Annotated in this window: 56 protein-coding genes and 3 pseudogenes (1 of these 59 cut by a window edge); 17 read left to right on the top strand and 42 right to left on the bottom strand. The window is 69.0% G+C overall.

The features are described 5' to 3' along the window. On the bottom strand, positions 1–373 hold the start of the coding sequence (locus tag ACIQU6_RS09435; RefSeq protein ID WP_403481041.1) for an RNA polymerase sigma factor. Its footprint begins 839 nt before the window's first position; 373 of the gene's 1,212 nt are visible here — the first part of the coding sequence; it begins with the start codon at positions 371–373; its stop codon lies beyond the left edge, outside the window. Continuing rightward, positions 370–741 (bottom strand): YciI family protein, encoded by a 372-nt coding sequence (locus ACIQU6_RS09440; protein WP_403481042.1) that lies wholly within the window; start codon positions 739–741, stop codon positions 370–372. The genes ACIQU6_RS09435 and ACIQU6_RS09440 overlap by 4 nt, the downstream gene beginning before the upstream one ends. Positions 742–1,143: 402 nt before the next feature. On the opposite strand from ACIQU6_RS09440, the gene ACIQU6_RS09445 reads away from it, so the two are divergent. After that, the gene (locus ACIQU6_RS09445) at positions 1,144–2,310 is read left to right on the top strand and encodes an exonuclease SbcCD subunit D (RefSeq protein WP_403481043.1); all 1,167 of its coding nucleotides are present in this window, start codon (positions 1,144–1,146) and stop codon (positions 2,308–2,310) included. Next, positions 2,307–5,435 carry an AAA family ATPase gene (locus ACIQU6_RS09450; RefSeq protein ID WP_403481044.1) on the top strand — a complete coding sequence of 1,043 codons (3,129 nt, stop codon included), beginning with the start codon at positions 2,307–2,309 and terminating at the stop codon, positions 5,433–5,435. Before ACIQU6_RS09445 ends, ACIQU6_RS09450 begins: the two co-directional genes overlap by 4 nt. Before the next feature lie 36 nt (positions 5,436–5,471). Here the strand turns inward: ACIQU6_RS09450 and ACIQU6_RS09455 are convergent, their stop codons facing one another. The 4 genes from ACIQU6_RS09455 to ACIQU6_RS09470 form a co-directional block, all read right to left on the bottom strand. Further along, complete coding sequence (locus ACIQU6_RS09455; RefSeq protein ID WP_403481045.1) at positions 5,472–5,918, bottom strand: Lrp/AsnC family transcriptional regulator; 447 nt, start codon at positions 5,916–5,918, stop codon at positions 5,472–5,474. A 115-nt stretch (positions 5,919–6,033) separates the two neighbouring features. Further along, positions 6,034–7,728 (bottom strand): DUF885 domain-containing protein, encoded by a 1,695-nt coding sequence (locus ACIQU6_RS09460; RefSeq protein WP_403481046.1) that lies wholly within the window; start codon positions 7,726–7,728, stop codon positions 6,034–6,036. A 70-nt stretch (positions 7,729–7,798) separates the two neighbouring features. Next, complete coding sequence (locus tag ACIQU6_RS09465) at positions 7,799–9,226, bottom strand: GNAT family N-acetyltransferase (protein ID WP_403481047.1); 1,428 nt, start codon at positions 9,224–9,226, stop codon at positions 7,799–7,801. An 83-nt stretch (positions 9,227–9,309) separates the two neighbouring features. Beyond that, positions 9,310–10,908, bottom strand: a complete 1,599-nt coding sequence (locus ACIQU6_RS09470) for an alkaline phosphatase D family protein (RefSeq protein WP_403481048.1) — start codon at positions 10,906–10,908, stop codon at positions 9,310–9,312. A gap of 215 nt (positions 10,909–11,123) precedes the next feature. On the opposite strand from ACIQU6_RS09470, the gene ACIQU6_RS09475 reads away from it, so the two are divergent. Together ACIQU6_RS09475 and ACIQU6_RS09480 are read left to right on the top strand one after the other, a co-directional pair. Further along, positions 11,124–11,546: a VOC family protein gene (locus ACIQU6_RS09475; protein ID WP_403481049.1), complete on the top strand. Its 423-nt coding sequence runs from the start codon at positions 11,124–11,126 to the stop codon at positions 11,544–11,546. Positions 11,547–11,713: 167 nt separating this feature from the next. Beyond that, complete coding sequence (locus tag ACIQU6_RS09480; RefSeq protein WP_403481050.1) at positions 11,714–12,613, top strand: RNA polymerase sigma-70 factor; 900 nt, start codon at positions 11,714–11,716, stop codon at positions 12,611–12,613. Here ACIQU6_RS09480 and ACIQU6_RS09485 read toward each other — a convergent pair. Beyond that, positions 12,599–13,261 (bottom strand): aspartate/glutamate racemase family protein, encoded by a 663-nt coding sequence (locus ACIQU6_RS09485; protein ID WP_403481051.1) that lies wholly within the window; start codon positions 13,259–13,261, stop codon positions 12,599–12,601. The two genes, ACIQU6_RS09480 and ACIQU6_RS09485, sit on opposite strands and share 15 nt — an antisense overlap. A gap of 363 nt (positions 13,262–13,624) precedes the next feature. On the opposite strand from ACIQU6_RS09485, the gene ACIQU6_RS09490 reads away from it, so the two are divergent. Continuing rightward, on the top strand, positions 13,625–14,371 hold the full coding sequence (locus ACIQU6_RS09490; RefSeq protein WP_403481052.1) for a GntR family transcriptional regulator: 747 nt from the start codon (positions 13,625–13,627) through the stop codon (positions 14,369–14,371). A 90-nt stretch (positions 14,372–14,461) separates the two neighbouring features. On the opposite strand, the gene ACIQU6_RS09495 is transcribed toward ACIQU6_RS09490, so the two are convergent. Continuing rightward, positions 14,462–15,619 (bottom strand): ROK family transcriptional regulator, encoded by a 1,158-nt coding sequence (locus tag ACIQU6_RS09495; protein WP_403481053.1) that lies wholly within the window; start codon positions 15,617–15,619, stop codon positions 14,462–14,464. A gap of 172 nt (positions 15,620–15,791) precedes the next feature. Here ACIQU6_RS09495 and ACIQU6_RS09500 point away from each other — a divergent pair, with 172 nt between their 5' ends. After that, positions 15,792–16,430 (top strand): hypothetical protein, encoded by a 639-nt coding sequence (locus ACIQU6_RS09500; protein ID WP_403481054.1) that lies wholly within the window; start codon positions 15,792–15,794, stop codon positions 16,428–16,430. Between the two features lie 70 nt (positions 16,431–16,500). Here the strand turns inward: ACIQU6_RS09500 and mug are convergent, their stop codons facing one another. The 5 genes from mug to ACIQU6_RS09525 form a co-directional block, all read right to left on the bottom strand. Next, a complete protein-coding gene (gene mug, locus ACIQU6_RS09505) occupies positions 16,501–17,049 on the bottom strand; it encodes a G/U mismatch-specific DNA glycosylase (protein WP_403481055.1) in 549 nt (182 codons plus the stop codon). Between the two features lie 12 nt (positions 17,050–17,061). Further along, complete coding sequence (gene purB, locus ACIQU6_RS09510; RefSeq protein WP_403481100.1) at positions 17,062–18,495, bottom strand: adenylosuccinate lyase; 1,434 nt, start codon at positions 18,493–18,495, stop codon at positions 17,062–17,064. A 358-nt stretch (positions 18,496–18,853) separates the two neighbouring features. Then, positions 18,854–20,002 (bottom strand): tyrosine-type recombinase/integrase, encoded by a 1,149-nt coding sequence (locus tag ACIQU6_RS09515; protein WP_403481056.1) that lies wholly within the window; start codon positions 20,000–20,002, stop codon positions 18,854–18,856. Between the two features lie 232 nt (positions 20,003–20,234). After that, complete coding sequence (locus tag ACIQU6_RS09520) at positions 20,235–20,420, bottom strand: DNA-binding protein (RefSeq protein ID WP_403481057.1); 186 nt, start codon at positions 20,418–20,420, stop codon at positions 20,235–20,237. Positions 20,421–20,646: 226 nt separating this feature from the next. Continuing rightward, positions 20,647–20,871 carry a hypothetical protein gene (locus ACIQU6_RS09525; RefSeq protein WP_403481058.1) on the bottom strand — a complete coding sequence of 75 codons (225 nt, stop codon included), beginning with the start codon at positions 20,869–20,871 and terminating at the stop codon, positions 20,647–20,649. 256 nt (positions 20,872–21,127) lie between these two features. On the opposite strand from ACIQU6_RS09525, the gene ACIQU6_RS09530 reads away from it, so the two are divergent. The 4 genes from ACIQU6_RS09530 to ACIQU6_RS09545 all read left to right on the top strand — a co-directional run bounded on the left by ACIQU6_RS09530 (position 21,128) and on the right by ACIQU6_RS09545 (position 24,027). Then, positions 21,128–21,787 carry an RNA polymerase sigma factor gene (locus tag ACIQU6_RS09530; RefSeq protein WP_403481101.1) on the top strand — a complete coding sequence of 220 codons (660 nt, stop codon included), beginning with the start codon at positions 21,128–21,130 and terminating at the stop codon, positions 21,785–21,787. Further along, positions 21,771–22,151, top strand: coding sequence for a hypothetical protein (locus tag ACIQU6_RS09535; RefSeq protein WP_403481059.1), 381 nt, complete (start codon positions 21,771–21,773; stop codon positions 22,149–22,151). Before ACIQU6_RS09530 ends, ACIQU6_RS09535 begins: the two co-directional genes overlap by 17 nt. Before the next feature lie 34 nt (positions 22,152–22,185). Further along, a complete protein-coding gene (locus ACIQU6_RS09540; RefSeq protein ID WP_403481060.1) occupies positions 22,186–23,595 on the top strand; it encodes a hypothetical protein in 1,410 nt (469 codons plus the stop codon). Positions 23,596–23,745: 150 nt separating this feature from the next. After that, positions 23,746–24,027: a hypothetical protein gene (locus tag ACIQU6_RS09545; RefSeq protein WP_403481061.1), complete on the top strand. Its 282-nt coding sequence runs from the start codon at positions 23,746–23,748 to the stop codon at positions 24,025–24,027. Between the two features lie 183 nt (positions 24,028–24,210). Here the strand turns inward: ACIQU6_RS09545 and ACIQU6_RS09550 are convergent. The 5 genes and pseudogenes from ACIQU6_RS09550 to ACIQU6_RS09570 all read right to left on the bottom strand — a co-directional run. Next, positions 24,211–24,567 (bottom strand): annotated as a pseudogene (locus ACIQU6_RS09550) (single-stranded DNA-binding protein); the annotation flags it as partial. A gap of 57 nt (positions 24,568–24,624) precedes the next feature. Then, complete coding sequence (locus ACIQU6_RS09555) at positions 24,625–24,936, bottom strand: peptidoglycan-binding protein (RefSeq protein WP_403481102.1); 312 nt, start codon at positions 24,934–24,936, stop codon at positions 24,625–24,627. Beyond that, positions 24,922–25,464, bottom strand: a pseudogene (locus ACIQU6_RS09560) (GH25 family lysozyme); the annotation flags it as partial. The gene ACIQU6_RS09555 and the pseudogene ACIQU6_RS09560, both read right to left, overlap by 15 nt. 115 nt (positions 25,465–25,579) lie before the next feature. Continuing rightward, positions 25,580–26,221, bottom strand: coding sequence for a hypothetical protein (locus ACIQU6_RS09565; RefSeq protein WP_403481062.1), 642 nt, complete (start codon positions 26,219–26,221; stop codon positions 25,580–25,582). Between the two features lie 8 nt (positions 26,222–26,229). Next, positions 26,230–26,868, bottom strand: coding sequence for a ParB N-terminal domain-containing protein (locus ACIQU6_RS09570; RefSeq protein WP_403481063.1), 639 nt, complete (start codon positions 26,866–26,868; stop codon positions 26,230–26,232). A gap of 516 nt (positions 26,869–27,384) precedes the next feature. Here ACIQU6_RS09570 and ACIQU6_RS09575 point away from each other — a divergent pair. From ACIQU6_RS09575 to ACIQU6_RS09600, 6 genes are all read left to right on the top strand, one after another. Then, entirely contained in the window at positions 27,385–27,954 is a 570-nt protein-coding gene (locus ACIQU6_RS09575) for a hypothetical protein (protein ID WP_403481064.1), read from the top strand. Between the two features lie 68 nt (positions 27,955–28,022). Then, positions 28,023–28,313 carry a hypothetical protein gene (locus ACIQU6_RS09580; RefSeq protein ID WP_403481065.1) on the top strand — a complete coding sequence of 97 codons (291 nt, stop codon included), beginning with the start codon at positions 28,023–28,025 and terminating at the stop codon, positions 28,311–28,313. Next, a complete protein-coding gene (locus ACIQU6_RS09585) occupies positions 28,310–29,293 on the top strand; it encodes a hypothetical protein (protein ID WP_403481066.1) in 984 nt (327 codons plus the stop codon). The genes ACIQU6_RS09580 and ACIQU6_RS09585 overlap by 4 nt, the downstream gene beginning before the upstream one ends. Before the next feature lie 18 nt (positions 29,294–29,311). After that, the gene (locus ACIQU6_RS09590; RefSeq protein ID WP_403481067.1) at positions 29,312–30,106 is read left to right on the top strand and encodes a hypothetical protein; all 795 of its coding nucleotides are present in this window, start codon (positions 29,312–29,314) and stop codon (positions 30,104–30,106) included. A 120-nt stretch (positions 30,107–30,226) separates the two neighbouring features. Next, positions 30,227–31,231, top strand: a complete 1,005-nt coding sequence (locus tag ACIQU6_RS09595; RefSeq protein ID WP_403481068.1) for a hypothetical protein — start codon at positions 30,227–30,229, stop codon at positions 31,229–31,231. Positions 31,232–31,305: 74 nt separating this feature from the next. After that, positions 31,306–31,527 carry a hypothetical protein gene (locus ACIQU6_RS09600; protein ID WP_403481069.1) on the top strand — a complete coding sequence of 74 codons (222 nt, stop codon included), beginning with the start codon at positions 31,306–31,308 and terminating at the stop codon, positions 31,525–31,527. Positions 31,528–31,627: 100 nt separating this feature from the next. Here ACIQU6_RS09600 and ACIQU6_RS09605 read toward each other — a convergent pair whose 3' ends face one another. Then, entirely contained in the window at positions 31,628–32,428 is an 801-nt protein-coding gene (locus ACIQU6_RS09605) for a hypothetical protein (protein WP_403481070.1), read from the bottom strand. A gap of 465 nt (positions 32,429–32,893) precedes the next feature. Further along, on the bottom strand, positions 32,894–33,082 hold the full coding sequence (locus tag ACIQU6_RS09610; RefSeq protein ID WP_403481071.1) for a hypothetical protein: 189 nt from the start codon (positions 33,080–33,082) through the stop codon (positions 32,894–32,896). Positions 33,083–33,608: 526 nt separating this feature from the next. On the opposite strand from ACIQU6_RS09610, the gene ACIQU6_RS09615 reads away from it, so the two are divergent. Then, positions 33,609–35,159 carry a hypothetical protein gene (locus ACIQU6_RS09615; RefSeq protein WP_403481072.1) on the top strand — a complete coding sequence of 517 codons (1,551 nt, stop codon included), beginning with the start codon at positions 33,609–33,611 and terminating at the stop codon, positions 35,157–35,159. Positions 35,160–35,739: 580 nt separating this feature from the next. On the opposite strand, the gene ACIQU6_RS09620 is transcribed toward ACIQU6_RS09615, so the two are convergent. The 22 genes and pseudogenes from ACIQU6_RS09620 to ACIQU6_RS09725 form a co-directional block, all read right to left on the bottom strand. Then, positions 35,740–36,570 carry a hypothetical protein gene (locus tag ACIQU6_RS09620; RefSeq protein WP_403481073.1) on the bottom strand — a complete coding sequence of 277 codons (831 nt, stop codon included), beginning with the start codon at positions 36,568–36,570 and terminating at the stop codon, positions 35,740–35,742. 312 nt (positions 36,571–36,882) lie between these two features. After that, positions 36,883–37,206, bottom strand: coding sequence for a hypothetical protein (locus tag ACIQU6_RS09625; protein WP_403481074.1), 324 nt, complete (start codon positions 37,204–37,206; stop codon positions 36,883–36,885). Between the two features lie 73 nt (positions 37,207–37,279). Further along, positions 37,280–37,678, bottom strand: coding sequence for a hypothetical protein (locus ACIQU6_RS09630; RefSeq protein ID WP_403481075.1), 399 nt, complete (start codon positions 37,676–37,678; stop codon positions 37,280–37,282). Between the two features lie 111 nt (positions 37,679–37,789). Beyond that, on the bottom strand, positions 37,790–37,987 hold the full coding sequence (locus ACIQU6_RS09635) for a hypothetical protein (RefSeq protein WP_403481076.1): 198 nt from the start codon (positions 37,985–37,987) through the stop codon (positions 37,790–37,792). A gap of 1 nt (position 37,988) precedes the next feature. After that, positions 37,989–39,470, bottom strand: a complete 1,482-nt coding sequence (locus tag ACIQU6_RS09640; RefSeq protein WP_403481077.1) for a hypothetical protein — start codon at positions 39,468–39,470, stop codon at positions 37,989–37,991. A gap of 48 nt (positions 39,471–39,518) precedes the next feature. Then, a complete protein-coding gene (locus tag ACIQU6_RS09645) occupies positions 39,519–40,724 on the bottom strand; it encodes a hypothetical protein (protein WP_403481078.1) in 1,206 nt (401 codons plus the stop codon). Continuing rightward, the gene (locus tag ACIQU6_RS09650; RefSeq protein WP_403481079.1) at positions 40,724–41,698 is read right to left on the bottom strand and encodes a hypothetical protein; all 975 of its coding nucleotides are present in this window, start codon (positions 41,696–41,698) and stop codon (positions 40,724–40,726) included. Before ACIQU6_RS09650 ends, ACIQU6_RS09645 begins: the two co-directional genes overlap by 1 nt. Before the next feature lie 221 nt (positions 41,699–41,919). Continuing rightward, complete coding sequence (locus ACIQU6_RS09655; RefSeq protein WP_403481080.1) at positions 41,920–42,369, bottom strand: SRPBCC family protein; 450 nt, start codon at positions 42,367–42,369, stop codon at positions 41,920–41,922. A 38-nt stretch (positions 42,370–42,407) separates the two neighbouring features. Beyond that, positions 42,408–43,311 (bottom strand): annotated as a pseudogene (locus ACIQU6_RS09660) (IS982 family transposase). A 100-nt stretch (positions 43,312–43,411) separates the two neighbouring features. Next, complete coding sequence (locus ACIQU6_RS09665) at positions 43,412–44,353, bottom strand: hypothetical protein (RefSeq protein WP_403481081.1); 942 nt, start codon at positions 44,351–44,353, stop codon at positions 43,412–43,414. Continuing rightward, positions 44,340–48,347, bottom strand: a complete 4,008-nt coding sequence (locus ACIQU6_RS09670; RefSeq protein ID WP_403481082.1) for a hypothetical protein — start codon at positions 48,345–48,347, stop codon at positions 44,340–44,342. The genes ACIQU6_RS09665 and ACIQU6_RS09670 overlap by 14 nt, the downstream gene beginning before the upstream one ends. Before the next feature lie 282 nt (positions 48,348–48,629). Next, positions 48,630–49,145 (bottom strand): hypothetical protein, encoded by a 516-nt coding sequence (locus ACIQU6_RS09675; protein WP_403481083.1) that lies wholly within the window; start codon positions 49,143–49,145, stop codon positions 48,630–48,632. A gap of 100 nt (positions 49,146–49,245) precedes the next feature. Next, a complete protein-coding gene (locus tag ACIQU6_RS09680; RefSeq protein ID WP_403481084.1) occupies positions 49,246–49,851 on the bottom strand; it encodes a hypothetical protein in 606 nt (201 codons plus the stop codon). Positions 49,852–49,957: 106 nt separating this feature from the next. Beyond that, entirely contained in the window at positions 49,958–50,311 is a 354-nt protein-coding gene (locus ACIQU6_RS09685; RefSeq protein WP_403481085.1) for a hypothetical protein, read from the bottom strand. A gap of 189 nt (positions 50,312–50,500) precedes the next feature. Beyond that, a complete protein-coding gene (locus tag ACIQU6_RS09690; RefSeq protein ID WP_403481086.1) occupies positions 50,501–50,812 on the bottom strand; it encodes a hypothetical protein in 312 nt (103 codons plus the stop codon). 175 nt (positions 50,813–50,987) lie between these two features. Then, a complete protein-coding gene (locus ACIQU6_RS09695; protein WP_403481087.1) occupies positions 50,988–51,416 on the bottom strand; it encodes a hypothetical protein in 429 nt (142 codons plus the stop codon). Next, positions 51,416–51,643: a hypothetical protein gene (locus tag ACIQU6_RS09700; protein WP_403481088.1), complete on the bottom strand. Its 228-nt coding sequence runs from the start codon at positions 51,641–51,643 to the stop codon at positions 51,416–51,418. The genes ACIQU6_RS09695 and ACIQU6_RS09700 overlap by 1 nt, the downstream gene beginning before the upstream one ends. A 62-nt stretch (positions 51,644–51,705) precedes the next feature. Beyond that, positions 51,706–52,236, bottom strand: coding sequence for a hypothetical protein (locus ACIQU6_RS09705; RefSeq protein WP_403481089.1), 531 nt, complete (start codon positions 52,234–52,236; stop codon positions 51,706–51,708). A gap of 338 nt (positions 52,237–52,574) precedes the next feature. Then, entirely contained in the window at positions 52,575–53,210 is a 636-nt protein-coding gene (locus ACIQU6_RS09710; RefSeq protein ID WP_403481090.1) for a poly-gamma-glutamate hydrolase family protein, read from the bottom strand. A 13-nt stretch (positions 53,211–53,223) separates the two neighbouring features. Then, positions 53,224–54,087 carry a hypothetical protein gene (locus tag ACIQU6_RS09715; RefSeq protein WP_403481091.1) on the bottom strand — a complete coding sequence of 288 codons (864 nt, stop codon included), beginning with the start codon at positions 54,085–54,087 and terminating at the stop codon, positions 53,224–53,226. Between the two features lie 11 nt (positions 54,088–54,098). Then, positions 54,099–54,563 carry a hypothetical protein gene (locus ACIQU6_RS09720; protein ID WP_403481092.1) on the bottom strand — a complete coding sequence of 155 codons (465 nt, stop codon included), beginning with the start codon at positions 54,561–54,563 and terminating at the stop codon, positions 54,099–54,101. Positions 54,564–54,676: 113 nt separating this feature from the next. Then, on the bottom strand, positions 54,677–55,168 hold the full coding sequence (locus ACIQU6_RS09725; RefSeq protein WP_403481093.1) for an IPT/TIG domain-containing protein: 492 nt from the start codon (positions 55,166–55,168) through the stop codon (positions 54,677–54,679). Positions 55,169–55,503 lie beyond the last annotated feature (335 nt).

The raw sequence follows: 55,503 nt of genomic DNA on the forward strand, positions 1-55,503 counted from the left end.
CGACCGCGCGCAGCGTCAGGGCCGTCTGGGAGGCCGCGGTCAGCGACGGATGGCAGCACAGGAACAGCAGCACGAGGGTGTCGTCGGTGTCCGGTACCTCCCGCGGCACCACCTCGTCGGCCGTCGCGAACTCCCGCTCGCGGCGGGCGTGGTCGCTGCGTACCTGGTCGACGAGGCGCCGTGACGCCACCGTCACCAGCCAGCCGCGCGGGTTGCCCGGCACGCCCTCGGCCGGCCACTGCACGGCGGCGGCGAGGACGGCCTCCTGCACGGCGTCCTCGCACCCCTCGAACCGGCCGTACCGGCGGACCAACGCGCCGAGGACCTGCGGCGTGAGCCCACGCAGCAGGTCCTCCAGGGACTCGACTGTCATGCCTCCAACTGCCCGTCGGCGAACATCACTTGGCGCACCTCGACGCCGAGCCCCTCGACCGCGGCGTCCGGGATGCGCGCCGCCAGCTCGATCGCCCGCGCCCTGTCCTCGCAGTCGAGCAGGTAGAAGCCGCCCAGGTACTCCTTGGACTCCAGGAACGGCCCGTCGGTCACCACCGGTTGGCCGTTGCGCACCGACACCACCGCGGCCTGCGACGGATCGACCAGGGCCTGGGTGGTGATCAGCTCGCCGGACGCCTTCAGCTCCTCGATGAACGCGCCGTGGCCCGCGCCGATCGCCGCCTTCTCCTCGTCGGTCAGCGCGTCCAGCACCGCCGGGTTGATGTGCATGCTGATCAGGAACTGCATCTGCTGCCTCCTCGTGCCGCGCGGGCCCCGGTCGGGCCCTGCTGCCCCTCGGTCGGAGCCGCCGACGGCGTCTTGACATCCCCGCCGGAACTTTCGCACGGGTTCCGGGTCACGGGCCGCTGCCCGCCGGGTCGGACCGCCCGCGGCCCCACGCCAGGAAGCCGCCGGCCGCTCCGGCCGACGGGCGCGAGGTCGAGTGCGCCGGGCCGACCGGCCGCCCCGCACGAGACGGTGGGCCGGTGGCCCCGCACCCGCCGGATCCGAGGGCGATGCGGGCCGGCGACGCGGCAGCCGCTAAGGTCGGCCGTGCGCTCGCGCGGGCCCACGCCGGCGCGATCCGGGGTCGGCGCCCGGCGGATCGGTGCCGGGAGAAGGGGAGAAGATGCAGGTCGGAGCGGTGTCGTGAGGCTTCTGCACACCTCCGACTGGCATCTGGGCCGGTCCTTCCACCGCGTGAACCTGCTCGTCGCCCAGCGCGCGTTCCTCGACCACCTCGTCGAGACCGTACGCACCCGGGACGTCGAGGCGGTGCTCGTCGCCGGCGACGTCTACGACCGCGCGGTGCCGCCGCTGGCCGCCGTGGAGCTCTTCGACGAGGCCCTGCACCGACTGGCCGCGCTCGGCGTCCCCACCGTCATGATCTCCGGGAACCACGACTCCGCCCGCCGGCTCGGCGTCGGCTCCGGACTGATGCGGCGGGCCGGCATCCATCTGCACACCGACCCGGAGGAGTGCGGCACGCCCGTCCTCCTTCAGGACGCGCACGGCCCGGTCGCCTGCTACGGACTGCCGTACCTCGAACCGGCCATGGTGCGCGACTGCCTCGGTGCCCCGCGCGCCGACCACGCCGCGGTGCTCGGCGCGGCCATGGACCGGGTCCGGGCCGACCTCGCCGACCGGCCGGCCGGCACCCGTTCCGTGGTGCTGGCGCACGCCTTCGTCACCGGCGGCACCGTCAGCGACAGTGAGCGGGACATCACCGTCGGCGGGGTCGCCTCCGTCCCCGCCGCGGTCTTCGAGGGCGTCGACTACGCGGCCCTCGGTCATCTGCACGGCTGCCAGACCCTCACCGAGCGGATCCGCTACTCCGGATCGCCGCTCGCCTACTCCTTCTCCGAGGCCACCCACCGCAAGTCCTCCTGGCTGATCGACCTCGACGCGGACGGCACCGTGCACGCCGAGCGGGTGGACTGCCCGGTGCCCCGCCCGCTCGCCCGGCTCCGCGGTCACCTCCAACAACTCCTGGACGACCCTGAGTTGACCCGCCACGAGGACTCCTGGGTCGAGGCCACCCTCACCGACAGCGCCCGCCCGGCCGAGCCGATGGCCCGGCTCGCCAAGCGCTTCCCGCACACCCTCAGCCTGGTCTTCGACCCCGACGAGTCCCCGGAACGCGCCTCCGCCTCGTACGCCCAGCGGCTGCGCGGCCGCAGCGACCAGGAGATCGCCGAGGACTTCGTCGCCCACGTCCGCGCCGGCCGCGGCGCCGACGGCGACGAACGGGCCGAACTGCGCTCGGCCATCGACGAGGTGCGGACCGCCGACGTGGCCGCGGAGGTGGCGCGATGAGGCTGCACCGACTGACCCTGACCGCCTTCGGCCCGTTCGCCGGCAGTCACACCGTCGACTTCGACCGGCTCGCCCGCGACGGCCTGTTCCTGTTGCACGGGCCGACCGGCGCGGGCAAGACCTCGGTCCTGGACGCGGTCTGCTTCGCCCTCTACGGCTCGGTGCCCGGCGCCCGGCAGAGCGGCCAGGCGCTCCGCAGCGACCTTGCCGACCCGGCCACCCCCACCGAGGTCGTGCTCGAACTGACCGTCGCCGGACGGCGGTTGGAGATCACCCGGCTGCCCGAGCAGCCCCGCCCGAAGAAGCGCGGCGCCGGCACCACCAAGGAGAAGGCGGCCAGTCGGCTGCGGGAGTTCACCCCCGCCCCGGACGGCGACCCGACCGCCGGCGCCTGGCGCGCGCTCAGCCGCTCCCACCAGGAGATCGGCGAGGAGATCGGGCAGCTCCTCGGCATGAGCAAGGAGCAGTTCTGCCAGGTGGTGCTGTTGCCGCAGGGCGACTTCGCGCGCTTCCTGCGGGCGGACGCGGAGGCCCGGGCGAAGCTGCTGGGCCGGCTCTTCGACACCGGGCGGTTCGCCGCGCTGGAGGACCAGCTCACCGCCCGCCGCAAGGCCGCCGCCGACCGCGTCGCGGCCGGTGACGAGCGCCTGCTCGCGCTCGCCCACCGGATCGCCCAGGCCGCCGGCGACACCCCCGACCTCGACGACCCGTCCGTGCCGGCGCCGGTCGCCCGCGCCGCCGTACCGGCCCAGGCCGGGCGCGGCGGACGCACCCCCCGGAGCCCGGCGCCGACCGCCCCCGCCGACGGAGACACCGCCGCACTCGGACCCGGCGAACCCGGCTTCGCCGACGCGGTGTTGGCCCGCGCCGCGGTCGCCCGGGTCGGCGCCCGCGAACGCCTGGAGCTGGCCCGTTCCGCGGTGGCCGCCGCCGAGACCGCCGAGCGCGCCGCGGCCGACCGCTGGGAGGAGGCCCGCGAGCGCGACGGCCTCCAGCGCCGCCACGCCGACGCCCGACGGCGCGCCGAGCAGCTCGCCGCCCGCGCCGACGAACGCGCCCGGATCCAGGCGCGGTTGGAGCGGGCCCGCACCGCCGCCGAGGTGACCCCCGCCCTCGCCCTCCGGGACGCCGCCCGGCGGGAACTGGCCGCCGCCCAGGACGCCGAACGGCGCCACCGCGCCCCGCTGCCGCCCGCCCTGACCGACGCCGAGGGCGACCACCTCGCCGAGCGGGAACGCCGGGCACGGGCGACCCTCGGCTCCCTCGCCGCGGCCCGCCGGGCCGAACGGCGCGCCGCCGAACTCGCCCGCGAGCGCGCCGACGTGGACCGCGAGGCGCACGCCGACGAGCAGACGCTGCTGGACGCCGCGGAGTGGCTGACCGGCTGGGACGCCGCGCGCGACACCCACCAGCGCCGCATCGACGAAGCCCAGGAGGCCGTCCGGCGCGCCGAACAGCTCGCCGGGCAGCTCGCACCGGCCGCCGAACGGCTCGCCGCCGCCCGCCGTCGCGACCACCTGACCGGCGAACTCGCCGCCGCCGAGAAGCAGTTGCTCGTCGCCCGGGAGCGCGCGGCGGCCGCCCACGAGCACTGGCTGGACCTCAAGGACCGGCGGCTGCGCGGCATCGCCGCCGAACTCGCCGCCGACCTGACGGACGGTCAGGCGTGCGCGGTGTGCGGCTCCACCGCGCACCCGGAGCCCGCCCGCCCCGGCGCCGGCCACGTCGACCGGGCGGCCGAGGACGCCGCCCAGGCCGACCACCGCCGCGCCGAGGACGACCGCCGGCGCGCGGAGGACCACCACCAGGGGGTCAAGGAGGCGCTGGCCGCCGCCGGCGCCGCGGCCGGCGACACCCAGACCGCAGAACTCGCCGCCCATGTCGAGGAGTTGACGCAGGAGGCGGACCGCACCCACGCCGCCGGCGCCGCGCTGCACGCCGCCCGCGAGGCGCTGGCCCGCGCCGAGCGGGAGCACGAGCGCCGCCACGACGACCAGCGGCACGCCGAGCGCCGGGCCGCCGCCCGCACCTCCCACCGCGAGGCCCTGGATCGTGAACGGGCCTCGCTGGAGCAGGAGTTGAGCGAGGCCCGGGGTGACTGTGCCAGCGTCGCCGACCGGGCCGACCGGCTCGAACGCCAGGCGGCGCTGCTCGCCGCCGCCGCCGAGGCGTCCCGCACCGCGGCGGCCTGCGCCGAACGCCTCAAGGCCGCCGAGGCCCAACTCTCCGACGCCGCCCACCGCGCCGGCTTCGCCACCCCCCAGGACGCCGCCGAGGCAACACTCCCCGAGGCCGAACACCGGGCGCTGCAACGGCAGTACGACGACGGGCAGGCCGAGTCCGCCGCCGTGGCCGCCGAACTCGACCGCCCCGAACTCCGTGCCGCCGCGGCCCTCCCGCCCGCCGACCCGGACACCGCCCGCGCCGCCCACCAGGCCGCCACCGCCCGGCTCCGCACCACCACCGCGACCCTCGCCGCCGCCGACGAGCGCTGCGCCGCCCTCGACCGGCTCTCCGCCGAGGCCACGACCGACGCCCGTCAACTCGCCCCGCTGCGCGCCGCGTACGAGCGCATCGCCCGGCTCGCCACGCTCACCGCCGGCACCTCCGCCGAGAACGCCCGCCGGATGCGACTGGAGTCCTACGTCCTGGCCGCCCGCCTGGAACAGGTCGCGGCCGCCGCCACCGCCCGCCTGCACCGGATGTCCGCCGGCCGCTACACCCTCGTCCACTCCGACGAACGCGCCGGCGGCGCCCGCCGCTCCGGCCTCGGCCTGCACGTCGTCGACGCCTGGACCGGCCGTGAACGCGACACCGCCAGCCTCTCCGGCGGCGAGACCTTCTTCGCCTCCCTCGCCCTGGCCCTCGGCCTCGCCGACGTCGTCACCGACGAGGCCGGCGGCACCCGCCTCGACACGTTGTTCATCGACGAGGGCTTCGGCAGCCTCGACGAGCAGACCCTCGACGAGGTCCTGGACGTCCTGGACGGCCTCCGCGAACGCGACCGCAGCGTGGGCATCGTCAGCCACGTCGCCGACCTCAAGACCCGCATCCCCGCCCAACTGGAGGTCGTCAAGGACCGCACGGGTTCCCGGGTGCGGCACCGGGGACCGGTGGCCGGCTGACGGCCAACGGCCCGGCGCGGAAGTCCCGTTCGAGGGTCAGGTGCTGACCGGGCGGCGGGGGAGCGGCGAGGAGTACACCACGCTCGTGGCCACCTCGCCCAGGGCGCCGATGCGGCCCGAGACCTCCTCCAGGTGCTTCATGGAGCGCGCGGCGACCTTGAGGAAGAGGCAGTTCTCGCCCGTGACGTGGTGGGCCTCCAGGATCTCCGGGGTGGCCGCCAGCAGGTCCCGGAAGGGCTTGCCGTCGCCGCCGGAGTGGCGCAGCCGGACGAAGGCCAGCACCGGCAGCCCGACCCGTTCCGGCTCGATCACCGCCGCGTACCCGGAGATCACCCCGGACTCCTCCAGGCGTCGCACCCGCGTGGCGACCGTGCTCGGCGACACGTTCACCGCCCGGGCCAACTCGGCGCGGCCCACCCGCCCGTCGTGCTGGAGGACGTCGAGGATGCGCCGGTCGACGGCATCAGGGGAGTATCCGGTCATCCCCGCTGTCTAGCAGGGAATTCGCCAGCCGGGCAAGGGTCTTGGGGCGTCCCTGACGGCCGCGGCCGACCACACCCCCGAAGGCGGGCGGCCGGCCACGGCGCGCGGCCCGTCGTCAGAGCGCCGAGAGCTCGGTCAGCAGGTCGTCCAGACCGAGCGAGCCCTGCGACAGCGCAGCCATGTGCCACGCCTTGAGGTCGAAGTCCGCGCCGTGCCGGGCCCGGGCGGCCTCCCGGCCCTGGAGCCAGACCCGCTCGCCCAGCTTGTAGCCGATCGCCTGGCCGGCCATGCCCTGGTAGCGGATGATCTCGCTCTCGACGAAGTCGGCCGGCCGGCTGCTGTGCCCGGCCATGAACGCGTGGGCCAGCTCCGGCGTCCAGCGCTCGCCCGGGTGGAAGGGGGAGTCGGCCGGGATCTCCAGCTCCAGGTGCATGCCGATGTCGATGATGACCCGGATCGCCCGCATCATCTGGGCGTCCAGGTAACCCAGGCGCCGCTCCGGGACCGTCAGGAAGCCCAGTTCGTCCATGAGGCGCTCGGCGTACAGCGCCCAGCCCTCGGCGTTGGCGCTGACCAGGCCGACCGTCGTCTGGTAGCGCGAGAGCCGGTCGGCGACGTACACCCACTGCGCGAGCTGGAGGTGATGGCCGGGCACGCCCTCGTGGTACCAGGTGGAGACCAGGTCGTAGGCCGGGAAGCGGGTCTGGCCCATGGTGGGCAGCCAGGTGCGACCGGGCCGGGAGAAGTCCAGCGACGGCTGGGTGTAGTACGGGGCGGCGGCACCACCGGGCGGGGCGATCTTCGACTCGACCCGGCGGACCGGCTCGGCGAGGTCGAAGTGGCTGCCGTCCAGCGCGTCGATGGCCTCGTCCATCAGCGACTGCAGCCACCGCCGGGTCTCCTCGACGCCCTCGACCGCCTCGCCGTGCTCGTCGCACCAGGCCAGCGCCTCCCACGGCGTCTTGGCACCGGGCAACACCTTCTCGGCCTCGGCCGTCATCTCGGCCAGCAGCCGGTGGAACTCGGACCAGCCGTACGCGTACGCCTCTTCCGGGTCGATGTCGGCGCCGTTGTAGTAGCGCGCGAGCCGGGCGTACCGCTCGCGGCCCACCACGTCCGGCGCGCCCTCGACCGCCGGGCCGTAGACGTCCCGGAACCAGTCGCGCAGCTCCACCAGCGCACCGGTGGCCACCTGCGCGGCCGCGTCCAGTTCGGCGCGCAGCGCCTCGGGGCCGGGGGCGGTGAAGTCCGCGAACCAGCTTCGCTCGGTGCCGATCCACTCGGCGAGCTGCCCGATGACGGTGGTGACCTGGAGCGGGCCGCCGGGCAGGCCCTTGTCCAGGCCGGCCAGGAGGGCGGCGCGGTAGCCGGTCAGCGCGTCGGGTACGGCGCGCAGCCGCCGGGCGATCGCCGCCCAGTCCGCCTCGGTCTCGGTGGGCGTGAGGTTGAGGGCCTCGCGTACGTGGTGCAGCGGCGAGCTGATGTTGCTGACCGTCCGCAGCCCCTCGCCGGCGTCGTGGACCGCGAGCTCCGCGGAGAGCCGTTCGCGCAGCAGCCGCGCGCAGACCTTCTCGGCGGCGCTGTCCGCGCCCGGCCGGGCCTCGGCCGCCGCCAACTCGTCCAGCGTCGTGCGGGCGAGCCGGGCCACCGCTTCCTGGCCCGCGGGGGAGAAGTCGGGGAGCCTGCCGAAACTCTCCGGGATGCCGAGGAACGTGCCGGTGATCGGGTCCAGTTCGACGAGCGCGTCGACGTAGGCGTCGGCGACCTGGCGGGGCAGCGGACCGCCCGTGGGGGTAGTGGTGTTGGACATGCGGGCCATCCTCGTATGGATCAGCCCGCCGCGTCACCATCATGCGCGCTTACGTTGCTGACGCGTCCCCTCAGCCCCGGCGGGACCCGTCCCGGACCCGGATCGCCTCCCGTGACTCCCGGGGCTCCCGGTGGGCCGGGACGCCCGTCGGGCGCGCGGTGATGACCAGCGTGCCCTCCTCTATCTGGTAGTCCAGCGGCAGCCCCAGGCCGCGCATCGCCGTCACCATGCCGGTGTTGGACGCCTGGGTGATCGCGTAGACGCTCTGGCTGCCGGTCTCGGCGGCCATCTCGACCAGCCGGCGCAGCAGTTCCGCGCCGATGCCACGCTGCTGCCAGGCGTCCTCGACCAGCAGGGCCACCTCGGTCTCGTCGCCGTCCCACAGCAGGTGGCCCAGCGCGACCAGCCGCCCGGAGGCGGTCTCCGCGGCCAGCGTGCGGCCGAACCGCGGGCTGAGCAGGTGGTCGAGATAGCGGTCGGCGTCCCCGACCGGACCGTGGTAGCGCCGCGCCAACGTCCCCTCCGAGCAGCGCAGGTGCATCGCGCGGGCGGCGGCCAGGTCGCCGGGGCCGGCGCGGCGGACCGTGAGCTCGTTGCCCTCGGGCAGCGTGAGCACCTCGCGGCGCGGCGGTACCCGCTGGCCGAGCCGGGAGTCCAGCTCGACCAGCGCGCGCACCCGGGCGAACTCGGTGGGGGTGAACGGCAACTGCGGCCTCTCGATGGTGAGCGAGCCCCCGGAGGGATCGCGGAACGTCATGGTGTGCTCCTCCAACACGCCCTCGGCGGGCACGGCTTCGGCGAGCGGCTGACCGGTCAGCGACCGGGCCGGCACCGAGTGGAGGGTGCAGCGGCCCAGCAACTGCCTTAGAGCCAGCGGGAGTTCGGCGGAATCCAGGGCGGTGCGGGTGGCCAGGCCGAGCATCCGGGTCGGCGCGTCGACCAGGTCGTGCGCGTCGGCCCGCTCCAACCAGGTCTCCGCGCCGCCCGCGTCGGCCACCGCGGCCGTCAGCTGTCGCGGCACCACCTCCGCGGGCGCGCGCAGCAGGAACTCGTCGACCGTCCCCGAGGACAGCGGGTGGGCCTGGAGGCTGAGGATGTCCACCCGGTGGGCGGCCAGCGCCGTGCACAGGGCGGCCAGGCTGCCCGGCTCGTCCCGGACGGTGGTGCGCATCCGCCACAGCGCCGCCTCCCGGGCGTCGCCCTCGGGCGCCGGCGCCGCGGCCCCCGCGGCGGTCGGCCCGTCGGCGGCGGGCGCATCCCCGGTATCCGTCGGCGGTGGGGCGTGTTCGTGCCGGCGTGCCCACCAGATGTGGAAGCCGGTCGTGGCCAACAGCGCGACCGCGCCGGCGCACAGCAGCGCCGGACCGGAGGGGCCGTGGGCGACGGTGTGGGCGGCGGCGTCGGCCACCGCCACGGCCGTGAACAGGGCGGCCAGTTCGACGACGTCCCGACGCCGGTGGTGGCGCCGGGCGGAACGGGCGGAAGTCGCGTCAGTCATGCGGACAGCCTCGCGGAACGGTGTTGCCTGGTCGCCAACACCTTGTGTCGAGCGGGTAAAAGACACAATCGACGCATTGGTCTCTACTGCCCCACCCGTCCTGGTTGCAGCGTCTTGGTGAACAAGATCCCCCCGCCCTCCTGACGCAGCCGCACCGTCAACTCCCCGCTCCCCCCGTCGATCTCCACCTCGCCGAAGAACTGCGGACTCTCCGCCGGGGAGACGTTCGCACGGTCCGGTGCCTTGACGAACGGCTGCTCCGGCCCGAACGTTCCGTCCAGTTTCACGGCCGGGAAACCGCCCGCGTGCAGCGGCCCCGACACGAACTCCCAGAACGGCTCGAAGTCCGTGAACGCGGCCCGCTCGGGCGCGTAGTGCTGCGCCGAGGTGTAGTGGACGTCGGCGGTTAGCCAGAGGGTGCCGGTGATCCGCCGGTGCTTGATGTGCCGCAGCAACTCGGCGATCTGCAGCTCCCGCCCCAGCGGCGCGCCCGGATCGCCCTGCGCCACCGCCTCGAAGTCCGTCGGGCCGTCCGTGACGACGAGCCCCAGCGGCATGTCCGCGGCGATCACCTTCCACACCGCCCGCGAGTGCGACAGCTCCCGCTTGAGCCAGCGCAACTGCTCGGCGCCCAGGATGCCTTGCGGGTCGTCGGTCTGCCGGTCGGGGGAGTTGGCGTTGCGGTAGCGGCGCATGTCCAGCACGAAGACGTCCAACAGCGGGCCGTGCCGCAGCACCCGGTACACCCGTCCGTGCGCGTCGGGGCGGAGCGTGCGGAGCGGGAAGTACTCGCTGAAGGCGCGCAGCGCGCGCCGGGAGAGCACGTCCACGTCCTTGACGCGGTACCGGTCGTCGTCCAACACCTGGCCCGGATACCAGTTGTTGTGCACCTCGTGGTCGTCCCACTGCGTGATCGTCGGCACCTGGGCGTTGAACCGCCGCAGGTTCGCGTCCAGCAGGTTGTAGCGGAACGCGCCCCGGAACTCCGCCAGCGTCTCGGCGACCTTGGACTTCTCCTCGGTCGTCACGTTCCGCCAGATCCGGCCGTCCGGCAGGGTCACCCGCTCCGGGATCGGGTTGTCGGCGTAGATGTTGTCGCCGCTGCACAGGAAGAAGTCCGGATCCAGCCGCCGCATGTCCTCGTAGACCCGGTAGCCGCCCCGTTCGGGGTTGATGCCCCAGCCCTGCCCGGCCAGGTCGCCGGACCACAGGAACCGGACGCCCGCGGGCCGCCCGCCGCGCCGGTCCGGCGCCGTGCGGAACGTGCCCGTCACCGGCTCCCCGGCGTGCCCGGGGTGGTCCGGGTCGGCCAGCAGCACCCGGTAGTGGACCTGCTCGCCGGCCGGCAGCCCGTGCAGCGCGGTCACCCCGGTGAAGTCCGTGCCGGGACCGAGCAACGGCCCGTGCCAGGTACGGGCGTTGCGGAACGCCTCGGTGGCCGCGGTCTGCACCACCATCCGGGCCGGCCGGTCGGACCGCGCCCACACCAGGCCGGAGGACGCGGTCACGTCACCGGCCTGCACGCCCCAGGAGGCGCGCGGCCGCCCGCGGCGCACCAGGGCCGGCGCGGCGCCCGCCGGGACGGCACCGGTCACCGCGGGCAGCACCAGTCCCGCGGAGCCCGCCGCCGCCCCGTGGAGGAGCGACCGCCGTCCGAAGCCTCTGCCGGCACCCTGCGCCATCTGCTACCTCCGTGCTGCCGCGATCCCGTTCGTTACGCCCCCGTTCGTATCGCCGCCCGGTGCCGCGCGGGCGAACTCCCGGTGAACTACGCCCACGTGGGGCGGGAACCGGGACCAGAGTCGCAGGACCACCGACCGATCGCCAGGAATCGCCCCGGATGTCTACGCTCCGGTGACACGCCGCCGCCCGGCCGGCCCCATGGAAGGCGACCGCCATGCCCGCCCTCGGTTCCGCACACCTCCGGCTCGCCCGTCCGACCCGCGACCTGACCGCCGCCGGCCGCTTCTGGCGCGACGGGTTGGGCCTGCGCGAACTCCACCGCCACACCGCCCAGGAGGGCGAGCACTCCCTCCTCATGTTGGGCCTGCCGGACGCCACGTGGCACCTGGAGCTGACCCTCGACCCCACGGGCGCGCTCCGCCCCACCCCGACACCGGACGACCTCCTCGTCCTCTACCTGGACGGCCCGGTCCCCGACGACCTCGTCGCCCGGTTGGAACGCTGCGGCGGCACCCGGGTACCGGCCCACAACCCCTACTGGGACACCTGGGGCGTCACCCTTGAGGACCCCGACGGCTACCGCCTGGTCCTGTGCACCCGCGACTGGGACAACGCGCGGGCCCTGGGCGCGTCCTGAACCCCGGCCGCCCGCACCCCACTTGACGAGGCGCCGCCCCACGGGACGGCGCCTCGTCGCGAGGACCCGCCCCGAAGACCCCGACGAGACGAAGGCAACACCCCGCAGCGGCAGGTGACCTGGCCTCCCGGCTGGACAACGCGGTGCCCGCCCGCTGGGATGGAACGGTGCTGCCCGATCCCGCCGACGACGCCACCACGGTCTTCGAGGCCCACCGCCCGCTGCTCCAGGGGGTGGCCTACCGGATGCTCGGCCGGGTGGCCGACGCCGAGGACGTGGTCCAGGACGCCTGGCTGCGCTGGTTCGCCGCGGACCGGGCGGAGGTGCGCGAACCGCGCGCCTATCTGGTCCGGACCACCACCCGGTTGGCCATCGACCGGCTCCGCCAACTCCGGTCGCGCCGCGAGTCCTATGTGGGGCCCTGGCTTCCCGAACCCCTCGCCACCGACGTGCTGGCCCCCGGACGACCCCTTCCCGACGGGGCCGAGCGGGCGGTGTTCGCCGAGACCGTCACCCTCGCCGTCCTCGTCGTGTTGGAGGCGCTCTCCCCGTTGGAGCGCGCGGTGTTCGTGCTGCGCGAGGCGTTCGGCTACCCGTACGCGGAGATCGCCGTCGTCCTGGAGCGCAGCGAGGCCGCGGTGCGCCAACTGGCGGGCCGGGCCCGGCGCCACGTGGAGGAGGGCAGGCCGCGGTTCGACGTCGACCCGGACCGGCAACGGGAGTTGACCGAGCGGTTCCTGTCGGCCGCCGCCGGCGGCGACCTGGAGGGGCTGCTGACCATGCTCGCGGCGGACGCCCGGCTGGTCGGGGACGGTGGCGGCAAGGCCAGGTCCTCGCTGCGGATCATCGAGTCCGCCGACAGGGTCGCCCGGTTCCTCATCGGCGTCATCGCCATGCTCCCGGCGGGCCTGGAGCTCGACTTCCTCGAACTCAACGGCGGGATCGCGCTGCTCGCCCGCGTCGACGGAACCCCGGACTCGGTCGTCCAACTCGGCATCCGGGACGGCCGGGTCGAGACCGTCTACATCCTGCGCAACCCGGACAAGCTGGTCTCACTCGCCCGCTAGCCGGGCCGCGGCCCGCAGGCCGCTGCGCGGGCTCGCCAGCACCGGCACCCCGTTCCCGCCCGGCCCGCCGGCCGCGAGTCGTTCCGCCGCGGATGCCATGGACGCCTGCGCCAGGACCAGGACATCGGCCCGGCCGCCGTCCCGCTCGCGCCGCGCCGCGTCGGCGACCGCCGCCAGGTAGCCCGCCCGGTCGCCGGCCTCGAACCGCTCCCAGGCGCCCGCGACGAGCACGTGGCGCACCCGCGCCGACCGCCCGGCCCGGCGGGCCTCCTCGGCGATCAGCTCCTCGGTGGGCGCCAGGGTGCTTTCCAGGGCGGCGAGCACCGCGATCCTGGGGCCGTGCGCGACGGCCGCCGCGGCCATCGGCCGGTCCACCCGCAGCACCGGCAGGCCCGCCGTCGGCCCGGCCGCCTCGGCCACCGACCCGAGGGTCGAGCAGGTGCACAGCGCCGCCCGGGCCCCGGCGCGGGCCGCCTCGCCGAGCGCCTCGGCGACCTCCCCCGCGACCCCTTCGGGCCCCGACTCCCGCGCGCCCGCCAGGAGTTCCGGCCGGACCAGGTGCCGCAGCGGCAGCCCGGGCGCGTCCGCGTCGCGCAGCGCATCGAAGACGGGGACGTGGACCGGCGAGGTGTGCAGCAGGGCGAGCATGCCCGCGAGCCTAACGAGCGCCCCGGGCCCGGCGGGTGGCCGGTTGCCCCGTGGGCGGTGCCGAACGGTGCTGGTGGCCCGGTGATGACGCGGTGAGCGGCCGGAAACGGATGGGGGATTGGTCTTGACCAAGGGTGGGGGTGGTCATATCGTCGAGATACTGCAACAACCTTTAATAAAGAAGTGCGCATTACTCGGTCCCGTCGGAGGCCAGGTGCCACGAACCCGTTGGGGATCGTGTGTCACCGGCTCTTTCGGGGCCAGGTGCCACCGGGCCCGTCCGCGGGTCGGTTGTCACGTCTGTCACGTCATCTCGTTACGCATCAGCATGGGGTCCGCGCGGCGGGCCCGCGGCCTCGGGGGGTGGGGATCACGCAGCTCGAAACGGCTCCGGAGCCCAAGTACTGGCATCTCAAGACCGTGCTCAGCGACGCGCTGGACAAGGAGTTCGCGGTCGGGGAGATCCTGCCCAACGAGCGGGACCTGGCGGCGCGCTTCGGCGTCGCCCGGGCCACGCTCCGGCAGGCGCTCGAACAACTGGAGTTGGAGGGCCGGCTCCAGCGCCGCCGCGGCGTCGGCACCACCGTCGCGCCGCCCCGGGTCGGCGTCGCCGTCGAGCCCGCCCGCCACACCTGGCCGGGCGCCGCCGGCGACGACTGGCAGCCGGTCGACGCGATCGAGACCGACGAGCTGCCCACCGCGGTGGCCCGCCTGTTGGAGACCGCCCCCGGCGAGGCGGTCCACCTCGTGCGCCGCAGCCGGGTCTCGGCCCAACAGCCGGTCGCCGCCGAGCTGTTGTACGTCCGGGCCGACGCGGCACCGGCCGGCGCCGACGCCCCGCCCCTCGACTCCGTCGCCCGTGCCCACGCCGTGCTGGGCGCCCTCCAGGAGCTCGACCTGGACGGCCAGGACCGCACCGTCGAACTGGGCTCGGCCCGCGCCGAGGACGCCAGGCAACTGGACCGCCTGCCCGGCGCGCCCGTCCTGGTCGTCACCACCCGCTACGTCTCCCGTGGCCGGGCCGTCGCCGTGGCGGTCTCCACCTACCGCGCCGACACCTGCCGGCTCACCTTCGGGGAGCGCGAGACGGAACCGCTGCTCGCGAGCTGACCTGCCGGTCGGCCGCGGCACGTCGGACGGGCCCGCACCGGACGCCCCGGTGCGGGCCCGCCGCCGTCCACCGTCCCGTGGGCGTGCCGTTCATCGCCGCGCGGTCACCGTGCCCTCCACGGCGAAGAGTTCGCCCTCCACGTGGTCCAGCGCCAACCGCAGCGCTCCGGTGGCGATCGCGGCCTGCCCCAGCCGCGACAGCACGACCTCCGGCGGGCGCAGGCAGTACCGCGCCAACTCCCGCCGCAGCGGCGTCAGTACGCCCGCCAGACCGGACGCCCAGCCGCCGACCACCACCAACTCCGGGTCCAGCGCCAGCACCAGCGCGGCCACGTCGTGCACCAGCCGCCGCAGGAAGCGGTCCACGGCCTCCCGCGCATGCGCGTCCCCGTCCCGGGCCGCCGCGAACACCGTCGCCACCTGCGCCTCGTCCAGCGGCTGCAGCGGCTCCCCGGTGGTCGACAGCAGCGCCTCGGGCTTCGCCTCCCGGCCCAGCAGATGCAGCGCGCCGATCTCCCCGGCGGCGCCGCCGAACCCGCGGTGCAGCCGCCCGCCGATCAGCGCCCCGGCGCCCGGGCTCAGCCCCGCGAGGACGAACACCACGTCGTCGGAGCGGGTGGCCGCGCCCTGCCAATGCTCCGCCACCGCCGCCGCGTTGGCGTCGTTCTCCACCAGCACCGGGCAGCGGAACGACCGTCGCAGCCGCTCGCCGAGCGGCAGCCCGGTCCAGCCGGGCAGCGCGGTGCCCAGCCGCACGGTGCCGTCCGCCTCCACGATGCCCGGACTGGCCGCGCCGACCGCCCGCAGCGAACTGCGGGCCACGCCCGTCCGGCGCAGCAGGTCGGAGACCACCGTCCGGACCCGCTCCAGCCGCTCGTCGGCCGGCGCGGACTCCGCCACGTCGCGCTCCGCCGCGTCCACCACCTGGCCACTGAGGTCGGCGAGGACCACCGCGACCCGGTGTGCCCCGATCTCGATGCCCAACAGGTGCCCGGCCTCCGTGACGAACCGGAACCGGCGGGCCGGCCGGCCCTGCCGCCGGATCTCCCCCTCCTCGGCGGGCGCCTCGGCCACCAGTCCGGTCTCGATGAGCCCCTCGATCACGCCCTCGACCGTCGGCCGGGACAGGCCGGTCACCTGGACGAGATCGGTGAGCGTGGGGGAGTCCGCGGCGCGCAGCGCGTGCAGCACCACCGCGGAGTTGATCCGTCGCAGCAGGGAGGGGTCCCCGCCGGTGAGCCGACCCAACGTCCGTCTCCTCGCCTCGCCTGTCTGGCGGATCGTAGCCGGTCAGCGGGTGTGCGGCGAGTCCCGCGCGCCGCGTGGTCGCCGGGGCTCGGCCGGCTCCGCGGCGCTGGCCCGAACCGTCCGCACCCCGCGCGGACGGCCAATTGTCAGACCCCAGCGGTTTACTGACGGTATGACGCCACAGACGCCGGAACCACAGCGCAGCCAGCGAACCGACCCGACGATCCCGCCGCCCCGCACACCGACCGCGTCCGCCGCACCCACGGCGCCCGCCATGCCCGGTAACCTCGCCGTGCCCACCGCGCCGCACGGCCCCGAGCCGCCCGGCGGGCCGCCCACCGAACCCACCGCGCTCGCCCGGCTCGACGCCCTGGTGTCCCGCCCGTTCCCCGAGCGCCGGGCCCGCACCACGGTCGGCGAGAGCGGACCGGGCTTCCACGTGGCGCCGCTGTGGGCGAGCGGCCCGCTGTGGGACGCGGACCCGGCGGACGCCGCGGCCGCCCGCGAGGAGTGCACGGACCAACTCGCCGCGCTGGTCGCGATGGTGTCCTTACGGTGGGGCGAGCCGGTCGTCCACGACCTGACGGACGCGCTGGACCGGAGCGCGCGGGGACTGCCGGTCCCGGCGCCGCTGGACCTGCTGTGCACGCTGGTGCCGCGGGTGTACGCCTGGCGGGGCGGCGGCCGCTGGATCGCGGTCGGCGCCGGGCCGTTGGAGCCCAGGCAGCCGCGCCAGGTCCTGGGCGCGGTGGCGGCGGGGCCACCGCGGGAGGGCGAAATACCGGGCGGGGACGACGCTTTGGCGCCGTAGCCCGGAGCCGCCCGGGCGGGCCCGGGGCCAACCACCCGGTGCCGGCCCCGACGCCCGTCGTCCCGCCCCGTCAGGACTCGGCGAACGCCGCCGTGCGCAGTCGGCCGTACTCCTCCGCCATGGTGGCCAGCGTCCAATGCGCGTTCAGGCCACTGGGGTTGGGCAGCGCCCAGATGCGGGTGGCGCCCAGGGTGCGTTCCTGGGGGCCGATCGCGGCGTGCTTGTCGCCGAAGGCGACGCGGTAGGCGGTGACCCCGGCGACCGCGAGCCAGCGCGGCTGGAGCCGGGCCACCTTCTCGGCCAGCAGCCGGCCGCCCTCGCGGTACTCCTCGGCCGTCAACTCGTCGGCCCGGGCGGTCGGTCGGGCCACGACGTTGGTGATGCCCAGCCCGTGGTCGAGCAGTGCGCCCTGCTCGGCGGGGTGGAACTGCCGGGGCGTGAAGCCGGCGGCGTGCAGCACGGGCCAGAAGCGGTTGCCCGGGCGCGCGAAGTGGTGCCCGGTGACCGCCGTCATGAGCCCGGGGTTGATCCCGCAGAACAGCACCCGCAGCCCGCCCGCGACCACGTCCGGGACGACGCGGTCGCGAGCGGCCTCCAACTCCTCGGGGGTGTAGCGCATGTCAGATCCCGCTCAGAGGATGGCGCCCGGCGCGTAGGCGGCGGCCTCGGGATGCCGCTTGGCGATCTCCTCGATGCGGGCGACCACCGTCGCCACCTGGTCGCCGGCCGCGCCGGTGAAGGAGAGCTTGTCGGCCATCAGCTCGGCCAACTGCGCCTGGTCCAGCGGGATCCGGGCGTCCGCGGCCAGCTTGTCCAGCAGCTCGTTGCGCTCCGCGCCCTGCTCCCGCATGGCCAGCGCCGAGGCGACCGCGTTCTCCTTGATCGCCTCGTGCGCCTCCTCGCGGCCGACGCCGGCGCGCACGGCACCCATCAGCACCTTGGTCGTGGCCAGGAAGGGGAGGTAGCGGTCCAGTTCGCGGGCGACGACGGCGGGGAAGGCGCCGAACTCGTCGAGCACGGTCAGGAAGGTCTCCAGCAGACCGTCCAGCGCGAAGAAGGAGTCGGGGAGCGCGACCCGGCGGACCACGGAGCAGGACACGTCGCCCTCGTTCCACTGGTCACCGGCCAGCTCGCCGGCCATCGAGGCGTAGCCGCGCAGGATCACCATCAGGCCGTTGACGCGCTCGCAGGAGCGGGTGTTCATCTTGTGCGGCATCGCCGAGGAGCCGACCTGGCCGGGCTTGAAGCCCTCGGTCACCAGCTCGTGCCCGGCCATCAGCCGGATCGTCTTGGCCAGCGACGACGGCGCGGCGGCCAGCTGCACCAGCGCGGTCACCACCTCGTAGTCCAGGGACCGCGGGTAGACCTGGCCGACGGAGCTGAACGCCTGCCCGAAGCCGAGGTGGGCGGCGATCCGCTGCTCCAGCTCGGCCAGCTTCGCGGCGTCCCCGCCGAGCAGGTCGAGCATGTCCTGGGCGGTGCCGACCGGACCCTTGATGCCGCGCAGCGGGTAACGGGAGAGCAGCTCCTCGACCCGCCCGAAGGCGACCAGCAGTTCGTCCGCGGCGGTCGCGAAGCGCTTGCCGAGCGTCGTGGCCTGCGCGGCGACGTTGTGCGAGCGACCGGCCATGACCAGCTCGGCGTGCTGGGCGGCCAGCGAACCGAGGCGCGCCAGCACCGCGACCGTGCGGTCCCGCACCAGCTCCAGCGACAGCCGGACCTGGAGCTGCTCGACGTTCTCGGTCAGGTCCCGGGAGGTCATGCCCTTGTGGATCTGCTCGTGCCCGGCCAGGGCGTTGAACTCCTCGATCCGGGCCTTGACGTCGTGCCGGGTGACCTTCTCCCGCTCGGCGATCGAGGCCAGGTCGACGGTGTCCAGCACCCGCTCGTAGTCGGCCAGTGCCGCCTCGGGGACCGCCACGCCCAGGTCCTTCTGGGCGCGCAGCACCGCGAGCCACAGCTTCCGCTCCAGCTTGACCTTGTACTCGGGGGACCACAGGACGGCCAGCTCCGCGGAGGCGTAGCGGCCGGCCAGGACATTGGGGATGCGAGGCTTCGCAGACACAGCAGTCACGTGGCCAGAGTCTACTGGCGGTTTCTGCTCGCCCGGGCCGTTGGGAGTCTGGTCGGCGGTAGCGCCAGTCAGAAGCCTTCCGCAGCTTGGGGAGGGGCTTGGGGAGGGGCGAGCCCTCCTATCTCGGGTGTTCTCGCAGGTCAGAGCCTTGTATTGGTTCTCCTGGCGCTATAGCCGTCCCACCGGCCGCGAGTCTTTCAGGCTAGCGAAGCTGCTGGTCAGAGCCGCTCTCGCATGCCAGAGACGCCTTCGCTAGACCCCTTTCCGACCTGGTTGGAACCGGATCTTCCCGGACCGTAGGGAGGGGTTAGGGATGGTTCAGGCGCAGGGCAGTTGAGCAGGCGGCCACTCAGGCTCGAACGGGGCGGGCGGTCAGAAGGTTGACCCGGGCCCTGTGGTCCTCCACCTGCTCGTCGAGAAGGTGGTTGTACGTCCGCCGGATCTCCTTGACGCTGTCGCCCACCCACAGGGCCACGGTCTCTGGGGGGAGCCCGTTCTGGAGCATCTTTGAGATGTAGGTGTGTCTCGCGTCGTGGAACGTCGGCAGAGTGCCGTCATCGTGTTTGATGCCGAGCTTCCGCAGCGTCGGCTTCCACGCCCTCTCGTTGAAGGTGTCGTTGCTCAGGAGGTTTCCTTGAGGGCTCTGGAAGAGCGCTTTCGCGGGGCCCCTCTGGCAGGAATCGATCGTTCTCCCATGGGTCCATAGGATGGTCTCTGTCGAAAGTGGCGGATACTTGGTCTCGTGGCGCTCGATAGCTTCCATTACGTGATCGGGCATGGGTACGGATTTCGTGTTGATTCCGCCCTTTCTACGACTTGTCTTGAGGCGGTTAACGAGCGTTGGCTTGTAGTCTGTCTCCTTGCTTCGAAGTACCTGTCGATGCACCGTGAGTACCCCGTTATTTCGGCCGATCGCGTCTGCGCATGTACCGAATGCCTCGCCTTGCCTCACGCCGCACCCGAACCCTAGGAGAGGTATGGGTGCGTACCTCTCGGGGAAGGCATCGCAAACGGCCCACGATTCGTCGTCGCTGAAGATGTACGGCTGCGTCTTCTCGATGTAAGGGCCCTCGACTTCGTAGCAGGGGTTTGCGGTGATCTTTCCGTTTTGGAGGGCATCCCTGGTGATCATTTTGAACACCTTCCAGTGCAGCTCTGCCGTGGAGTTCGCGATGGCTGTGTTGTCCTCCAGTTCTTGGACCCAGTCTTCGACCTGTGCTTTCCGGATGGATGCGATGCGATGGCTGCCCCAGCGCGGATTGAGATGCACCCGGACGGCGATCTCGTACTGTGACACGGATGTCGCCTTCGCTCTGCGTCGACTAAGCCACTCATCTGCCCATGCCCTGAACATGAGGTTGCGATCCTCGGAGCGGTCTTCTGGGGCGGCCTCATCCGGTAGAAGGTCTTCCTCGTAATAACGCTCAATAGCCTTTTCCGCCGCAGCTTTACTGTTGCCCAGGTAGTATTCCTGTCGTCTTCCTTGGCGGTTCGTCAAGCGTACGTACCAGGAGTGCGAGCAGCCATTCCGTCGTGGCTGGTTACGGTCAGGGCAGGTGCAATCCTTACGTGGCTGTGCGCGCCTAGCCATGGCTTTGCTCCATTCTCCAGTTCTCGCTGTACTTGACCATCTATGGGAAGGGATTTGTGTAGGAGGCGATGAGCGGGTGGAAAGTTGGGTATTAGGTAATCGACTGCTACCCGACTTAGTTACTGGCCTGATTCTCAAGTCATTGTTCGCGGGATTCAAGCCATGCGTCGAAGTGACGCTCTCGGACACGGAGGATTCTGTCGCTGATGCGCACCACGGGGATTCCCCAGCGCTTGTAGTTGTCGAGCACGGTGCGTTTCGGGAGCTCCATGCGCTCCGCGATCGTCTCGAAGCTCAGCAATGCGTTTGAACCGCCGCGAGGCATGGCTCTCCATGTTCGTTCGTCAGTGTCCTTGGGTGACCGTTCCGGCCGGGTGCGTACTGGTCCGGCACCAGTACGTACGTCGATCGGCGAAATCTGTTACACCCAAGGCGGCCAGTCCTGTGCGGTGTGCCATGAAGGCGCGGTGGGGAAGCGAACGCAGGACGGGGCGTCGAGCGACAAAGTGAGGAACGTGGGCGGTACCGCAGAGCCCGATGGTGCTGTTGAGTCAGTTCCAGCTGGTGCGACGGGGGTTGGGGTACACGCGCATGACCTGTTGCATCGCTCCACTGCCGCGAGTGCGCAAGACGCCGCGGCGGCGGCCTGCTCGCACGATGCTGATGGCGGCCGTTTCGTCGATTTCGGCACGCTGCGCGGCTGTTTGGAGGGAGACCCACTCCTCGAACGGCAGGAGCATCAGCGCGCGGTCGGTAGCGTTCAGCGTGGAAGCCACGAGGCGTAGTCCCTTCACTCTGGCCTTGTTTGATGCCGGGTTGCTCTCCCGGCGTGTGTTCGCACGGTATATCACAGCGAGCGATGCGAGGTACCGGTCACCTGTGCGGCTAATTCCGACATAGCCGGTTATGCTGCCTTCGCGTCGCGCCGGAACGCTTCCCCTCTTGTAGGGAAGCGAGGTTGACAACCTGAGGGCGGCGCTGCAGCAGATCAAGCAGTACCGGCTCCTGGGGGGACATCACGCCGTGACCGACATGCTGGAATCCCTCGTCGCACGCGCAGCAGCAGGTGGCGAGGACGCGTCCGACGCCCTCGGGGTGCTGTACGACGAACTCAACGACACCGTGTACCACTGGGTGCGGGCCTACATCCGTGACGGGTACGTTGCGGAAGACCTATGCCAGGAAGTCTGGTTGAAGGTTGCTCAGAACATCGGCAGTTACAAGCCGGGTACGAACTTCCTAGGCTGGCTGCGCACCGTCACCAGGAATGCGACGTTCGACCACCTACGGTCCGTGCAGCGGCGCCCCGCAGAAGTGCTGTGCGCGGATCACCTTGAACTTGACCGGCCACGTGTTGGTCAGGACCCTGAGGAGTACGCCGAGAGGCGTGCGCTGGCTCACGCTGTGGCGACGCACATGCATAAACTGCGCCCCGAACAACGACAAGTGCTTACCCTCCGATTTTTCGACGGGCTCAGCCCTGGGCAAGCAGCGCAGATCATGGGCAAGACAGACGGTGCCGTGAGGACGCTGACGGTACGGTCATTGCGCAAGCTGGCTGAGGTCATGCCGGCAGGAGATTCCTCTGCTCAACTCGTGGAGGAACTGCTGACGGCAATGGTGAATCGAGGACGAGTTGACGGGGGACGGGTTGATGAACGAGAGGCGAGGGCGCATGTTGCGACGCGCTGACCAGAGCGAGCGCCTGGAGCGGGCGCTGGATGGCGGCCCCATCCCTCACGATGAGGAAACCCGCGGCATGCTCGCGGCCGCGGGCGCGCTACGGCCCGGCTTCCGCCGTAGCCCCGCGCGCGTGCGGGCGACTCGTGAGGCGATGCTGCGCGAATTCGCGCGCGTGCAGAACCCACAGGCCATCCGCGAGGACGCTGGATCGAGCGATGGCCTGGATGAGCCGGAGATCCACCGTGAGGAGGTCGACCTGAATGGTGGTCACCTTGTCCTCACCGACATCGAGGAGATCACCCCCGAGCGTGCCGAGGCGACGAAGGCCCGCATCGCGAGGATCCTGCAGAGCAAGGAAAGCCGCCAGAGTTGAGCACTGCCATACCTGACGCTCTGGGAGCGCGGTCGTGAGTTTGCCGCCCGTTCAGATTCACGTCCTCAATCCTGATGAAGACGGTGACGACGGGTTCACCGATACCGCTGTGTTCACCATCAACGGTGAGCGGCATCTGTTCCTGCGCCCGCAGTCCTATGACTCCGCAGTCCGGCAGGTCAGGTCTGCTATGCCTGATCTGACGCTGGAACAGGTGGAACGGCTGGTCCGAGAGCACTGCGACGACTTCAAGGAACTTGATGAGCTGCTAGGCGCGGTCGATCCCGCTCCGCCCGTAGACCTCACTTTGCCTCCGGAGCAACCACTGCATTCCGTGCGCCCTGCCGGCCGGGGTCGCAAGTGGGTCGTTGCCGTGGGGCTGGTGACTGCGCTGGCCGGGGCCTGGGCGCTGGGGCGCTTTGGCGGGGGTGACGCGACCAATTTGACGGGGAGCGCGTCGGACACGACTGCGTCACTTGAGGGGGCGAAGGGTGCACCGCAGCCGTTCGCCGATTCGCGATTCATGGACTTCTCGGAGGCCGGGAAGATTCACTGCAATCCCATCGACGACCTCGAAGCGGAGTGCACCGACTCGGACGGCATGGTCATGGCTACGAAAGCCGCCACCGGTCCAGACTCGACGATCTTCACTTTCAGCTATGGCTCGCATCGTGTGGGTCTACGCATCTTCGTGGACGTCGAGTACGCCGCGACGTGGTCGAAGCAGGACGCTTCCATCGAGCTGTACCCCCATCTGGTCAGGGTGGGACGGTACGTGCTGTGGGGCACGGACGAGGGCCGAGTGCAGACGTACGCAAAACTGCTGCGCTCTGCCTCAACGGCGAAGCGAATCCCGGCTGTAGCACGGCCGATGGGTGGGGTCGCGCCGCTCCCACCCCGGCTTGCCGCACTCACCTTGGGCACTCTCGGTATGGACGAGAACGAGGTGCGAAGGCTTCTTTCCGATCCGGAGGACTCAGCCGGCTTCGCCCCACCCGTAGTGATGGCAGCACGTGCCGTGCTCGGTGTGCACGAGGGTTCGCCTCCCTCTCTCGTGGATCCGAGGGGTGGGGACATTGTGGCGCTTGCCGCAGGGATCGAGGCGCCACGGCCAACCAGAACTCCCACCCCGAGCAAGGCCGTTGCCGCGAAGGCGCTCGGCCCGGCTGGCGTGCAGTCGACGCCAACACCTGCAGCGGGCGGGTCGTCACGGGCGAAGTCGGAGCCCACGAGCCATCCGGCCCCAGCTCCGGAACCCAAGACCAGCCCTGCTCAAGAGACGCCTGAGCCGGCACAGAAGCCAGTGCAGGAGGAGCAGGAGGAACCAATCCCGCTGCCTGCCGTGGGCAAGCCGGCCGAGCCCGCGCGACCCACGGATGCAGAGCAGCCGACCACGGCCCCGTGCGGCTCAGCCCGACCAGTCACTGAGGAACCAGAGTCCTAGGGACCCATCCAGTCCAAGACGGGCAGTCTTTGGCCGGCTACCGAGGTCGATCACCAGGCCACAGTGCTCGCGGCCCGCTATCACGTGACGGTGCTGGTCGCCGCGATAAACGAATGGCTGTGAGACACCCTCTGCTGCGACCATACGGCAGTGAACGCCGACCTCCCCAACGGATGGACGATCGAGCGGATTCGTTCCGTATCAGGCGACGCGCAAGCGGGCCTGCTCTCGCTTGGACGACTCGTCGTTGTCGAACAGCACGGCTCCGCCGACTACGACGTCCTCCAGCCTGACGCCATCCTGTCCTTCCACGACCTGTGCCTTGTACGAGCTGACGACGAATGGTTCATGGGGCAGCTCGACGCCGATGACTCAGTCATCTGCTGGGCTTCCTACGGCCCCGACCTGGCCGAAGCCATCCGTGGACTGTGATCTGTCAGGCAGCAAGATCGACCATCTGTTTCAACACGCCCTAAACGAAGGGCCGACGCGCCGCGCGGGTGGATTTACCCGCGCGGCGCAGCGCTGTTCCTGACCAGCTCAGAAGGGCGGTTGCGGACCCGCCCACTGATCGTCAGCTTTGTGGTGCTCCGCAGCCGGGCGTTGGGTGCTGGGCTTGGTGACCGTCGCCGTCGCATTCTTGAGGCTGGCGCCGACGTCTTCAGCGTCGAGTTCGTAGACGGTGCGCTTCACGCCCTCGCGATCCTCGTAGGACCGCTGCTTGAGACGGCCCTGGACGATCACGCGGGTACCCCGCGTGAGTGATTCGGCGACGTTCTCCGCCGCCTGACGCCACACCGAGCAGGTCAGGAACAGGCTCTCGCCGTCCTTCCACTCGTTGGTCTGGCGGTCGAAGGTGCGGGGAGTGGAGGCGACGCGGAACTTCGCGACCGCCGCACCGGACGGGGTGAAGCGCAGCTCGGGGTCGTCGACAAGATTCCCGACGACCGTGATGACGGTCTCGCCTGCCACGGAAGTTGGCCTTTCGAGGAGGGCCAGCCCGACGCGGCGAGCTGGCCAGTGGTCGAGTCAGGAGAAGAGCAACTTCCACGTGAGCGGGCCGGGGATGCCGTCCGGGATGCCGCGCAACTCCCGGCGGGAGAGCTGGAAGTCGCGCACATTGAGGCGATCGGCATCTGTCCATCGCGCGCCGGGTCCTTGCGCATAGTGCTTCCCAAACCCCTTCGCCACGAGCTGCTTGCCCAGCAGTGCGATGTGCGCGTTGTTCTTGCCCGGCCCGAAGTACCCGGCCCCCGGGTACGGCGGCATTGGCTTTGACTTGTTCTGGGCAGGCGTGCCGTCGTCCTTGGGCTGGGCGGAGCCAGTGGCCCATGCCTTCATCGCGGCCCGGTTGGCGAACGCCGCGACATTGGTGTCCACAGGGCGGTCGGTGTACTGATGGACGAGCCACTTTGCCTTGACTCGCGGCTTCCCCGCGGAGACGTAGTCGGCGATCCACAGGCCGTCCCCGGTGTACGAGGTCGTATCCCGATGCAGCCAGAAGTCGCGGTTCACATAGAGGATGACGCGGTGGCCGGGGCGGAGTCGCTTCACCTCTCGGATGAAGATGTCCTTCTCCGCGCACGATGCGCGGCTCCCGGTGCCGGTGGTTTCCCAGTCCACGGCGAGCACGTCTCCCTCTCGGGACGCGCACTTCTCGACGAAGTAGCGGGCCTGCTCCTTGACGTTGCCCGGCCACAGGAAGTGGTAGAAGCCGACAACGCAACCAGCGGCACGCGCGTTGGCAGCCTGGGCGGACTGGCGCGGATTGACGTACGAGCAGCCCTCGGTGGCCTTCACGAAGACGAAGTCCAGACCGCTGGTGTTGAAGGAAGTGCTCTGGTACGAGCTGACGTCGATGCCCTTGATGGTCACGGTGGTACCTCCTGCGGTGAGTGGAGACGGCACTGTGACTGGTCCGGTGGGTTTACGTCTTGCGGTGCCTGGCAGGGGCTATAGCCAGACACCGCTGCCGTTGCGTCCTTCAGCCGTCGACGACCTCGGCGTCCACCACGCTGCCATCTTCCAATTCGGCTGGCTCGGGGTACTGAACGGCGAATAGCGAGCGGTTCAGCCGCTCGGCGAGCGCGGTCAGATCGACGCGCTCCTCCTGGGCCGACTGGCTGCTGTCCATACCCGTGATTTCGATGGCGAGGGCAGCATCCTTGCCGTAGTGATGGTGATGCTGCCGCTCCAAGTACCAGGCATCAGCACGCCAGTCAGGGGCCGTCCGGTCTTCGGTGACCTCCTCCACGATCTGCCCGGTCGCCGAATCACGGAATCTCCGCGTGGTGACCTTGGTGACGATTCCTCCGTCGGCTACCCGTCGAATGTTGGCCATGGCGCGGGCTGCGGCCATGGCGCGGGCGGTTCGGACCTTCTCGAATAGCTCGACGTACGGGGCCTCTTCCGGGTTGGGCTTTTGTCCGTCTTCGCGTGCAGCGGCTTCGGTGCGGCCGCGCGCCATCCAACGGCGGTAGGTGGCACTGGAGATGCCTGCAGCCTCTGCGGCGAGTTCGACCGCGATTCCAGAGCGCGAGGCTGCGATGATGCGGGCCTCTACCTCTTCAGACAGCAGGCTCGGGCGCCCGTTCTTTGAACGGCGGGGCTTTCTGCGCGGAGGCATGAGGCTTCTCAACGTCCGGGCGTGAACGCGTGGCCGCATGCCGGGCAACTCACCAAGCGGGCGCGGCCTTCGTCGTCAGGGCTCAGCATGCCGTCTCGCTCACTGTCTTCATCGTCCCCGGGTTTCATCGCTGGCGCCTGGCCCTCGTGGATGGCTCCAGGCAGAGTCTCGGGGTCGACTTGGCGCAGCAGGGCTTCCAACTCGTCTTCGGGGAGGGCCAGTGAGTCGAACAGCTCGGCATCGGTGGTGACGATGTCTTCCAGGTAGGCGGCGAGAGGGCGCGGTTCCCAGCCGCCGTCCGCGCCGATCTTGTTGAGTTTGATGTTCAAAGCCTTGGCCTCGGCGTCGGAGCGCGAGGCCCAGCCGCGCTGGACGGGGACGAGCCACCCGCCGTCCTCGTCCAGGAGGATCCCATCGGGGAGTCGTTCGCCGCGGGCCTGCATCTCGATTAGGGCCTCGCGCCGCCCGTGGCCGCCGAGGATGGTGCCGGTCCGTTCGTCGGCGATGGGTTGGTCTACGAAGCCGTGGCTCGTGATGCTCTCGATGATCCGCTCGACTTGATGTTTCTTGGGATTGCCGGGAGTGGGGGCCAGATCGCCGAGCGGGACGTATGTGGTGTAGCGGGGCGCGGGCACAGTCTCGGTCACGGTGGTCCTTCCGGCAGTTCAGTTGATGACCGGCGGCGGGTGCGGCCTGCGAGCCCGCGGACTTCACCGCGGCACCCCGACTCGCAATCGGGGCATGCCGTCATGGCCGGACCGTACCCGCCGCCGGGCCGGTGACGCCCTCGTTCCGGATGGGGCGGCACCGGGGCCCACCGCCGCTGGCGACGTCACCGGTGCCGGGGAGCCGTGCGGAAGATAGGAGGAGCCACGGGTTTGTGTCGAGGCGTCACCCCGGCGCCGGGGCGAAGGCGCTGTCATGGTCCTTGTGCTGGACATCCATGGGTGCGGCTCAGTCACCGGATTCTGAGGTTGAGTCAGCCGGTTACACTTCCGCTGACGCGTGTTGTAGTATTCCTTGCGGCTGGGAGAGCAACCCAACTACCTGGGCCTGGTGTAACAGATTTCCGCGGCTGTCGTACCTACTGGCGACGCCCTTTGCGCCCCGCCCGGGCAAGACCGGAAAGCCCTGGGCGAAGCCCTGGGTGAGAAAGGACGACCATGTCGCACGACGCCGACACGACGCCAGGCTCCAACCTTCCCTTGGGGGATGCAGCGCTGCTGGCGGTCTTCGCCAAGCTGGTCAGAGAGCACGTCACTTCGGCCTTGGACGAGCGGATCGCGGCGGTCAAGGCTCCGCTCCTCGATGCCTACCAGGGCCCCACCGGCCAGCGCAGTGTCGACGCCAAGGTCAACGGCGTAGCGGTCGCCACGCACACCGTTGCCCTCGCCAAGGACAAGTACGAAATCGGCGATGAGGATGCCTTCACAGCCTTTGCCGAGGAATGCGGCGAGGTCGAGGTCATCATCCAGGCGCGGCCCGCGTTCCGCACCGCGGCGCTCAAGCGCGCCGCATACGACAAGGACACCGACACCATCGTCGACAAGTACACCGGCGAGGTGATCCCCGGCCTCACCCGCACGCCCGGCGGCACACCGACTGGCACCGTGTCCCTCTCCTGGAAGGACGGCGGCCGGGACACGGTCCTGGACGCGTACCACACGGGCCAGCTCAACGGACTGCTGCGGGGCATCCCGATGCTCCCCGTCGCCTCCGCCGGCGACGAGTAACTGCGCACCGGCCGTACTACGGCCCGGCCGCATTACGCGGCCGGGCCCCAGCCTGAAGGACCACCGCCTTGTCCACCCGCACCGTTGACCTCGCCCCTGTACTTGCCGGAGACGTATCCGACCGCGCGTTCCGCCTCTACCGCCACCTGGTGCTCGACAGCCGAAGCCACTGGGACACGCTCCAAGCTGTCGCCGACGCCTGCAACTTGACCAATCACCAGGCGCGATGGCCACTGGCCGAACTCCGCAGCCGGGCCATGGTCGAATCACGACGCGCCAACGAAATGGGCAACCACGGCCGCAAAACGTGGCGCACCTACGCCCGAATCGCCGAGGCGAACAGCGGGGCGGCAGCATGACGGCCAACCGCAGCGCCGTGCGCCACAACCGGCGCACCTACTACGTCCACGTCGAGTCCACGACCGTCCGCGACCACCGCCTGAGCTACCGCGCACTCGGGGTCCTGACGTACTGCCTGGACCAGCACGACAGTTGGTGCGTGCGATCCGAGCAACTCGCCCGCGGCGACGGCCGCGAGGGGCGTGACGCAGTCCGCAAGGCCCTCCATGAACTCGCCGCGCACGGCTACTACCGCTTGGAGCGACGCCGCTACCTCGACGGCACGACAGCAATGGGCGCGGCGGTGAGCGAGTACCCCGTAGAGCAGTGGGCCCAGGACTACCGCACCTTCGGCGGCAAGCTGGACGTTCCCGTTGTGGAGCAGGAGGACGGCACTTTCCGCATCCGCTACCCCGACGGCACCCTCCACTCGGATGGCTTCGGAACCGATACCGAGGTGACGTCACCGTCCCCCGAGCGCGCCGAGGAGAACGTGACAAAACCCGAGCGGAAGAAGACGCGCCGGATACCGCCGGCTGCTGCTCGGTCCGCCGCCAAGGACAAAGCCGCGGGCAGCAGTTGCCCTGCCCCAGCGGCTGAAGCCGAGCCGAAGACGGCCAAGAAGCAGACACCGGCCGACGTGCTCGCCACCTGGTACTACAGGCACGCCACGCAACGCCTCGGCCCGTACGCGGGCAAACAGAAGTCAGGGTGGTACATGGGCTTGCGCAAGCTCAGCCAACAAGCCTTGGACGCGGAGTACACGCAACGGCAAGTCGCCAACGCGCTCTTGCGGACCAACGTGCACTTCCCCTCAGCCCACCAGTTCCAACGAGCCTTGAGCGACGAGCGGAACAACCGACCAACACCCACCCAATACGGCACCCGCCCCGCCCCCTACAGCGACACCGCTACATGGGGGACAGACGACACGACCGCACCAACAACAGGTGCCCCCCAAGAAGCCGACGACGTCACGTTTGGCATCGTCCCCGCCTGACGAGGAAGGAGAACGACGGTGAGCATCCTGGAGGCCGAAACCATGGTTCCCGAACGAGAACCACGGCGCCTGTTCGAAGTCACCGACCACGTCCTAGCGATCCTGCGACGCGGCGGTGCAGACCTGTCACAACTCGGCACACCTGCCCCAGCGGACGAACACGGCGAAGACCTGTGGGACGACGTCACCGTCCCCCAGGCCCGAGCCCGCGCGCTCGCCTGGCAGAACAGCATGCGCGAGGCAGCACACGACGACTACCTGAAGTGGCGACTGGACGACCTCGACGACAACCAGCACCCCACGGTGCTGCGCGGCTGGCTGGACTCACTCGTCGCGGCCAGACGGCAGGGAGCCCGGCCGGCCACCATGCACCTCATAGCCCCAGGCAACATCGGCACAGGCAAAACGACGGCGCTCGCCGCGTTGGGCAGCGAGGCCAGCGATCGGGGCCTGCTATGCCGATTCGTCAAACACTCCACGTACCTGACATGGCGTCGGCCCGACGGCGGACCCGGTGACATGACGGCGTACACCGTCCGCAAACGCCATGTAGAGGCGGACCTGCTCATACTGGACGAGCTGTGCGGCGAAATGGACGGCACCGCAACCGAGTTCGCACGACGTGAAACCGTCGACCTGATCGACTCACGGCTCTCCGCCGGCCGCCCCACCGCCTTCTCCACAAACCTCCGGCGCGATGGCATCGTCGGAATCCTCGGCGAGCGACTGCTCTCCCGCATCGAGGACCGGGCGTACCTGGCAAAGATCGTCGGGCCCGACCGACGCAAACCCCGCAAACCACTGGACTGGTGAACTCCGCTCCACCTGCAACGCGGTACGAGGTTGAGCAACGATCAAGGGCAGCAGGCATACTGGGCAATTCGAGGGCCGATGAGCATAGGCCCTCGGGAGACCCGAACGAAAGGCAGAGCCTTGCCCAAGCTGCCCACCCGCGCCATCGCCCAAGGCGAGCGGGAGCTACGCGACTGGCACCGTAACCTCCGCATCGGAGCCGCGGCCGCCGGCTTCGGCATGATGTTGGCCTCTCTCTACCAACTCCACTGGGCGGGACGGCTCATTGGATTCCCTAACTTCGCGGCCGTGGCCATGGCTGGCTCACTGGAGCTGCTGCTGGCGATCAACGCGGGTGCCGTGACCTTGATCCGCCGGCGTCGCGCCGACGGCGCCGACGGCGGCTACTACTGGTCACTGTGGTGCATCTTCGCGTTCCTGCTATGCATTTCGGTCGCCGCGAATGTCGGCCACGCCATCGTCGCCCTTTCCGAGTGGTTCAGCGCAGGCCAGGCCCCAACCGTCCTGGTCGAGAACAGGGGATGGGTGTATGTGGTCGGTAGCGCTGTCGCCGCGATGGTCCCGCTCGGCGGCTCGTTTGGAATCCACATCTCCGGATTTGTGCGGGCCCGCGGCGCCGGCTCGGACTGGATAGACGCAGATGGCAGTGGAGCCCTGCTCGACCCGACCGTTCCGCAACCCGCCCCCCAGCGCAACAGCGCCCCCGCGACCCGCCCGGCAGCCAAAGCCCCGGCCCAGCCCAAGTCGCCGACCCCGGCGCCGACCTCAGAGCCAGGCCCGGTGCCGCAGACCACTGAAGACCAGCAGGAGCCGGACCTGAAACCGAAGAAGCCACAGCCGAAGGACCCTTCAGTGATCAACCCGGAGCAGGTCATGCCCGAAGAGGAGCTGTACGCCATCTACAAGGCAGCTCGGGACGCCGGTGAGCATGAACGATTCGGGCCGCGTGGGGACTTGAACCGGTCCCAGCTCGGCCGCCTCCTGGGCCAGAGCCCGCAAAACGGCCGGAAGCGGGTCGGCTTGCGCTTCGAGTCGCGCTACGAGGCGGAGGCCGCGGCGGAGCAGGGCGACGGAGTGGACATGGGTGGCCTTGGAGCCGATAGCGACACGGCTCAGGCATCCTGAACTTCCGCACCTGCACGAGATTGTGGCGGGCGGGCCCTGTACGGGGCGCCCGCCACTGCCACGATCGGACCCTGATGACTCCGCAGACCCTCACACAACCTGCGGTCGCACGCGCGCAACGTGACGTGTTCGACATGGCGCGGCAAGGCATGGGTGACGCAGGTTCCAGATCGGCTCTCCGCGAACGCATCACGGCAGCGTGTCGCATCCTGACCAAGCTCCGCACCGATCCCGCCCGCGCCACCCACCTCCTGCGCGGTCTGATCGTCCTGACGAACCTCGAAGTGAACCGCTGACAGGTGACCTACACCGCAGACAGCCGCCCACGACCAGCACGAGCACCCTGACAACCTGTCACGCCAGCAGCTCGACCAGCCAATTCAGGTTGGGTGTGGCTCAGTGTGCCCAGGGCAGTCGTACTGCCTCGATTTCGAGGTCGTTCAGCAACGTGTTGATGAGGGCCGGTGGCCCGGCGACCTTGGTGGCCCACAGGTCGTAGTCGGTGCACAGAACCCATGAGTGGTCATCGGCCCAGAGGTTGGACGGGCTGAAGTCGGCCTCGGACCAGTCGTACAGGATCTCGGCGTCGCCGAGCCGGCCCGCACGCACGTGGAGGTTGTCGAAGTCGGTGGCTCCGAGCATCAGCGGGTTGTAGTAGGCCAGGCAGCGGGTATCCGGGCCCGCGGGACTGTACTGGGCGAGGACGGCGATCAGTCGGTTCCAGGTCTCACGGTCCAGGCTTCCCTCGGTCGGCGGAACCATGCCCAGCGGCCAGCTGCCTTCCTGCTTGGCCGAGGGAAAACAACGGTAGGAGGGCATCAGCCCCTCAGGCACGGCCGGGTCGCCGGTCCGCCGGGAAAGCTCGGCCCAGCGCAGCCGTCGCCAACCGGGCCCCGGGTGCCGGGCGCGGCCCAGCCCTCCTCCCGTGGCGACACCCACGGATTCGAAGTCGACGCCCGCGACGATGTGAGGCTGGACGCTTCCCTCCGCTAGACGTGCCTGGTGGTACTCGTGGTACGACACATCGGCCGGCCCCTGCTCGTGCTCGTACATGGCGTTGAGCACCCACGCCGCGTCAGGCATCGCCGGTGGCATGAACCCGGTGATGCCGTCGCCGCACAGCTCCAGCAGCCAGTCGGTGGCCCGGGACGGCACGAGCGGCCACAGGCTCGGCATCAGGTTCGACTCCTCAGACATGCGCTCATGATCCCAGGGTGCGAACCCGTCCTCCCGCGAGGGGCCGGCACGACGCTGCCCCCGAACCCCACCGCCCGGGCACGTTCCCATGTACCTGGCCGGGATGGCGAGATGTGCCTCAGAAACCGGCGAGCGGACCGCTGACGGACGATCTACTCCACAGACTCCCGCCCACGACCAGCATGAGCACCCCGGGCACCGGTCACACCAGCCTTTTGACCTGCGCATTCAAGTTGGCGGAGGCTCACTGAGACTGGATGTCCCGTCTCCGAGGAACTGGTCCCAGTCTGGCTCTGCTGCCTGCGGCGACCAGAACGGGTGAGACGTGGGCATGCCGAGGATCTCAGCTGATCTGGTCCTGGGGAGTCGGATGCCGGCTTGCGTCTCAGCTGATCTGGCTCGGTTCCATCTGTTCTGGGGCAGCGCAGCAACCCGCGCGAGCTCGACGGATCAGGAGCCGCAGCATTAGCCGCGGTCTTCCCGGCGGTGATGGAAGTCCTCCGGGCGGTCACGGCGGAGTTCTTCGTACCGCTGAGCGTAGACATCAACAGCCTCGTGAAGCGTGCAGCCGAGCGACTCGCGGATCGTCTTGAGCGCGAGGATGGTCCGGTCCTCCAAAATCTCTCGGTCCACGTTCTCGGGCAACTGCTCCATGACTCACCATCCTAACTGCCTTATGAGGCCGCGCTGCACTCGAACCAGATCACCTGGGATCGCGAGCGAATCGAACCAGATGACTTGAGATGGGGACCAGTTCCTCGGAGACGGGACACCGGACCAGCGCGGCTGTCCTCTGCCGCCCAATCGACGCGTTTGACAGCGAACCTAGCCGTCCCACTGTCTGTGACATCGAAGGCAGTCGACCACCCCATCGAGGACGCCGGTCCCTGCCGCCCGAACTACGGGATGATGCCAACACGGATAAACCGCGGGACCGGCGACATCGCGAGGACGCCGACTCGGCGGGCGATCACCCGGTGTCTGACCTGCTGTCAGCGCATTGATCAGGCGCCCGGAGGCACGCTAGAATGCTACAGCGCGCGTCAGGTCGAGAGGTTAAGGCCCTTCGCGTCGCAACATCCGGGAGAGCAACCCGGACGAAGACCGAAGCGAAAGGCCCACCGCCGTGGCTGGAATCACCGCGCCTCAACGCACCCGAAAGAGTCGCACGCCCACCGGCATGCCCAACCCACCGATTGTGCTTCTCACCGGCCCTGAAAAGACCGGAAAGAGCTACGAGGCGGCCCGCGGTTCAGGCTCCGAACTGATCGGCCGCACGTACTGGATCGAGATCGGTGGCACCGAGGGGACCGCCGACTATTACGGCCGCGTACCCGGTGCCGACTACGAGATCGTTGAGCACGACGGCTCCTACCAAGACATCCTCGACGCGGTCAGGTGGGTCAACGCCCAACCCCGCGTTGAGGGCAAACCCAACATGCTGGTCACCGACTCCGTGACGAGTCTGTGGGACATGCTCAGCGATGAGATCGCCCACTACGCACGCAATCGCGCCATCCACAAGGCGCAGCGCAAAGGCTCCCGCGTGCCCACCCTCGACGACCCAGTCGTCATCGACTCCGACCTCTGGAACCGAGCCAAGGACCGCTGGGGCGAATTCCTCTGGCTGCTACGCCGCCACGAGGGTCCGTGCATCCTGATTGCCCGGACAGAGATCGTCACCGCATTCGAAAACGACCGGCCGACCAGGAACACCACCCGGAAGGTGAAAGCGGAGAAAAACCTGTCAGCGGCCGTAGACGCAATCGTCGACCTCCACGCCATCGGCGACGCTTGGCTCACTGGTGTCCGCTCCCTGCACATGGAAATCCAGCCGGGGGAGTCCCAGCGATTTCCCGACTTCAGCTTGGATCGCCTCCTGCGACGCCTCGGCCTACCGGACGCCGCTGAATCCCGTTCGGCGGTGGAGGTCAGGCCGGACGCCGATTTGCAGGAGTCAGCCCCGCAGCAACCGCTACACCAGGGCCCTGAGCGAACGACCCAGACCCTGACCGGCGATCGGGCAGCCGAACTGATCCGTGTGGCCGTGATGCACCCAAAGGACCCGGAAGAAGCCCTGCGCCAAGTCCGGGAGGAACATGGCCGCCGTACTCTCCAGGTCATCAGCACCACCACCAAATGGGGGCGGATGAGTGCCGACGCTCTGATCACCAAGAGCCTTGACCACCTGAAGGAGAAGATATCCGCAGCCCCCACTGAGGACCACGGGCAGACAAAGCATCTCCCGGCCCCGGCGGAAGAGGCACACGACGACCCTGCACCGACCGATGCGGACGAGCCCACACCGGTCGACGACGGGACACCGCAACTCCTGGACCCGACTGAAGAACCGCCGGTCACCGACCGGCCAGAGGACATCAGCGAGGCCGAAGAACCGCAAGACCTACCACGCCCTCGCCCCGCCCCTGCTAACCAAGGGAACGACCGAGTCATGACGGTCCTGCTCACCGAGGCGGAGATCCAGGCCCGAACCCTGGGCATCACCATGAAGGAACACCTTGCCCTGATCTCCGGACAGGACGAGGGAACCCCGCCCCCAATGACCAAGCTGCGCCGACACGTGATCGACCACCGAGACCAGGTAATCAAACTCCTAGAGGCGCGGGGCGAGACAGACCTCGCGAATGCCTACCGACGCGCAGGCAAGCCTGAACTGAAGATCGCCGCCATGTTCTCGCCGCTCTACACCGACCTCACCAGCGCCGCATGAGGTGACGTGAAACGACCCGCGGGCGCGCTCTCGAACGCCGAAGACCGGCGGACCGGGCGCGCCCCACATCACGTCACGTCGCCTCCACACGAGTGTGCTCGCGCAACTGCAGTCGTGTGCAGGCGCGCGCCACTGGTCACGGTGGCGCGCGCCCGTGGCGGCCGGAGCGCTCCCGGACGCAACGATGGGCGCGTCGCCACAGCCCAGAGGCGCGCTACAGCCACGGTAGGCGTGTTGCCCCTGGCCACGGATCGCGCGCCACCCAGGGTGCGTCCGATTTCGGTGGCGCGCTGAGGGGACGCGCCACTGTTGGAATGCCGCCGGATCTGAGATCTGCCGAGCCCCCGTCTCGGTGTGTACCGAGAGGCGCGCGCCATGCCCTGACCTGGAGGTACACCGAGGCGCGCGCCAGGCGTGGCGCGCAACTGAGTTCACGCAACCCGCAACTGGAGCGCGGCGCGTCGCCAGGGACAGGCGCGCGTCAAGATTGCTCTCGCGCGTCTTGGCAGCGCGCGGCTCGCCGCGCATGACGAAGGGCGCGCCCGGCCAGGCGCGCCCTTGAAAAGAGCTGGTTGCGCGGTCAGTTCGCCTGACGCGTCGCGCTACGCCGCTCGTAGCGACGCTGCCGGCGCACCTCATCGCGCGCCGTCTTGGCGTCAGTGCGCACCGCGTTGAGCAACTGCGAGAACTCCTCGGGGTGCTTCTCGACGAGCAGCCGCATCGCCTGCAGCCGGTGATTCGGCGCGGTCGGCATCCGCCCCCACCGCGCCGCTGCGTAGTTCAGCGTGTACTGCAGGAAGCGCAACTCGGCTTCCAGTCGGGACCGCAGTTGGGCGACGCGCGCCTGGTGCGCCTTACGCGACTCGCCCTCCTCGGCCGGCACGTAGCGCTCAGTATCGCGCTTCATCTGCACGGACAACGCCTGGGTACGGGGAGCGACGTCCGGCGAACGGAACGCCAGGCCCTGCACGTAGTCGCGGCCGGACCGTGCGGCACCGGCCACCTGCTTGACGAACCTCAGCCACTCGTCGGCGAACGCCTCATCGTCGAGTTGGACCAGGAACTCCACCTCGTCCAGGGCAAGATCTTCGACCGCGTTCAGGATCGGTTGCCGTGCCTGATGAAGCTGAGTGCGGAAGTTGTTCATCCGGGCCTGGTATTCGCGCTTCGACTCCCCGACGCCGCGCGGCAGGACGGTCTTGAGCTCACGGGTGACGCGGTCTGCGGCGGTGAGCGTGCGGCTGGCCAGGTCGGGTGCACGGAAGGCCGCTGCCTGGAGGTCCTGCGGGACCTGCTGGTCTACAACGCCGAGCACGAATAGGGTCCATGCCTCGAAGAACGCCTGATGAGACATGTCCTTGAGTCGTGTGACCTCTGCCGTGATGTCCTTGGCAGGCGGCTGGTCGGACATCCCTTGCGTTCCTCCTGGTCCTCGTGCTCCAAAGCCGCTGCGTCGCCGGGGGCGGCCGTAATCGTAAATGGTGGCCGCCTCGCAACCGACTCACCCCGTGTGCCAGGTCATCGCAGGAGCAACCACTCTCCGGCCCTGGGCGCTCTACACGCGCGCAGTGTCTCGGACTCGAAGTTTGCTGGCCAAGACCCGGAGGAAAGGTTGAACTCCGGAAAATCCAGCAAGAGCCCTCTACGCAGTGAGTCGGCGGCGAAGCGGCCACCTAAGGCGGGATCCTACCCGTTGCCCGCTGGCGGCCGCTTCGCGTCCTTGCTATCCGACCTGCTCCGGCCGATTCGGGCTGGTGACGGACTCGATTGCCGGGGCGATCTTGCTCGGCTGCCAGATCAGGTCGTACGTGGATTGGGAGGCAGCGAGCACCGCGGCGAGGGTGGCGAACGTGAGAGTCCCATGCTGGAACTGCTCCCAGCCGCCGGAGGCCGCGACGGTGATCACGCCGGCGACCAGTGCGAGAGCCGTGGCCACCACCTTCTTCACGCTCGCCGACCAGGCTGGGCGCTGCACGATCGCGGTGAGCAGCGGGAGGAGCGCACCGACCTGGGCGCCGGTGGTGATCGAGTCGAGGGTCTGCGACATGAGGTTCTGCCCTTCTGTTGGGGAATGGAGGGCAGAGCGTGTAGCCGCCGACAGTCTTACGTCGCGTGCACATCTACGTACTAACGCTCTGGTCGAGGTCGGCGGCGATCTCCTCCGGCGGCTCGGGCACCGGACGGTGGACTGCCTCGCGCACAAGGTGGAGAAGATCATGGATGTAGTCGATCGCGGCGGCTTTCCAACGGCGCCACTGCCTCTGCTCTTCCTGCAGGTGCTCGACGCGCCGTTCGAGGTCGCGGTGCTTGGCCTCCAGCGACGCCATGCGCTCCAAGGTCTGGGTTGTCGACGCGCGCTGTTGCTCCAGCAGGGAGGTGAACGCGTCGGTGACGGTCTTCACCGCGTCGCTGTCCGTCTTGCGTTTGCTCTGCCGGTACACCAGCCACGCGCCGCCCAGCGCGCCGATCATCCCGAAGAGGGGAGCGAGTATGGGCGCCAGCGAGACGAGCCCATCCACTGGCACTCCCTCGTCGTCGGTCGTGGGTGCGCGGGAGCCGGGACCCAGTACGAGTCCGCGGCTCCCCGCACGCCGTACAGTGCAGGGCCGCGCCGCTTGTGTCCTGCTCTGCTACGTCGCCGGCCCGATCTCTCTCAGGTCGGTGATGGTGTCGCCGCACTGACCGCAGACCGCGACGTACTTCGGGTCCCCGTGGTTCTCGTACAGCACGACTTCGAAGGGCTGGTTCTTGGCAGGGCAGTCCGGTGTGCGACACCGCGCGATGCGGCGGATCGACGGTGGGGTCACCTCTATGTCGTCAACTCCCATGTCAGCTCCCAATGATCATCCAGTGAACGGTGGTGCGAATAAGGTCCTTGCGGTTCAGCCAGATCGTCAGCCCGCTGCCAGTGACGGCCGTTGCTGTGCACCCGAGCACGCCGGTCCCCGGCGCCGAGCTCATGGGGCAGACCCAGGCACGGAAATTGCTGCCGGCGACGTCGAGGCCGGTGATGGTCACTGACTGCGGACGGTTGGCAGTTGAGGGGGTGATGGCAACGGTGCCCATAGCGACGTTGTCGGAGCTGAGGACGCCGTTGACGGTCAGGTCTGCTCGGGCATCCAGGGCATCTGAGGCGATTTCGACCTTCGGGCGTCGGCTGGTTGTGCCCGCAGTGAGGAGAAGACGGGCCTGGCCATAGTTCTCGGCGTTACCGGAGCCGAGGGTCAAGGTGCTCACGGTGCCGCCGGCCAGGACGTGGTCGATGCTGGGTACTCCGCGATAGTCGGTGCCTTCCTTGCCAAGCTGCACATAGCCGCGGCTGAGCATCGCGTAGTAGCGGCCCAGCCCGCTGGTGTTGTAGGCGACGAACCCGACGTCGGTCGCTTGGTCTGCGAGCTTGGCCTCCGCGGCGAGACCGCCCTTCGCGTCGTACAAACGCATGGAAGTGTCCAACGTGATCCGTGCGCCAGAGACGCCGGTCTGCACCGTGGCGCCCGTGATCGTCTTTCCGTTGAGCGCGTCTGCGGCGATGAGCTCCGCGTTGATGCTGCCAGCCTTGATGTGGGTGGCCTCCAAGGTCCCGGCCTTGATGTGAGTCCCCTCAATCGTCTGGGCTTTGATCTCGCGGCCGGTGACAACCCCCGCGTCGATCTTGCCCGCGACAACGGCATTGGCGGCCAGCAGATCCGCACCGATGGTCTCGCGCACCAACTTCGAGCCGGCCACGCTCTCGTCCCTCAACCACTGTGCGAGGTCGACCAGAGCGGACAAGTCCGGCCCCTCCACCTGCCGGGGAGTGCCCTCGACGACTGCCGAGGGCGGGCTAAGCACCTGGGCGGTGTTGACGGCGACGAGCCGCACCCACGCCTTGGCGTAGTCCGCCGTCGCCACGGTGACAGTGCCGCCGGTCAGGTTCGTGATCGTGGCGGCCACCGTCGACAGCTCCGGCGCGAAGTCGGGCCCCGCGCCAACGTGCACCTGGACGACGCTGAGGTCACGCGGGGAGTCGTAGGCGTCCTCCCACTGCCCGTCCCAGGCGACCCTGAAGCCAGCCAGCACCGGCTCCAGCAACGGCGCTGTTGGAGTTGGCGGAGGCTCGGAGTTGACCGGGACGATACCGACGGTGCCGTCGTCCTGAACCCCGACCGAGCCGCGGAGAACCCCCTGCGCGTCGTAGAGGTCCAGACTGCCTCCCTCGACACTGGAGTACCCAGCCTGTGCGGTGCGCTCCAGCGCGGTCAGGCGCCGGTCGTACTCGGCCAAGAGCGCCGCCAGTCGCCGGGCCTCCACCTGAGCGTCGAGTGCGTTCATGCACCGGATACTGGCCCCCAGAGGGAGTTGTGTCGCATGGTGCGGCGGTCAGTAGTGGAAGCTGTCGGAGCGTTTGAGGGTCAGAGTGCACAGACCGTCGGCGGAGATTTCGTCGCCAATGATTCGGTGCCACACGTCAATGTCGCCGACCCACGGCAGATGGGCCTGGACGCGAATGTCGTCGCCGAGTTGCCAGGATCCGAACGGGGCGTTGGGGTGGTCCCGGATCTGGATGGCGGGGATTTGCAAAGCATGGGTGCGGCCGGCGAGTTCCTGCTCGCCGCGCACCCGCAGAGCCTGGTCAGCGGTGAGCGTCTTATCCACGACGGTAGCGACGCGCCGAAGCCGGCCGTCGTAGCGGTGCACCTGGACCCTCTTCATCTTGCGGCCCTCGCCCCGGCCCAGAACAACGACCTCGTTCGCGAACTCCTCACCCATTCCCTCGGGTTTGGCCCGCGCAACGATGTTCTCGCCTGAGGTGAACCGCAAGTCGTTGCGCTTTCGGCCCAGGCGCGGCTTCCCGAGGCGGATACGGTGCTCGATCCCGTTTCCGCTGCCTGCGGCCCAGGCGTGCGTTTCGATCCAGTCGAACCGCACCGTCCGGGCCAGGGAGTCGAGGACCTGCCCGCAGTCCGGGTTGTCCCACCATGCCAGTTGCCAAGGGTCGCTGCCGTCGGCCGCCCCTAGTTTCTCGCCGTGCTTGTGCCCGTCGATCTTCAAGCCGATATTGCCGTAAGGGCGGGACTGGATGTGCGACCAGATGGATCGGAAGGCGTCGTACGCATCAATGCGAGGCCCGCCATAGGGTTTTGGGGGAGGAGGGACACGCTCCTTCCCCTTCTTCCCGTCAACCCAGCCATCGTGGTTTTTGTCCCGGCCGGCATTGGGGTCCTTCGGCTTGATCAGCTCCCCGGAGAGCAACGTGGCGCCCTCATACGGGATTCCGTGCGGATAGGCGGATAGACCCTCGCAGATGATGGTGGCCTTTGGGCCATCGTAATTGGTCTTCGTAACGATTCCGCCCCATCGAATGACTCTGTCTATCTCAAGGTAGACCTTCGTGTTCCACTCCTGCAGAATCGGCTGCCCGTCGTGGCCAAGCATGCGGGAGTATTCCGGTTCGATGGTGGCGGTCATCGAGCCGGGCCCGGACAGATCACGCCGCGGATTCGAGGAGAGTGCCAGGGGAACCTCCCAGTCGAGAATGCTTTCCGGCAAGGCCCGTTGAGCGATGAACCGCCATCCCTGTGGCATCAGTATCCGTCCTGGTCCGGAGCCTCAACGAATTCGACATCGGAGATGATGGAGGTGGCCTGGTCGACAGTCAGATCCCCCGTCTCGGCCTTCGACATGTACGTCTGAATGAAGAGCGTCTGCACGGTTCCTCGCGCCGCCGGCGGCACGTAAAAACTGTCGGCGACCACAATAGTGCTACGACGGTTCCCCTTCCCCTGGTCGTCGTCGATCGTCGTGTCCTCCCCTAGCTTGCCAATGAAGCTGTGCTGCATATTCGCGAAGACGTTGGCCTTGCTGAACTTCAGCCCCGCGAACGTCGTCACGAGATTGACCTGCGTTGCCCACTGAGGGACGGATACGTCCCACCGCGCGGCCCCGGGCCAGTTGTGCCACTTGTTGTCTGAGTAGGTCAGACTGCTCGCCGCTCCAGGGAACGACGTGAACAACTTGCGGGCACGACGGGGGCTCACCATGCCGCGCAGATCCTTGATCATTGCCTGCGTGATGCTGGACGTGTTCGCAGGGATATCGACGCGAGCCAGAGCCACAGCGGAGTCCGAGGAGCGGACCTGCCGCGCACTCGTCGTGGACTTTGGCACGCCGGAGATCACACGGGTGAACACGTAGGGGCCGGCCTTCGGGTCTTCCGGGTTCGGCCACGACTCGCCATAGCTGTAAGGGTTTTCGACCCGCGCCACAATCAGATCGCTACGCGCGGCCGCGCCGGTCGCTGCGATCGGCACCCGATCACCGGTAGGGAGCCGCGCTGCATACGCCTGGTACGGCGCCCCCGCGGCCCGGTTGATGATCGCGACTGCCCCAGTGGTCACCTGCACCTCGGCCGCCGGCGATGACAGGGCCCGCACCTGAAGGTCCGCAGCCCCGACAACACCCTCCGAGCCCCCGAATGCTGCGTACGCCAGCAGCCGGGCCACCTCGCTGGAGTGCTCGGCCCCGCCCTCGGTGAACCAGGGCACACTGTCCCACGGCATCTCTCGTACCTCCGCTGCTCCTTGATCGGGCAGCGAACTGTCGCGCTGGTTGGGCCCTTACGTCGCGCCCTGCCCCTTCAGATGATCTATTCCAAGGGCGCCCGGGCGGTGGTGAAGCGGGCCGTGTCGCCGCCGGTCGCCGCAATGATCACCTCGGCGGTGGCCCGGTTGACTTCGGGGATGGGGTCGAAGAGGTCGAGAGTGGGACGAAAGGGGGCCGCTCAGTCGAAAGTGCTGGCCAGGTAGGCGTTGCGGATTCTGATGAGGTAGGGCATGTACCGGCTCAGGAGGAGTCTGTCGACGATGCGTCCGACGGTCCCCAGTGGTGAGGTGAAGTCGACGACGTCTCGCATTATGGTGCCGCCGGCACCGTCCGCCTCGAAGTGGTGGGCGTGACGCCATCGCTTGAAGGGCCCGGACTCCTGCTCGTCCACGAAACTTCGGGGCCGATCGTATGAGGTGATGCGGGCCTTGAGTCGCCAGGTCAGGCCGAGATGGCGAGCTTGGAAGGTCACCGTGTCGCCGAGCGACAGCTCACCCCGGGTCTTGCCGCCGACCGCTCGCTCCGACGAATCAGCCATCGAGCGGGTATGCGCCTCCACATCCAAGCAAACCGCGAATACCTGGTCTGGGGGTGCGGCGACGGCTGTCACGACCTCGAAATGCGGCATAAGCTCACCCTAGATGATCATTTCCAAGGGGTCTGTGGTTAGTGATCGTAGGCGGTCAGTGAGCGAAGGGCGGGCTGGCCGGTGTGGTCGTTATGCCAAATCGCGGCGGTCAGCGCGAGGATGCGCTGCATGACACGGGCGATCACACCACCCGGTGTACGGCCTCGGTGCTGTTCGAGGTTGAGCTGCCCTTTAAAGGTCTCGTTGACCGACTCGATCACCTGCCGCAACGGCTTGAAGCGCAAGGCGCCGTGCCGTTCCGGCTCACCTTTGCGGGCTGGCCGCAGGAGCCGGAGGTCCTGCTCGGCCAATTCGTGCTCGAAGTCGCTTCTTGTCGCCGATCAGTGTCTGTCCGGGCCGGGCGGCGGTCAGGCCCGGTTCGGCGGCGAGCAGGTCCAGCAGGGTCTCGCGTTCGTCGGCCTTGGCTCCGGTCAGGGCAAAGGCGATCGGCAGGCCCTGCAGGGTGCACACCAGATGCAGGCGCAAGCCCCCAAAGAAGCGGCTGTGGCTGGCGCAGTACCCGTACTCGGCCCATCCGGCCAGGTCGGAGCGTTTGACGGTTGCGCGAGAGCGTCCGCACTCCACGGGCGTGGAATCCACGATCCACACGTCGTCGCTCCATACGGAGGTGTCGGTGGCCAGCAACCGGGTCACTCGCCGCAGAAGCTCGGCGGCCTTGCGCAGGCGCTTGTTGTAGCCGGGCTGCTTGGGCAGGTAAGGGAAGAGATGCCGCAGGTGAGAGTGAGCGTAGCGAAGCCATTTGGCCTCGGAGGTGAAGCCCAGCATGGCTTGCATCATCGCGAGCGTGACCAGTTCAGCATCGGTCAGTTGCACAGCGATCCCCATGGCCGGACGCCAGGGAGCCAGATGCGGTGATGCCTTCAGCAGGTCGTCGGTCTTCACATAGAGTGCGGTGGTGAGGGAGTCCAACTCTGTCTTCACACACCGACGTTGGACTCTCTTCCCTTGTGCGCACAGCCGATCCCTTGGAATCGATCACCTTCAGTCGACTGTTGACACTTGGCAACACCCGCGGGTGCGACTACAGGTACGCGTAAGCGTCCCTCCACGCGACGGTCATGTACGCGGTGCCGGTGAGATCTGTGCCGCGCAGGACGAAGTCCTGCCTGCCGATCGGCAGCCGCATGTCCTCCAGCCGCGGCGATCCGCGGTACAGCAACCCGGCGACCGAGGCATTGCCATTGCGGAGCACAGTCCGAGCCCAGGGGCGAGGGTCGATGATGACGCGCTCGCCTACCCCGAGGGTGATATCGAGGGTGACTTTCCACCGGCCGACCACTTCGCACGCCGGCTGAGTGATGGGCCCGTTGAACGTGATGAGGGGCCACGTCGCCTTCGTGCCACCCACGACCACTTCACCGGCGACCTTCCCGCTGCTCTCGCCGATCATGGTCAGGGGGGTGGTGAGCGGGCCGACGAGACCGCGGTGCGGCGGCGGTTGAATGTCGACACGGGTGTGCTGCTCGACCTCGTCGTACGCCGTGGTGTCCTGGCACGCGAATGTGGCGACGACGGGAGTGTAGCCCTGCCGGGTGAGCTTCGATCCGGCCGGGGCCCACTTGCGGGGGCGGCCGTAGAAGCGCCTGGCACGGCCGCCCTGGACCGTGGACAGCACGGCCGGGGTCGCGACCCGTCGCCGCAGCGCCTCGGCGTCCCATGCCTGCCCCATGACAGAGAGCCTGCCCAGGTTCGCGCTGTGCCGGGCCCGTTGGGCCGTGGCATCGTCGAGCGCGTCCACGCCAACCTCGAAGGTGATGACGGCCGCGGACCGGTAGTCCTGTCCGAACCGCACGCCGTCGGCACGCGGGAGCGGGGTGTCCCCAGCATCGGTCTCGCCGTACGCAATCTCATACGGCTCCAGCAGGTAGTAGCCGGAGCGGATGCTGCCGAACGTGAATGACGCCCCCGGGTGCACGTCGTTGGCGCTGTACGACAGGTTCCACTCGCCTTCAGCCAGCGACATGGGCACCTCCTCGCCGAATGCGGCGCAGCTCGAACATCGTGTCGCTGAGGGCCTGTCCTGGTTCCATCGGACGACTGGTCATCGTGAGGTTGAGGTCGCCGCCGATGAGGGCGGGGGTGACGGACTGTGCAGTGGAGGCGCGGGGCACGGAGGTGTGAGTGCGGCGGTTGAGAGCGACGGCACCGTCGGCGTACTGGCGCAAGGTGCCGTTCGCCCAGGCAACGGCGCCACCGAACTCGCTCACCACCTGTTCGACGATTGCCTTGGACCGCTTCCGCTTGGCCGGGCTGAGCGGCACGTACGCCTCGCCCCCGGTCTCGGGCTCAGCCCACAGGCGCCACTCACCAGGGCGCGCGATCTGAGCGACGTGCCGCTCGGCGCCGGCCGCGAACGCCTTGAGCCGGTTGCCCGCCTTACGGACGCCGCCGTTGGCGTATCGGACGATGCCGCCGTCGGCATGGCTGGAGACAACCGACGGCTTGCCTTCGCTGTTGTACCGGATGGTGACCGTAACGGTTTTTCCCGTAAGGGAGTTGATGCTGCCCTGGATACGCTGAACCTGACTGAGTGCGGTACCGGCCGGTGCCGTGATCTCGACCTTTTTGTCTTTGAGCTCCTTGATCTTGTAGCCGAGGTTCTTCAGCTCCGTCTGGGCGAGCTGGGTGGGCGCCTCCATCACCAGCGTCTTGCCCTTCATGCTGCCGATGTAGTTACGGACGTACTCCAGGTCGCCGGTCGCCTTGGAGACAATCGCCTGGACCGTGACCTTCTTGCTGTTGGGCGTATTGGCGATGTCCGCGGCCAGGGCCTGGAGTTGGGATCGGGCCGCACCAGTGGGGGCTGAGACCGTCACCTGCTTGCCGCCGGGCAGGGTCTGCACCTCGAACCCGAGGGAGCGGAGCTGCTCGATGGCCCCGCTCGTCGGTGCGCTGATAGTGATGGTCTTCGTCTTCTGCCCATCGAGACCGGCCAGTTGGGAGCTGAGCGCGATGATTTCCGCCTGGGCCTGCGGGATGCCTTGAGACTGGAGCACCATCGTCAAGTTTTGCGGGACCAGTCCCATCTGCGTGACCAAGGCCGTGGCCTCGTCCTTGTTCAGGTCCATTGCCATGGCCATGTTGATGGCGGAGGTGCGGGCATTCTCCATTGCGGCCTGGCCCTTGGCGAGAGCAGCGGGAAGTCCTTCACCCTGGCTGCGGGCCAGGTCGAACGCCTTCATTGCCGTGTCGGCAGCGTCGTCCTTCAATCTGAACAGGGTCTCTTGGAGTTTTTGACCGTTGCGGGTGGTCGTCTGAAGGGAGCCGTCGAGAGTGCTGAGCAACTCCTTCGCTCCCCACCCATCGCTCTTGTCGAATCCGGCCTTGATGCTGTCCTTGACGTCCAGCAACGTGGAGTTGAGCCGGGCCTGCGCCTCCTGCGCCGAGCGACTGCCGCCAGTCAGCCCGTCCAACGCATCCTTCAGGGACTTCACGCGCGAGTCTGCATCCGACGTCGATTTCGACATCTCGTCGATCGCCTGGGTGAGCTTGGCGTAGGCACTGCGGCCACGGGTGCCGGCGCTCTCCATGGCGTCAGCGTTCTCACGGTTGAGTTCCTGGGCCTCCTTGAGCAGCCCTTTCTGGTGGTCCAAGTCGCGGGCGAACGCTTCCAGTGCCTTTTGCCGGTCGCTGGTGACGATCTGCCCCCAACTGTTCCTCGCCAACGGCTCCGCCTTGGCCAGCTCCCGCATCTTTCGCTGCAACGCTTCGATGCTGCCGCCTTGCTCCAGCGTGGCGTTGGTCAGCTCCAGCAGACTCACCCCGGCCCGCCTGGCGCTCTCTGCGATGCCATTGTCCCGCAGCATCTTGATCGTCGTGGCGCGGACGTTGGCGTCGATGGCGCCCTGGGACTCCTTCAGGGCATCGGCGAGGGACCGAACATTCTGCTTGTGCTGCTGGGCTGCTTCGGCCGCCGCACGTTGCTTGTTAGCGAACATCGCCAGCGCCGCGCCCGCGACGGTGACCGCGACACCGAGGGGGCCGCCCATGAATCCGGCGAGCCCGCCAAGCACACCGCGCAGCCCCCGCCCACCGGCGCCGGCCGCCGCACTGACGCCGCGCATGGCGCCGCTCACTCCGCCGGCATCCTGCGCCGCGGAGCGATACGCCAACCCCATGCGCTGCCACAGGCTGATCTGGGGACCGACGGTGCCACTGGCCGCGGCCGAGGACGTCCCGACAGAACGGATGGCGGTACCAAGGCCGCCGATCATGGAGGTGACGCTGCGCACGACCTTGAGGGCGACCATGGTGGCCAGCAGGTAGGACACGGCTGTGGACAGCCCAGGGACAACCCGCAGCAGCGTGTTGGCGACGTTGACCAGACCGGTGAGCGCAAGACCGACAGCACCAAGTCCCGAGGCAGCGCCGGATAGTTGCTGGACGAACCGGGCGACGCCGGAGATTAGGGAGATGACCGTGGGCCCGATCTGCCGGCCGATGATGTCCAGGAACCCACCCAGAGCCGGAAGCAGTTCACCGCGGATCTGCGCGACGAGGTTGGCCAGGCCGTTGTCTGTGCTGACCCGCACCAGGCCGCGTCCGATGTCGCCGATCAGACCAATCAGCTCGCGGAATCCGGGCTTGGCCTCTTCGAAATACTGGGACATGCGCTTCTGACCCGCCACGGAGTTCGCCCACACGTTGAACGTGGCCAACTGGGCTTCCATCCCGGAGAGAAGCGAGTTGCCCGCGTGGGTGGAAGCCCGCCCCATCCCCATCAGCCCGCCCGTCAGATCCCGCGTCATCCGGCCGAGCTGCGCAGCCTTGTCGCCAGCGGTGTCCAAGAAGCGCGCCAGGGACCCGGTCTCCTTCCCGACGAGGACGGAGGCACGTACCCACGCGGTGAAGTGGGCAGTTCCCCGGGCGATGCGCTCGGTGAACGGGCCGGCGGCGACCAGGAAGTCGACCATGGCCCGGCCCAGGTCCCGAACGGCGTGCACCATGCTGCCGATGACCTGATTGTTGGTCCCGGCGATTGCACGGAAGTCTTCACGGAATGGGCCGGACTGGAGGAACTTCGCGGCGCTTCGGGCCAGGCCGCCCATCTGGTCAGAGGCATCTCCCAACGTCCGGGACAGCATGGGCAGTACAGCCGTAGATAGCGGCCTAATCTCGCTCGCGACCTGCGAGAAAAAGCGCTCCTGCACGCTCTGCCGCATACGCTTCCACGCACCGGTCACCCCACCAACCGCCGTGACGGTCCTCCGCGCGGACGCGGACAGATCCTTCAGCGACTCGGCCAGCTTTTGCTGCTCACCCTTCGTCAACTTCGTCCCCGCAGCCAACTGCCGCTGCACTGCAAGGGATTGTTTCAACCCCTCACCAAACCCAGCGAAGGCCACACGCGTCCCGATCGCAGCAGTACCGACGCCCGCGATCAACCCAGGTAGGGCCCCGACAATGCCCACCGCCGGAGCAGCGGCGGACACCACTGCCGTCAATCCCGCGCCGAGCTGCATCAGCGCCGCGGCGGCCGGCTGCGCAAGCGAAACCAGCGCGCCGAGCGCCAACGACCGAAAGCCACCGCGACGCCGTTGCGGCATGCGGAACTGCACAGGGACATCGACGGGGTGTCGCTGCGCCTCGTCCTGCGCGCCGCCGATCAACGACCGCAGCCGCGAGGTCAGCCCGTCGCCGCGGCCGCGGCCGTCCTCGTCCGGACGCAGGGGCACACGGATGTCGTGGGACGCGACCTCACGAGCGGCCGCGCTCATCTCGTGCCGCAGCCGCTCGCGGTCGACCTTGAGCTCGATCCTGGCGCTGATGCCTGCCTGGGCCTTCTCAACTGCGGCCTGGATACGCTCGCGTAGGCCACTGTCGTCGATCTTTACTTTGACCTTGGCGGACAGTCCCTCCGCCGCGCCCTCGACCTTCACACGAAGGTCGCGGGCGAAGCCGGCGAGGTTGGCGACTACCGGTACTTCAAGTCGGCCGGCTTGCAGGCCCTCAGCCACTGCGGACCATTCCTCTCTGGATCGCGGCCGCAAGCATTTGTCGATGCCCTGTGGGCCTGGAGGGGGGGTGCGGCCGCCCGCCTGTCCGCTGCGGAGCAGCGCCGGCTGTGGTGTACGGGCGAGGGATGGACGTCGGTTCGTCCCGCCGTCGATCGGCGGCCAGGATGCTGATCTCTTCGACGATTTGCGCCAGGAGTTCCGTCTCCGTGGTCCATCCGCTGACCTGGCCGGACTGCACCCGGGAATTCTCGGGGAGGCCGTCGATCAGGACGGCCAGGCGCCTCACCCCGATGTAGCCGGGCTCTCCTGGCTCTCGCCAGACCCCCCGGGCGTCGAGCCCGTGGAAGCGGCTGAGGTCGGACTCGACATCTCCCCATCGCTCTCGGAGGAGCCGCCCAACCTGAAGAGCTTTCCCATATCAACGCCATAAACCTTCGCCAGGCTGACGGTGAGCCGTACGTAGTCCGCGAGGGATGGGTTCAGCGCCTCAAGGCGCTCGTACTCCTGAGGCCCGAGGAGGATGGTGTGGATCTCGTAGATCGCGTGGACGAACTTGCGGGGCAGGCGCGGGCGCTTGAGCAGCAGTTCCACGACGGTGGCAGCCGTTGGATTGTCGGCGGCGTCGACGATGTCACGCAGCAGCCCGACCAAGTCCAAGTCGTCGGACAGCAGCGGATCGAGTGCCTTGGCCGGCAGTTCGGCAGGGAAGAGGAATTCCTCGTCGCGGAGCAGAACCGGTATGCCGTGGGGGTACTGAACCTCGCGGCGCTGGGCGTCGAGGTCGATGACGATGGACATGGTGGCTGGCCTCTCATGTGTGCGGGCTGGGGCGCGGGGTGCGGCAGCGCGAGGACCTTGGCAGGCTGGTTGGCCTTGTGTCGCGCGCTGCCGCCCGAGGTCAGTCGTGAGCCGGCGGCGGTCCGGCGATCGGAGCGAATGACGGGTCGTTGGTGATGACGTACCAGGCATCGGTATCGTCACCGCCCTGAACGGCCAGGCGCAGCGGCAGCACGGCTTCCTTGGCCTTGGCCAGCTCCGTGTTGACACCCTCCATCTGCATGGAGCGAGGAACCACGAAGCGGTACGACTTGCCGCCGTCGATGACCTCGATGCACCCGGCGATCTCGCTCCGGGAGCCGATGCGCGGCGGAGTGAATCGGTAGTGGGTCTTGGAGTCCTTGGCCGTAACCTCGGTGATCTCACCACCGCCGTAGACAGCTACGAAGTTGGTGCCAGACCACTGCTGGAGATCCACCTCGATAGTGGCGGCATCCTGCGTCTGAAAGGTCCGGGTTGGGTACGAGGACTGAGCGGACCGGACTTGCTCGAAACTTGGTTCCTGGTTGAACTTCAGGCTGTCCTCGGTAGTGAGTCCAACGGCGTGCCAGTCTGCGGGCATTGCGGAGGTGGCGTCGGCCGGTGCGGTGGTGCCGACCTGGGCCAGCCACACGCGGGTGAGTGAGGGGACGACGATTTCGTTGCTGTTGGCGGTCTCGCCTGCCATGACGTGGGTCTCCTGGGGCCGGTGATCGGTCCCAGGCACCTTCGGAAGAGCGAAGGCTTAGTGTCGCGTGCTGACTGGGCAGCGCCCGATGGCGGGGGCGTCGTCACTACACGTGCCATGGCGGTTGAGCTGGTGGTACTCGGCGCGGTACGTCCTGAGGTCCAGCCAATGCGTCCAGCTGTTTGACCAGCCTGCGCAGTTCGGCTGCGCTGCGGGCCGGCAGGGCGTTGACCATGTGCTCCAGGAGATCCCTGGCGTGGAAAGGGTTGCCGCAGCAGTACCAGCGTAGTTCGTCTCCCCACTCCCAGTCGCGCCACAACTCGCGTTTGGGAAGGGATACATGTTCCTTCCACAGTCGCGCTGCTGTGACTGTCTGCCCCGGTTCGAGGAAGGTGCGGGTGCGCTCGATGCGGCGGATCGCGAACATGGTTCGTGCGGACAGGCCATCGATGTCGGCCAACGCATCACGGCTTGGTCGGTGGGCGGGCAATCCGGCCCGGACGGTGCGCGGGGCCCTACGCGGCATAGCTCCCGTTGTTGTTCTCCATGCCGCATATCCTGCCATGTCGGTCGGGCTCGGCGCGCACTTGGGGAGCTGGGTTCTGCGATACGACCTCTGCCGGCGATGCTGACGTATGCACCCTTTGCGTCAGGGTGTGCCCATTTCACCCATCAAGGCCCAGAGGCAGTAAATGCTGAACACCACGGCGACGCAGGACAAGCCCAGACCCCACCATGCTGCCGGCCAGCCTGCACCGGTGCGTCGGGCCTCCCAGAGACCGACAACCGCCGCGACCGCGCTCACCGCAGTGAGCACCAGCGCGAACGGCCAGGTCAGGACGACAAGCCAGAAGAAAACAGAATGAAGTGCTGCAAGACCGGCAATGGAGCCGGCGACGTAGGGCGACGGATGGCGGGCGTGGGGATTGGGCGGGATCCAGGGGCCCGGTTGCAAGGTCATGCCACTCCGTCCATCACATTCACTTCTGCGATCATCTCACTGTGTATTCGGCGGCATCTCATGGGGTGCTGACGGTGACAGGTGTGCTCTCGCGCAAGTTGGCGAACCCTTCAGCACGGCACTTACGCAGCCAATCGAGACGGCTTTCCGGCAATGAGACGTCACTCCATACTGCTTACGGGTGGAGGGTGACCAGCAGGCCAAGGAGCCAACGGGGTTGCCCGTCGACGAGTGGGGACCACAGGAGGCTTCCGGACGGGCGGACGCTGCTGATGACAGGTTGACCGGGAGCGTGCGGGGCATCGGGCAACTCCGCGGCAGCGGCTGCGCACCGCAGGATGATTCGCCGAAGCTCGGCCTGTCCCGGCCAGCCTCCCGGATCGCCGTATACCTCCAGGGCCACCTCAGGCTCCATCGCCCACGTCAAGCTGCGCAGATCGCCGCCAGGGCCGTGGGTGACGCGTAGGTGGGGCCACGGTGCCTCGGATATCCCGGAGACGTGACCGGGCCCGCCAAGGGCCTCGGTCACGCCCGGATGCTTCTGGAACCAGGCGAGCAGCGCCGACACCGGGTCGGTGTCCGGGAGTTCGTATGTTGTGGCCATCACGACCGGGCGACGTAGCCCGACAGGCGCAGGCGGCGGGCGTAGTCGGCCGTCACGCGGATCTTCGCGCCAGGCAGGTAGCTCTTCCCTGAGATGTTGAGGTGGTGGGACAGCGTGATGGTCTCCAGCGATGCACCGAAGGCAGGGTGCACGGCCTTGTTCTCGACGGTCGGCGCATGCGCCCCTGCCTCGGTGGCAACGGCGGTCTTGGCGTTCTTGGCACTCATGTCGGGCACTGTGAGCAACGGAAGGTGCTTACGTCGCGTGCTTGCCGAACGGAGCAATCGGTTCAGCGGCGGGCGGCCACGACTGCGGCAGCACGAGCCATGAAGTGGGCCCCTTCGGCAGCCAGGTTGCCCGGGTAGACCGTGCCGACCTCCGCCTCGACAACCATTGGGCCGTGTGCGGTGACGGTCACCGTCACCTGCTTGCCGGTGAGGTTCGGCTGGCTGGTGTTGATGTTGCGCGCGATTCCGTGCGGATCGATGGCCGTGGTGCAGCGGCAGTTTTTGAGGTTCGCTACGGCTCTGGATGATTCGTCGCGCGGCTGCCGCATGTAGGTGTTTGGGCCGATGCCGCGGTGCTTGCGATCCCAGTCCATGCTGTTGATGGTGAACCTGAGGTTGTCCGGGACGAGTTGGCCTTGTACTTGCATGTGGGTGGGGCGCACGTTGTCGTCGGCCACCGTGACCCACCGTTTGGTGGGGGGCGCCAGCCGCTTGGCTTCGGCCTCGACTTGGCGGGCGATGCGCTGGATGTCGGGAGTGACCATGCGCGCGAGCAGCGTCTCCAGGGCAGGGTTCAAGGTGAACGTCGCCATGTCAAGGCACTTCGGGCGGGTTGCGGGTGGCCGTGGCCTGGATGTAGTCGGCGGCGGGGCAGTCAGGTACACGGTGGGAGCGAGTGGTGCTGATCGTCCACATTATCCCCGTCTCATCGCCCACGACATCGCCCGGCTTGACTGGCCAGGCGGCCGGGTCCAGACGCAAGGACCACGTGTCATCGGGCTGTTCGATGGCTGAACCAGGCCAGGTGCCACGTGCGTTGGGCCTCAGTCTGGGGTTCGGTGGCACGGGCACACCGTTGGCGTCTCGGGTCCACGGATGGTCCAACGAGTAGAGCGTCAGCATCCGATTCGGAAGGACGACGGCCACGGTCTCAGCCCTTTCCGGGAATGACGAGTGCCTGGCGGATACCTGTGGTGACGGCGCTGACGTACGCGGTGAATTCGGGCGTGATGTTCTTGCGGTTCGCTCGGCTCAAGTCGCCGTTCGCGAAGAGTTGTCTGCGTTGGGCGTTGGTGAGTTCGAGTTGCACGCCCATGCGCCGGGTGCCGCGGTTGGCGATGTTCGCCGGATCGCTGCCGTTGAGGTCTTGGGGAGCAACGCTGACGGCGAAGCCGGCCGTGGACAGGGCCTCGCCAATCTGGTCGCGCAGAATGTAGTCGAGCCCACCGAGATAGGTCATCGCCGCCGTGCCAGCGGCGCCGTGCCACGACACGATATGGCTTGCTGCCTTTGCCATGGCCAGGCCCCGCGGTTCGTCGAACCTGGCTGCGGTGATGTGCAGTTCGGAGTTGGCACCGGCCTCCTTGAAACCGTCGAGGGTGTAGAAGTCGTGGGAATCGCCCGAGGCCGCGTCGGCGAGTTCGCTCGTTCCCTGCTCGATACCGCCGCCGTGGATCGCCATGTGCAGCAGGGTGGAGAACGCCGAAGTGCGCCAGGCACGTTGGTAGTGGATACCTTCTATCTGGTCGGCCGCGAGCTCGCTGTACGACTGGTAGCGGTCGCCCATGTTCGCCTCCTGGTCAGAGCCAGCGCTGCTGGCGGCTGGAGGAGTAGGGCCATGGAGCGCGCGGTGGGCGGGTCAGAGGTTGAAACGTCAGGCGGCGTAGGCGGTTGAGGCTGTTGATGCTGGGAAGGGCGCCGGCCTGGCCGGTAGTGGGGGAGTCGGAGTACGAGATGGACTGTCCTTCGGCGCTTACCGACGAGACCCGCCGTCCTGGGCCGTCGCTCTGGTCGGGGCGTTGCCGGATCGATTCTGCCGCGTGCGCAACCACGTACCGCACGATGGTCTCCTCATGTGCCCCGTTGAGGCCGACGAGGAGGTCTACGTCGTAGGTGCCGTCCGCTGCAACGCGGTAGGTGACCACTTCGGCGGTGTCGTCGAGACGGATTGGCCAGGCTTCGATGTCGTCGAGAGCGTCCCGCCATACCGGGGTGACACCGCGCAGCGTCCTTGCGGTGGAGACGAGCGGACGATTGAGGTAAGCGGCCACGTCTGCCTGAGCATTGCGGATCTCCTCCGTGTAGGCGGCGCGCTGCGTGGCGGTGAGCGGCAGCGGCACGCCGAGGGCATCAGCGACGGCCTCAGGAGATCCAACGAGGCCCTGCCCTGTTGGGAGGTCGAGCCGCACGGAGGCGTCTGTGACGGGTTGGGAGCCCTCGTTGGGGATGAAGGTGATCACTCCCCAGTAGCGGCCCGGAGGGACGGTGGGCAGGTCGAACCGATACACCCCTGCCCGGAGCCGGACGGCGGGCCCGGCTGATCCGACCACGGGACCGTCACGTTCGGGAGTGGCGTACAGATCGAGGCGGTTGACCTCACCGCCTGCGGGGGCCGGGTCGTAGTGCGCCCCGGCCCACATCGGCTTGTGGTCGTAGACCGACAACTTGACTCCCCCTACTGGTCGTTGTCGGCACGCGCAGCCTGCGCGACGAGCCGGTCGCGGATACGAGTGGCGATCCCCTCCGGCACCACGGCGCCCTTAGGCTGGAGGAGCCGCGCTACAGGGTTGCGGTGGGGGCCGAGGAAGGTCCGCTCTACCAAGCGCACAGTGCACTGCAGGCTGGAGCCGAAGGGAGTGAGGGGCGCGAATACCGCGTCCACGTTCGCGGGCGGTTGGCCAGTGGCGTCGTCGACGATGACGTCGGAGAGGTTGTCAGCGTCCGGAATGACCTCGGTGGGCGTCACATACGGATGTGGCGGCGACGGCTTGGAGATCTCGTCCATGGGAGGCGGCTCCAACGGTGCGGCGTCCGGCGCGACTGGGGCGGCGTCGGCTTCCAGCCTGGGCGGGCTCGACTTCGCCGGGGTCTCTCCAGCGGCCGACTTGGCGGTCTTGCGGGTGCGGGCGGTGGCTGCCACGGAGGGCTCCTTGTGCGGGCTGGTGTGATCACGCGCACCCTGCACATGGCACTTGGTTTGTGTCGCGCCGTGCGCCGCAGGGCATGCTGAGCTGCCCTGCGGCGTCTGGCGGATCAGCCGTCGGCTTCTTCGGGTTCCGGCGGGGCGGAGTATGTGAAGGCGCCGGCCTTGGACACCGCGCCGCCGTCATCCACGAGTTCGACAATTACTGCCCCTGCGCCATTGGGCGGTGTCTGCACGGACAGTTCTGTGGCCGAGCGGATACGCAGATTGGTGCCAGTGGCCTTGCCGAACACGACGGACTCGACGCCGTCGAGGTCGGTGCCCGTAATCGTGACCGTGGTGCCGCCGGCGGCAGGGCCGTTGGCCGGGGCGATGCTGGTGATCGTCGCCGCGATGAACAAGTGGTCCAGGAGGGAGCGCTTGATGATGGTTCCCGTCGGATAGAGCAAGTAGCGCTTCGAGCCCTCCGGTTGACCATCACCTCGCCCGTACGGTTCAGACATGTAGACGTCCTCCGTGACACGCACCGGCGGATCATCCAGTGCGGCTGTGGGGAAAGCGGACTTGGTGATGCGAGAGCCGTCCTGGCGATACAGACCCATGGGAAACCCTTCCTCCGATGCTGTTGCTGGAGGATGGTGCGGGTTGACCGACGCTAGAGTCGCCCCCTCGTAGAGGAGGAGACATACATCAGCCACTCAGCCAGACGATTGGGCCTTCTGCGTGAACCGCAGCCATGCGCTCAGCGCGGACTGCAACTCAATCACGGCCTCCCGATTGAGGGCCTCGCCTGTTGCGCCGACGTGAATCCTCACGCGCTCCCCGGTGACCGTCCAACCAACTGAAGGTTTCTCATCCTCAGGTCTGGAGGGTGATGAGGGCTGCCGGGGAGGGCTCGTGACACGGCAGGGCTCCTGGTCGTTGCGTTGGTGATCTC

This window comes from Streptomyces sp. NPDC090442, assembly GCF_044769405.1.
Lineage (GTDB): Bacteria > Actinomycetota > Actinomycetes > Streptomycetales > Streptomycetaceae > Streptomyces.

Bases quoted from the DNA above. Each gene is read 5' to 3' on its own strand.
- ACIQU6_RS09440 (WP_403481042.1), bottom strand. From the start codon at position 741: ATGCAGTTCCTGATCAGCATGCACATCAACCCGGCGGTGCTGGACGCG.
- ACIQU6_RS09450 (WP_403481044.1), top strand. From the start codon at position 2,307: ATGAGGCTGCACCGACTGACCCTGACCGCCTTCGGCCCGTTCGCCGGC.
- ACIQU6_RS09455 (WP_403481045.1), bottom strand. From the start codon at position 5,918: ATGACCGGATACTCCCCTGATGCCGTCGACCGGCGCATCCTCGACGTC.
- ACIQU6_RS09460 (WP_403481046.1), bottom strand. From the start codon at position 7,728: ATGTCCAACACCACTACCCCCACGGGCGGTCCGCTGCCCCGCCAGGTC.
- ACIQU6_RS09465 (WP_403481047.1), bottom strand. From the start codon at position 9,226: ATGACTGACGCGACTTCCGCCCGTTCCGCCCGGCGCCACCACCGGCGT.
- ACIQU6_RS09470 (WP_403481048.1), bottom strand. From the start codon at position 10,908: ATGGCGCAGGGTGCCGGCAGAGGCTTCGGACGGCGGTCGCTCCTCCAC.
- ACIQU6_RS09475 (WP_403481049.1), top strand. From the start codon at position 11,124: ATGCCCGCCCTCGGTTCCGCACACCTCCGGCTCGCCCGTCCGACCCGC.
- ACIQU6_RS09485 (WP_403481051.1), bottom strand. From the start codon at position 13,261: ATGCTCGCCCTGCTGCACACCTCGCCGGTCCACGTCCCCGTCTTCGAT.
- ACIQU6_RS09500 (WP_403481054.1), top strand. From the start codon at position 15,792: ATGACGCCACAGACGCCGGAACCACAGCGCAGCCAGCGAACCGACCCG.
- mug (WP_403481055.1), bottom strand. From the start codon at position 17,049: ATGCGCTACACCCCCGAGGAGTTGGAGGCCGCTCGCGACCGCGTCGTC.
- ACIQU6_RS09520 (WP_403481057.1), bottom strand. From the start codon at position 20,420: ATGCCTCGCGGCGGTTCAAACGCATTGCTGAGCTTCGAGACGATCGCG.
- ACIQU6_RS09530 (WP_403481101.1), top strand. From the start codon at position 21,128: ATGCTGGAATCCCTCGTCGCACGCGCAGCAGCAGGTGGCGAGGACGCG.
- ACIQU6_RS09535 (WP_403481059.1), top strand. From the start codon at position 21,771: ATGTTGCGACGCGCTGACCAGAGCGAGCGCCTGGAGCGGGCGCTGGAT.
- ACIQU6_RS09555 (WP_403481102.1), bottom strand. From the start codon at position 24,936: ATGAAGGCATGGGCCACTGGCTCCGCCCAGCCCAAGGACGACGGCACG.
- ACIQU6_RS09565 (WP_403481062.1), bottom strand. From the start codon at position 26,221: ATGCCTCCGCGCAGAAAGCCCCGCCGTTCAAAGAACGGGCGCCCGAGC.
- ACIQU6_RS09575 (WP_403481064.1), top strand. From the start codon at position 27,385: ATGTCGCACGACGCCGACACGACGCCAGGCTCCAACCTTCCCTTGGGG.
- ACIQU6_RS09585 (WP_403481066.1), top strand. From the start codon at position 28,310: ATGACGGCCAACCGCAGCGCCGTGCGCCACAACCGGCGCACCTACTAC.
- ACIQU6_RS09600 (WP_403481069.1), top strand. From the start codon at position 31,306: ATGACTCCGCAGACCCTCACACAACCTGCGGTCGCACGCGCGCAACGT.
- ACIQU6_RS09605 (WP_403481070.1), bottom strand. From the start codon at position 32,428: ATGTCTGAGGAGTCGAACCTGATGCCGAGCCTGTGGCCGCTCGTGCCG.
- ACIQU6_RS09610 (WP_403481071.1), bottom strand. From the start codon at position 33,082: ATGGAGCAGTTGCCCGAGAACGTGGACCGAGAGATTTTGGAGGACCGG.
- ACIQU6_RS09615 (WP_403481072.1), top strand. From the start codon at position 33,609: ATGCCCAACCCACCGATTGTGCTTCTCACCGGCCCTGAAAAGACCGGA.
- ACIQU6_RS09620 (WP_403481073.1), bottom strand. From the start codon at position 36,570: ATGTCCGACCAGCCGCCTGCCAAGGACATCACGGCAGAGGTCACACGA.
- ACIQU6_RS09625 (WP_403481074.1), bottom strand. From the start codon at position 37,206: ATGTCGCAGACCCTCGACTCGATCACCACCGGCGCCCAGGTCGGTGCG.
- ACIQU6_RS09635 (WP_403481076.1), bottom strand. From the start codon at position 37,987: ATGGGAGTTGACGACATAGAGGTGACCCCACCGTCGATCCGCCGCATC.
- ACIQU6_RS09640 (WP_403481077.1), bottom strand. From the start codon at position 39,470: ATGAACGCACTCGACGCTCAGGTGGAGGCCCGGCGACTGGCGGCGCTC.
- ACIQU6_RS09645 (WP_403481078.1), bottom strand. From the start codon at position 40,724: ATGCCACAGGGATGGCGGTTCATCGCTCAACGGGCCTTGCCGGAAAGC.
- ACIQU6_RS09650 (WP_403481079.1), bottom strand. From the start codon at position 41,698: ATGCCGTGGGACAGTGTGCCCTGGTTCACCGAGGGCGGGGCCGAGCAC.
- ACIQU6_RS09655 (WP_403481080.1), bottom strand. From the start codon at position 42,369: ATGCCGCATTTCGAGGTCGTGACAGCCGTCGCCGCACCCCCAGACCAG.
- ACIQU6_RS09665 (WP_403481081.1), bottom strand. From the start codon at position 44,353: ATGTCGCTGGCTGAAGGCGAGTGGAACCTGTCGTACAGCGCCAACGAC.
- ACIQU6_RS09675 (WP_403481083.1), bottom strand. From the start codon at position 49,145: ATGTCCATCGTCATCGACCTCGACGCCCAGCGCCGCGAGGTTCAGTAC.
- ACIQU6_RS09680 (WP_403481084.1), bottom strand. From the start codon at position 49,851: ATGGCAGGCGAGACCGCCAACAGCAACGAAATCGTCGTCCCCTCACTC.
- ACIQU6_RS09690 (WP_403481086.1), bottom strand. From the start codon at position 50,812: ATGACCTTGCAACCGGGCCCCTGGATCCCGCCCAATCCCCACGCCCGC.
- ACIQU6_RS09695 (WP_403481087.1), bottom strand. From the start codon at position 51,416: ATGGCCACAACATACGAACTCCCGGACACCGACCCGGTGTCGGCGCTG.
- ACIQU6_RS09700 (WP_403481088.1), bottom strand. From the start codon at position 51,643: ATGAGTGCCAAGAACGCCAAGACCGCCGTTGCCACCGAGGCAGGGGCG.
- ACIQU6_RS09705 (WP_403481089.1), bottom strand. From the start codon at position 52,236: ATGGCGACGTTCACCTTGAACCCTGCCCTGGAGACGCTGCTCGCGCGC.
- ACIQU6_RS09710 (WP_403481090.1), bottom strand. From the start codon at position 53,210: ATGGGCGACCGCTACCAGTCGTACAGCGAGCTCGCGGCCGACCAGATA.
- ACIQU6_RS09725 (WP_403481093.1), bottom strand. From the start codon at position 55,168: ATGGGTCTGTATCGCCAGGACGGCTCTCGCATCACCAAGTCCGCTTTC.